This window comes from Chloroflexus islandicus (assembly GCF_001650695.1).
GTDB lineage: Bacteria > Chloroflexota > Chloroflexia > Chloroflexales > Chloroflexaceae > Chloroflexus > Chloroflexus islandicus.
Window position 1 is genome coordinate 1 of sequence record NZ_LWQS01000032.1, and the last position, 57,671, is coordinate 57,671.

General features: G+C 60.3%; 43 protein-coding genes and 2 tRNA genes (1 of these 45 running past the window's edge). 23 read left to right on the forward strand and 22 right to left on the reverse strand.

Features of this window, described 5'->3' with window-relative positions:
• Positions 1–333 precede the first annotated feature (333 nt).
• The 3 genes from A6A03_RS01820 to nrfD are packed head-to-tail and all read right to left on the reverse strand — an operon-like array spanning position 334 to position 5,928.
• On the reverse strand, positions 334–1,272 hold the full coding sequence (locus A6A03_RS01820) for a TorD/DmsD family molecular chaperone (RefSeq protein ID WP_066783015.1): 939 nt from the start codon (positions 1,270–1,272) through the stop codon (positions 334–336).
• A complete protein-coding gene (locus A6A03_RS01825; protein ID WP_066783016.1) occupies positions 1,269–4,229 on the reverse strand; it encodes a molybdopterin-dependent oxidoreductase in 2,961 nt (986 codons plus the stop codon). Before A6A03_RS01825 ends, A6A03_RS01820 begins: the two co-directional genes overlap by 4 nt.
• 13 nt (positions 4,230–4,242) lie before the next feature.
• Positions 4,243–5,928 (reverse strand): NrfD/PsrC family molybdoenzyme membrane anchor subunit, encoded by a 1,686-nt coding sequence (gene nrfD, locus A6A03_RS01830; protein ID WP_066783017.1) that lies wholly within the window; start codon positions 5,926–5,928, stop codon positions 4,243–4,245.
• Positions 5,929–6,165: 237 nt separating this feature from the next.
• On the opposite strand from nrfD, the gene A6A03_RS01835 reads away from it, so the two are divergent.
• Positions 6,166–7,053: a LysR family transcriptional regulator gene (locus A6A03_RS01835; RefSeq protein ID WP_066783019.1), complete on the forward strand. Its 888-nt coding sequence runs from the start codon at positions 6,166–6,168 to the stop codon at positions 7,051–7,053.
• A gap of 201 nt (positions 7,054–7,254) precedes the next feature.
• Positions 7,255–7,728, forward strand: coding sequence for an NUDIX domain-containing protein (locus A6A03_RS01840; protein WP_066783020.1), 474 nt, complete (start codon positions 7,255–7,257; stop codon positions 7,726–7,728).
• 664 nt (positions 7,729–8,392) lie between these two features.
• Here A6A03_RS01840 and dprA read toward each other — a convergent pair.
• From dprA to A6A03_RS01865, 5 genes are all read right to left on the reverse strand, one after another.
• Positions 8,393–9,478, reverse strand: a complete 1,086-nt coding sequence (gene dprA / locus A6A03_RS01845) for a DNA-processing protein DprA (RefSeq protein ID WP_066783021.1) — start codon at positions 9,476–9,478, stop codon at positions 8,393–8,395.
• A gap of 322 nt (positions 9,479–9,800) precedes the next feature.
• Positions 9,801–10,802, reverse strand: a complete 1,002-nt coding sequence (gene secF / locus A6A03_RS01850; RefSeq protein ID WP_066783023.1) for a protein translocase subunit SecF — start codon at positions 10,800–10,802, stop codon at positions 9,801–9,803.
• Between the two features lie 59 nt (positions 10,803–10,861).
• Positions 10,862–12,250: a protein translocase subunit SecD gene (gene secD / locus A6A03_RS01855; protein WP_066783025.1), complete on the reverse strand. Its 1,389-nt coding sequence runs from the start codon at positions 12,248–12,250 to the stop codon at positions 10,862–10,864.
• A 137-nt stretch (positions 12,251–12,387) separates the two neighbouring features.
• Positions 12,388–13,086 carry a DsbA family protein gene (locus A6A03_RS01860; protein ID WP_066783026.1) on the reverse strand — a complete coding sequence of 233 codons (699 nt, stop codon included), beginning with the start codon at positions 13,084–13,086 and terminating at the stop codon, positions 12,388–12,390.
• Between the two features lie 66 nt (positions 13,087–13,152).
• On the reverse strand, positions 13,153–13,926 hold the full coding sequence (locus A6A03_RS01865) for a YceI family protein (protein ID WP_245668760.1): 774 nt from the start codon (positions 13,924–13,926) through the stop codon (positions 13,153–13,155).
• A 287-nt stretch (positions 13,927–14,213) separates the two neighbouring features.
• On the opposite strand from A6A03_RS01865, the gene A6A03_RS01870 reads away from it, so the two are divergent.
• The 4 genes from A6A03_RS01870 (at position 14,214) to A6A03_RS01885 (ending at position 17,032) form a co-directional block, all read left to right on the forward strand.
• Positions 14,214–14,684 (forward strand): DoxX family membrane protein, encoded by a 471-nt coding sequence (locus A6A03_RS01870; RefSeq protein WP_066783027.1) that lies wholly within the window; start codon positions 14,214–14,216, stop codon positions 14,682–14,684.
• Between the two features lie 82 nt (positions 14,685–14,766).
• Positions 14,767–14,842 (forward strand) — tRNA-Gly (locus A6A03_RS01875).
• 283 nt (positions 14,843–15,125) lie between these two features.
• Positions 15,126–15,869: an SDR family NAD(P)-dependent oxidoreductase gene (locus A6A03_RS01880; protein ID WP_066783029.1), complete on the forward strand. Its 744-nt coding sequence runs from the start codon at positions 15,126–15,128 to the stop codon at positions 15,867–15,869.
• Between the two features lie 83 nt (positions 15,870–15,952).
• Positions 15,953–17,032 (forward strand): STAS domain-containing protein, encoded by a 1,080-nt coding sequence (locus A6A03_RS01885; RefSeq protein WP_066783031.1) that lies wholly within the window; start codon positions 15,953–15,955, stop codon positions 17,030–17,032.
• 558 nt (positions 17,033–17,590) lie between these two features.
• Here the strand turns inward: A6A03_RS01885 and A6A03_RS01890 are convergent.
• On the reverse strand, positions 17,591–17,785 hold the full coding sequence (locus A6A03_RS01890) for a hypothetical protein (protein ID WP_066783033.1): 195 nt from the start codon (positions 17,783–17,785) through the stop codon (positions 17,591–17,593).
• Positions 17,786–18,049: 264 nt separating this feature from the next.
• On the opposite strand from A6A03_RS01890, the gene A6A03_RS01895 reads away from it, so the two are divergent.
• A complete protein-coding gene (locus A6A03_RS01895; RefSeq protein WP_156525245.1) occupies positions 18,050–18,973 on the forward strand; it encodes a hypothetical protein in 924 nt (307 codons plus the stop codon).
• A gap of 688 nt (positions 18,974–19,661) precedes the next feature.
• Positions 19,662–22,421 (forward strand): TPM domain-containing protein, encoded by a 2,760-nt coding sequence (locus A6A03_RS01900; RefSeq protein WP_066783034.1) that lies wholly within the window; start codon positions 19,662–19,664, stop codon positions 22,419–22,421.
• On the opposite strand, the gene A6A03_RS01905 is transcribed toward A6A03_RS01900, so the two are convergent.
• Positions 22,386–22,616, reverse strand: a complete 231-nt coding sequence (locus A6A03_RS01905; protein WP_066783035.1) for a hypothetical protein — start codon at positions 22,614–22,616, stop codon at positions 22,386–22,388. The genes A6A03_RS01900 and A6A03_RS01905 overlap by 36 nt on opposite strands.
• A 221-nt stretch (positions 22,617–22,837) precedes the next feature.
• On the opposite strand from A6A03_RS01905, the gene A6A03_RS01910 reads away from it, so the two are divergent.
• Both A6A03_RS01910 and pyrC read left to right on the forward strand, forming a co-directional pair.
• Positions 22,838–23,770 carry a tellurite resistance TerB family protein gene (locus A6A03_RS01910; protein WP_066783036.1) on the forward strand — a complete coding sequence of 311 codons (933 nt, stop codon included), beginning with the start codon at positions 22,838–22,840 and terminating at the stop codon, positions 23,768–23,770.
• On the forward strand, positions 23,767–24,762 hold the full coding sequence (gene pyrC, locus A6A03_RS01915; protein ID WP_066783038.1) for a dihydroorotase: 996 nt from the start codon (positions 23,767–23,769) through the stop codon (positions 24,760–24,762). The genes A6A03_RS01910 and pyrC overlap by 4 nt, the downstream gene beginning before the upstream one ends.
• Positions 24,763–24,969: 207 nt before the next feature.
• Here the strand turns inward: pyrC and A6A03_RS01920 are convergent, their stop codons facing one another.
• On the reverse strand, positions 24,970–25,434 hold the full coding sequence (locus A6A03_RS01920) for a hypothetical protein (RefSeq protein WP_066783040.1): 465 nt from the start codon (positions 25,432–25,434) through the stop codon (positions 24,970–24,972).
• A 1,312-nt stretch (positions 25,435–26,746) separates the two neighbouring features.
• On the opposite strand from A6A03_RS01920, the gene A6A03_RS01925 reads away from it, so the two are divergent.
• Both A6A03_RS01925 and A6A03_RS01930 read left to right on the forward strand, forming a co-directional pair.
• A complete protein-coding gene (locus A6A03_RS01925) occupies positions 26,747–27,877 on the forward strand; it encodes a lipocalin-like domain-containing protein (RefSeq protein ID WP_066783042.1) in 1,131 nt (376 codons plus the stop codon).
• Complete coding sequence (locus tag A6A03_RS01930; protein WP_066783157.1) at positions 27,861–28,823, forward strand: CobW family GTP-binding protein; 963 nt, start codon at positions 27,861–27,863, stop codon at positions 28,821–28,823. Before A6A03_RS01925 ends, A6A03_RS01930 begins: the two co-directional genes overlap by 17 nt.
• On the opposite strand, the gene A6A03_RS20130 is transcribed toward A6A03_RS01930, so the two are convergent.
• From A6A03_RS20130 to A6A03_RS01940, 3 genes are read right to left on the reverse strand one after another with little or no spacing between them, the layout of a single operon-like run.
• Positions 28,707–29,678: a hypothetical protein gene (locus A6A03_RS20130; protein WP_156525246.1), complete on the reverse strand. Its 972-nt coding sequence runs from the start codon at positions 29,676–29,678 to the stop codon at positions 28,707–28,709. The genes A6A03_RS01930 and A6A03_RS20130 overlap by 117 nt on opposite strands.
• Positions 29,602–31,074, reverse strand: coding sequence for a PP2C family protein-serine/threonine phosphatase (locus A6A03_RS01935; protein ID WP_066783043.1), 1,473 nt, complete (start codon positions 31,072–31,074; stop codon positions 29,602–29,604). The genes A6A03_RS20130 and A6A03_RS01935 overlap by 77 nt, the downstream gene beginning before the upstream one ends.
• 34 nt (positions 31,075–31,108) lie before the next feature.
• Entirely contained in the window at positions 31,109–31,327 is a 219-nt protein-coding gene (locus tag A6A03_RS01940; protein ID WP_066783045.1) for a Franean1_4349 family RiPP, read from the reverse strand.
• Positions 31,328–31,502: 175 nt separating this feature from the next.
• Between A6A03_RS01940 and A6A03_RS01945 the strand changes: the two genes are divergently transcribed.
• The 4 genes from A6A03_RS01945 to A6A03_RS01960 all read left to right on the forward strand — a co-directional run bounded on the left by A6A03_RS01945 (position 31,503) and on the right by A6A03_RS01960 (position 37,020).
• Entirely contained in the window at positions 31,503–33,143 is a 1,641-nt protein-coding gene (locus tag A6A03_RS01945; RefSeq protein ID WP_066783047.1) for a trypsin-like serine protease, read from the forward strand.
• A gap of 124 nt (positions 33,144–33,267) precedes the next feature.
• On the forward strand, positions 33,268–34,668 hold the full coding sequence (locus tag A6A03_RS01950; protein ID WP_066783049.1) for a hypothetical protein: 1,401 nt from the start codon (positions 33,268–33,270) through the stop codon (positions 34,666–34,668).
• Between the two features lie 146 nt (positions 34,669–34,814).
• On the forward strand, positions 34,815–35,423 hold the full coding sequence (locus A6A03_RS01955; RefSeq protein ID WP_066783051.1) for a CYTH domain-containing protein: 609 nt from the start codon (positions 34,815–34,817) through the stop codon (positions 35,421–35,423).
• Between the two features lie 100 nt (positions 35,424–35,523).
• The gene (locus A6A03_RS01960) at positions 35,524–37,020 is read left to right on the forward strand and encodes a CHAD domain-containing protein (RefSeq protein ID WP_066783055.1); all 1,497 of its coding nucleotides are present in this window, start codon (positions 35,524–35,526) and stop codon (positions 37,018–37,020) included.
• Here the strand turns inward: A6A03_RS01960 and A6A03_RS01965 are convergent.
• Complete coding sequence (locus A6A03_RS01965) at positions 36,981–37,730, reverse strand: YwaF family protein (protein ID WP_066783057.1); 750 nt, start codon at positions 37,728–37,730, stop codon at positions 36,981–36,983. The two genes, A6A03_RS01960 and A6A03_RS01965, sit on opposite strands and share 40 nt — an antisense overlap.
• Before the next feature lie 345 nt (positions 37,731–38,075).
• Here A6A03_RS01965 and groES point away from each other — a divergent pair, with 345 nt between their 5' ends.
• A complete protein-coding gene (groES, locus tag A6A03_RS01970) occupies positions 38,076–38,378 on the forward strand; it encodes a co-chaperone GroES (protein ID WP_066783058.1) in 303 nt (100 codons plus the stop codon).
• A 47-nt stretch (positions 38,379–38,425) separates the two neighbouring features.
• Complete coding sequence (groL, locus tag A6A03_RS01975; RefSeq protein WP_066783060.1) at positions 38,426–40,066, forward strand: chaperonin GroEL; 1,641 nt, start codon at positions 38,426–38,428, stop codon at positions 40,064–40,066.
• A 348-nt stretch (positions 40,067–40,414) separates the two neighbouring features.
• On the opposite strand, the gene A6A03_RS01980 is transcribed toward groL, so the two are convergent.
• Complete coding sequence (locus A6A03_RS01980) at positions 40,415–41,212, reverse strand: hypothetical protein (RefSeq protein ID WP_066783062.1); 798 nt, start codon at positions 41,210–41,212, stop codon at positions 40,415–40,417.
• Between the two features lie 71 nt (positions 41,213–41,283).
• Here A6A03_RS01980 and A6A03_RS01985 point away from each other — a divergent pair.
• The 5 genes from A6A03_RS01985 to A6A03_RS02005 all read left to right on the forward strand — a co-directional run bounded on the left by A6A03_RS01985 (position 41,284) and on the right by A6A03_RS02005 (position 50,129).
• Positions 41,284–41,359 (forward strand) — tRNA-Gly (locus tag A6A03_RS01985).
• 134 nt (positions 41,360–41,493) lie between these two features.
• Positions 41,494–43,479 carry a GAF domain-containing protein gene (locus tag A6A03_RS01990; protein WP_066783063.1) on the forward strand — a complete coding sequence of 662 codons (1,986 nt, stop codon included), beginning with the start codon at positions 41,494–41,496 and terminating at the stop codon, positions 43,477–43,479.
• 5 nt (positions 43,480–43,484) lie between these two features.
• Positions 43,485–45,656, forward strand: coding sequence for a sensor histidine kinase (locus A6A03_RS01995; protein WP_066783065.1), 2,172 nt, complete (start codon positions 43,485–43,487; stop codon positions 45,654–45,656).
• Between the two features lie 56 nt (positions 45,657–45,712).
• A complete protein-coding gene (locus A6A03_RS02000; RefSeq protein WP_245668766.1) occupies positions 45,713–48,529 on the forward strand; it encodes an ATP-binding protein in 2,817 nt (938 codons plus the stop codon).
• Positions 48,510–50,129 carry a Calx-beta domain-containing protein gene (locus tag A6A03_RS02005; protein ID WP_066783067.1) on the forward strand — a complete coding sequence of 540 codons (1,620 nt, stop codon included), beginning with the start codon at positions 48,510–48,512 and terminating at the stop codon, positions 50,127–50,129. The genes A6A03_RS02000 and A6A03_RS02005 overlap by 20 nt, the downstream gene beginning before the upstream one ends.
• Here the strand turns inward: A6A03_RS02005 and A6A03_RS02010 are convergent.
• From A6A03_RS02010 to A6A03_RS02035, 6 genes are all read right to left on the reverse strand, one after another.
• The gene (locus A6A03_RS02010; protein WP_066783070.1) at positions 50,126–50,551 is read right to left on the reverse strand and encodes a hypothetical protein; all 426 of its coding nucleotides are present in this window, start codon (positions 50,549–50,551) and stop codon (positions 50,126–50,128) included. The genes A6A03_RS02005 and A6A03_RS02010 overlap by 4 nt on opposite strands.
• A 178-nt stretch (positions 50,552–50,729) precedes the next feature.
• Positions 50,730–53,729: a leucine--tRNA ligase gene (locus A6A03_RS02015; protein ID WP_066783072.1), complete on the reverse strand. Its 3,000-nt coding sequence runs from the start codon at positions 53,727–53,729 to the stop codon at positions 50,730–50,732.
• A gap of 373 nt (positions 53,730–54,102) precedes the next feature.
• A complete protein-coding gene (hypE, locus tag A6A03_RS02020; protein ID WP_066783073.1) occupies positions 54,103–55,158 on the reverse strand; it encodes a hydrogenase expression/formation protein HypE in 1,056 nt (351 codons plus the stop codon).
• Positions 55,159–55,452: 294 nt separating this feature from the next.
• A complete protein-coding gene (gene hypD, locus A6A03_RS02025) occupies positions 55,453–56,574 on the reverse strand; it encodes a hydrogenase formation protein HypD (protein WP_066783075.1) in 1,122 nt (373 codons plus the stop codon).
• 197 nt (positions 56,575–56,771) lie between these two features.
• The gene (locus A6A03_RS02030; protein ID WP_066783077.1) at positions 56,772–57,038 is read right to left on the reverse strand and encodes a HypC/HybG/HupF family hydrogenase formation chaperone; all 267 of its coding nucleotides are present in this window, start codon (positions 57,036–57,038) and stop codon (positions 56,772–56,774) included.
• Positions 57,039–57,566: 528 nt separating this feature from the next.
• On the reverse strand, positions 57,567–57,671 hold the final stretch of the coding sequence (locus tag A6A03_RS02035; RefSeq protein ID WP_066783080.1) for an NHL repeat-containing protein. 999 nt of this gene lie beyond the right edge of the window; 105 of the gene's 1,104 nt are visible here — the last part of the coding sequence; its start codon lies off the right edge, out of view; its stop codon occupies positions 57,567–57,569.

A 57,671-nucleotide genomic window follows, 5' to 3' on the forward strand; every position in this document is an offset into this window, starting at 1 on the left:
TCCGGCTCGACCATGCGCCTTTGCGTTTGACTCCCTCACCCCCCAACCCCCTCTCCCACCGCACGGCGGGAGAGGGGGAGCTGCGCGATGGGCGAACGAGGCATAACAGGAGCGGAAGCGAGTAGCGCCCCTCTCCCGCGCTAGTGAGAGAGGGAATGGGGGTGAGGGCACGGAGTCAAATAGCTACAAAGCGACCCAAAAGACACAAGAATAGCACGTTTTTGTGTCTTTTGTGTCTTTTCGTGGCTATTCTCCACCCCTCCCCCAGCGGGAGCGGGGTTGGGGGTGGGGGCAACTCCCCCAGCGGGGGAGGGGCACGGGGTGGGGGCAACCTTAACTCACCGCCAACCAGCGCCTGTCTGCCAATCGCGCGAGCCACGGTTGCAAGGCCGCATCCCATACCGGTTGGGTGGCGATCAGCCGGCGCAGCTCTGCAGCTTCGCTTGACATAATGTCTTGAAGGGCGCTGATCAACCCTTCGACCTGATCGAACTGGCCGGCAGTCTCGAACAGGGTGCGCGCCATGCTAAAGCGGTCGCCGATCGGGATGGCGAAACCGAGCTGCCGCGCCAGCGCCGAGCAGTCGGCCCGGCTGAGGAAGAAGCCAGCTTTGACCGGCGTGATCAGATGGCGGATCAGCGCGCTCAGATCGGTCTCTTCATCGTGGGGGGTGGCCGGTTGCAGGGGTATGTACTCTTGGACGGCGACCGGCTCGCCGGCCAGCCGCTCAAGTTCGCTGCCGATCAATTCCACCACTAAACCGGCCACCGTCTGATAAAAGGGATGGGCCGGAATGCGTTGCACCGTGCGCGCCCAAATCGGCGCCCAACCGGCGAGATGCTGGCGCAGCAACGTCGCGGCCTGCCGCCGCGCCCAACTGCGCAGCGCGGCGTCGCCGTTGGCCTGCGCAGCGGCTTCAGTTGCGATCAGGCGCGCCAGCACGGTCAGTTCCAACCCCAAATGGTCAGGCGCGCCTACGTTGGGGTCAGGGACAAAACCGCATGCCTCGTACAAGGCCGCCACTCGCTCGGCGGCGGCGGTGTTGAGCATCAGCTCTTCGTCGCGGTAGAGCGACTCGTAGGGGTAGACGTTGCGCCCGACCAGATATTCATAGGCGACAGCGAGCGCCTCGCGCCCGTCGCCCATCACCTCAGCCAGTTCTGGCAACGTCGCCGCCTCCGCCCACAGGTCGGCGGAAGGCGGCGTGAGCAGCAGGCGGCCAATCAGGCTGGCTAACGCCTGACGGGCCGCCAATTCAGAATACGCCGTCACGACTTTTTCCTCGGCAACAGGTACGCTTCACGCGCCGGACGGAACGGACGCAGCAGCCAGTGTGGCCGGCGCAAGCCGTCGGGCGAGACCTTCGACGCCGGACGGGTCATCGCCAACCATTCGCGGTAGACTTCGTGCGCCCGCTTGGTATCGACAAAAATGTCGCCGTAGCGGTCATTCGGGCCGGCTGGTTCGATCCGCACCTTCTGGTGCCAGCAGTGCATGCCGCTGATCGGGTCAGGATGCACCGAGAAGGTCAGGTTCTGATGCACGCCGGCATCTTCCCACCAGATCCGCGCCGTATCGGGGTCTTCGCTCTGGTAGGGCTTGATGCCGTGGACTTGGCGCATCCGCCATTTGCCTTCGCCCTCTTGCTTGAGATCAACCAGCGCGGTCGAGAGCTTGCCGCCGCCGTCTTCTTGCAACCGCCAGCGCCCCAAGTGGTGCGAACAGGCGATCACACCGGGACGGATGCCTTCCGTCACCCAGACCCGATCGACGAAGTAGCCGATCTCGGTGATGACCTTGATCAGATCGCCGGTGCGCAGTCCGAGCCGCTCGGCGTCGCTGGTATGGATCCAGACCGGGTTCTTGTGGCTGATCTCGTACAGCCACTTGGCGTTGCCGCTGCGGGTGTGGATCAGCGTCGGCAAGCGGAAGGTCGAGAGCAGCACGACTTCGTTCTTGTTCCGATCCACCTTGCTGGGGTGAACGTGGCTGTGAATGTAGGTCGGAATGGCGTATTCAGGCCACCCCCAATCGCGCAGCGTCGTCGAGTAGAACTCAAGTTTGCGCGACGGGGTGAGGAAGCCGGTCGCAATTGTGCCGTCTTCGAGCTGGATGCCGATCGGTCTCCCGCGTTCGGGGTCTGGCTCGAAGTAAGGCAGCGGCGTGATATTCGACGACGGCTGGGCCGGCGTCTTGGTATAGACGATCTTGGTGTCGGGGTCGATGGTCGCGTTGGCCAGTTCGCTTGGGCTTGGCGGTTTGTCGAAGGTCGGCATCGCGCCTTTGCGCAGCTCGAATGCGCCGTAGCGCCGCATATACTCTAGCGGCGTGAGACCCTCTTTCGCCGCCGCTTCGGGCAAACCGGGCACGTGATTCTCGAACATCCACCCGTACAGCTCATCGACCGTAATCTTCTGGCCGGGCCGGTACGGGCTTTCAAAGGTCTTGCGGATGCCGAGGCTGCCGTCGGGGTCAATCCGCCACGACAGCTCGATCCAGAACTCGGTCTCTTCCCACACCTCGCCGGGGTTGGCTTCGCGGGTATCTTTGACCGGCTTGCCCAACCGCCGCAGCGCCTCGCGCAACACCGGCTGGCGGAAGGCGATCCAGCAACCGGCATGGGTCTCTTGGCTCATCATATCGTGGCGCTCGGCCCCGACCCCCATCGGCAAGATGTAATCGGCGAACCAACCGGTCTCGCTCCACGTCGGCGAGAGATGGACGTGCAAACCGATCTTGCTCTCGTCGGTCAGCACTTCCAGCCAGCTCATGCCGTCGGGGTTCGTCCACAATGGGTTGTAGACGCGGGTGAAGTAGGTGTCAATCTTGCCGCGATTTTCTTTGAGGAGGTGTGGCAAGAGATAACTCAATTCGTAGAAGGTGAGCGGGTACTCTTCCGGCCACGTCAACTCGTTCCAGACCTTCGGGTGCGGCGCCATGTTGGGGTGGCGCGGGATCCACTTATCCCAGACGTTGGCCGAGGTGCCGCCTTCGACGCCGATCGAGCCAGTGAGAACATTGAGGAACCAGAGGCAGCGGGCGACCATCCAGCCGCCGAGGTTGGCGCTGGTGGCGCTGCGCCAGCTATGGGTGGCCAATTTGCCTTCGCAGCGGGCGATGATCTTCGCCACCCGCTCGATCTGCTCGGCGCTGACCCCGCTCTCTTGGGCGGCGAACTCGAAGGTGTATTGGGCGTACAGCTCTTGCAGCTTCATCTCGAAATGCTCGAAGCTGACCGGCGTGCCGGGATGTTCGGCGCGCAGATAGGCATCCCAATTCACCCAGCGGCGCACAAAGTCGCGGTTGTACTGGCCGGTGCGGATGAGATAGTTAGCGATGGACAACAAGATCGCCGTCTCGCTGCCCGGCCACGGCGAGAGCCATTCATCGGCCAGCGAGGCCGTATTCGAGAGGCGGGTATCGAGCACGATCAGCTTGGCGCCGGCCATCTTGCCTTCCATAATGCGCTGGGCATGCGGGTTGAAGTAGTGGCCGGTTTCGAGGTGTGAGCTGATCAGCAAAATCACGCGGGCATTGGCGTGATCGGGCGAAGGCCGGTCGTACCCCATCCACATCGCTTGCCCGCAGCGCGCCCCCGACGAACAGACATTGGTGTGCGAGTTGTGGGCGTCAACCCCCCACGCCGGCAGCACCCACTCCATAATCCCATCGTGGCCGGGGCGACCGACGTGGTAGATGACCTCAGTCTGGCGCTTCTCGATAATCGCCTTGCGAATGCGTCCGGCAATCTCGTTGAGCGCCTCGTCCCACGAGACGCGCACCCACTTGCCTTCACCGCGCTTACCGGCCCGCTTCAGCGGGTAGAGGATGCGGTCGGGGTCGTAGACTTGGTTGAGCGTCGCCGGCCCCTTGGCGCAGTTGCGGCCCCGGCTGCCGGGATGGAGCGGATTACCCTCAAACTTCTTGATCTTGAGCGTCTCGACATCAACATAGGCGAGCAGGCCGCAGGCGCTCTCGCAATTGAAGCAGATCGTCGGCACCAGCGTATAACGGCGGGCCACCTTCTGCGGCCACAGCTTCGGATCGTACTCCGTCCAGTCATTCCAGCGTTCGACCGGCGGATAGTCACGCAACTCCGTGCTAGCCGGCACGGTTGCCGGCGCATCGCTGGTGACATACCGGTCGACCGGCGGGGCCAGCGGTTCGACCCGCGCTTGCGGCTTCTGGCTGAGCGTTCCTAACAAACGATTAAGCAATGACGTCGCCATGACCACACCTTTCCTAACTGTTCGGCACGTGTTGCGGCGCCATAACAAACGCATATTCAAAGGCGTACAGACCAGCAATGGCGGCCAACCCAGCCACCGCTAAGAGCGGCGCAGCCAAGGCAGGCGCGAGCAAGGCCAGCGCGATCAAGGCGATCGGCACGACGTGGCCCAACCCGATCGCACCCTGCCAGAAGTGGCGGCGGTAGCGACCGTGGCTAATGTCGTGAGCGGCGCGGGCCGCAACTTCGCTGGCATGCGGAATACCGAATTCGCCCAACAGCAGCATAAAGAGATCGAGCGCAAGGCCGCCGGCGAACAGCCAGCCGAGCAGGGTGAGGAATTCAGCCGGCATCGCCATCAATGGCGCCATGAGCAGCAGCGTCCCCGCCCCAACCATCAAGGCCTGCACCAGCAGGTGGGCCGGCAAGAGCGGGCTTTGCCAGAGGTCGCGGCCTTCGGCTTGGGCGAAGAGGAAGGCGGTGTAGATCGCGGCCATCACTGCCAGCGGGATGCCCACCCACGCAAAGAGCGGGCGCAACCCAGCAATGGCCGTTTCCGGCCACACATTAAAGGCCGCCCCGGCTTCGGCGAGGAACCACAACCCGGCCACGCCGGTAAAGCCGATCAGGATAAACGCGCCGCGGGTCAACCAACTGCGCCACTGCGGGCGGGTGAGAATGGTCAAGAACATGTGCGGCTTATCGAGGTCAAAGACCAGCAAGCCGGTGGTAATGCCGATAAAGAGCAGGCTGACAAAGAGCGCCGTCGCCAGCAGCGGCGCGGCCAGCGGCGCCAATCCCAATCCGACGGCGGCGGCAATCGCCAAAAAGACGCCGCTCCCGATCCCCTTCGTGACCAGATAGGCTGGCACCGGCCAATGCCATGGAATCTTGTGCTGGGCATTGTAGGCCGTCTGCACCATGTGGCCGGCCACCCGTCCACCCATCATCAACGCGCTCTGACCAACCCCCAAACCCTGCTCGCGCGGCGGGCGGATCGTTGCACCCGAAGCGGCAGTGAGCGGGATGACCTCACGGGCAGCCTTCACCCGGCCATTGCCGTTGCCATGGTGATGGCCTACCAACTGCTCGCTGACCACATCGGCCCACATGAAGGTCGAGCTAGTGGTTGAGGCGGTTGGCGTCAACGTGGTCTGATCAGCGTCGATATAGAACAACTTCGGCGCGGTGCCCTGTTCGGGCTTGCGTACCGACACCGGCTCGCGGGCGATCAACTGGCTGATCAAGCTGTTCGGATCATCAAGGTCACCAGAGATGATCGCCTGTTCGGGGCAGACAATCTCGCAGGCCGGCTTGAGACCCTGATCAACCCGATGGGCGCAGAAGTGGCACTTAGCCGCGTTGTGCGTTTCCGGATCAATGTAGATCGCGTCGTAAGGGCACGCCTGCATACAGGCTTTGCAGCCGATGCACACCTTCGGATCGAACTCAACGATGCCGTCAGTGCGCTGGTACATCGCGGTCACGGGACAAATGCGGACACAGGGCGGATTGGCGCAGTGGTTGCAGCGAGTGACTTGGAAGTGGCGGCGGGTGTTAGGAAACGTACCAGTCTCGACATACTTGACCCATGTGCGGTAGACGCCGAGCGGAACCTCATTTTCCGATTTGCACGCCGTGCTACACGCATGGCAGCCGATACACTTCCGCTGATCGATGAGGAAGCCGTAGTTTGTCATGGCCAGCTCTTTCTGGCTATGAGGATAAGATCTCGATTGAATTATATCGTAACAGAAACCTGCTCATCGAACAAGCAGATATTTTCGATGAGAGGCATCGAATGAGTGTATACCTGCAACACGGCAGCGATCCCGTATGGAGTGCGGCAGTTTGACTGCCGCACTCCATGATTATCTATCCTTTCATCTGCATGGTACAATGCAGCCATTCGTATTCACTCATCGTAATTGTGAGGCATGAACGTGACCCTCAACCTGCACCTGTTGCGGATCTACGTTGCGGTGCTCGACCATGGCAGCTTTACGCGCGCTGCCGACGCGCTGACGATGAGCCAATCAGCGGTATCGCGGGCCGTCCAAGAGCTTGAGCGACAACTCAATACCGTGCTCGTTGAGCGACGCGCGCGCGGGGTGGCTCCGACCGAAGCTGGCGCGATCCTCGGCGAGCATGCCCGCCGGATCTTTGCCCACGAACGATTAGCGGTCGAGGCGCTCAAAGAGTTGCGCGGCTTGCAACGGGGCCGGCTGGCCATTGGGGCTAGCAGTACGATTGGCATCTATTTATTGCCGCCGTTGCTAGGCGCGTACCACCGCCAATATCCGGGGATTGAGCTGTTTCTCGATATTGGCAATACCCAACAGGTGCTTGAACACCTCTTCGCCTACCGGATCGATATTGCTTACGTGGAAGGGCCGGTCACGCCACAGGAACATCTTCAGATTACCCCATGGCGCAACGACGAGCTGGTGGTGATCGCCCCACCCGATCACCCGCTCAGCCGGCGCGCCCATGTGCCTTGCGCCGAACTCAACGGCGCGCCGTTTATTTTGCGCGAACCCGGTTCGGGCACGCGCGAGGTGATGGAGCAGACGTTAGCGGCGCGCGGAATTACGATCCGTCCAGTGATGGAGCTGGGCAGCACCGAGGCGGTGAAACAGGCGGTGAGCGCCGGATTGGGTCTGAGCATGGTATCGCGCGTCACGATTAAGGCCGAGGTGATTGCCCGCAAGCTCGAAGTGCTCAATATTCCCGATCTGGTGGTGCAGCGCCAGTTGAGCTGGGTGCGCCTGAGCGATCGTCCGCAGAGCCTAGCATTGATGGCGTGGTTGAAGGGACAGGTATGAGGGAGTGGGGAGAAGGGAGTAGGGAGTGCGGTTCTTCTTGTAGGTTTTTATCCTCGTCACCGGTCGCTTGCTTGCTGGACAGCACACATTGCTTCGTAGTGAGAAGTGCTATAATAGCCGTCAACTTGAGCAAAGCGATAGAAACCTCGCTAGATCTTTCATTTTTGCAATCGTTGGGGCTATTCTCAACAGGAGCCGGATATGACCGTGAAATACACACGCTGGCTGCGCAGCTACGTTGGCCATCAACGCATTCTGCAAGTGCGCGCGAGCGGGTTTGTCCGCAATGAAGCGGGGCAGATATTGCTATGCCGGCGCGCCGATGTGATGCTGTGGGATGTGCCGGGAGGAACGATCAGCCTTGATGAGTCGCCGGCGCGGGCCTTGGTGCGCGAAGTGCATGAAGAGACTGGTTTGATTTTAGAGCCATTTAAGCTGATTGGGATCTATAGCGGCCCCGATTTTGCGTGGAGTTACCCCAACGGCGATCAGTCGCAGATTTTGGCAATCTTTTTTGCGGCCCGGATCGTTGGTGGCGAGTTGCAGCAGGCCGGTCACGAGAATGTGAATGTCGGCTTTTTCGACCCGAACCGGTTGCCGCCGTTGCTGACCCGCACTCGCCGCATGCTGGTTGATGCCTTTGCCGACCGGCCTGAAGCCGCGTTCGATTTTTAAGGCGCAGAGGGAGCAAAGGCGCAGAGATGCTTAACGCAAAGGCGCGAAGGACGCGAAGGGGCGCAGAGGTTTGTTGGCGGAATAGCCACGAAGCGACCCAAAAGACACAAATGTAACCATTTTTTGTGCCTTTTGCGTTTTTTCGTGGCTATTCAACCTTTTCGCTCCTGCCCCGCGAGCACGGGAGCGGTGCGCTTTCCGCCTTCCCCCTGTCATTGCGAGCGGAGCGCCAGCGGAGCGAAGCAATCCCCTGCGAACACGGGAGCGGTGCGCTTTCCGCCTTCCCCCTGTCATTGCGAGCGGAGCGCCAGCGGAGCGAAGCAATCCCCTGCGAACACGGGAGCGGTGCGCTTTCCGCCTTCCCCCTGTCATTGTGAGCCGCCGGAGGCGGCGAAGCAATCCCTCGCGAGCACGAGATTCGTGTCCTCAGGTATTGCTGCCGCTGACGCGGGAGGTTGCTGCGGGGGATAGGCCCCTCGCAATGACAGGTGGGGACGCACCCCCCCACTCCCTTTTTAAGTCGCAGAGGACGTGAAGGTGCGCAGAGGCTTGTTGGCGGAATAGCCACAAAGAGACACAAAAGACACAAATGCAACCATTTTTTGCGCCTTTTGGGTCTTTTTGCGGCTATTCACCACTCTGCCCCATTCCCCACTCCCTCCTCTTATCGGCCTCGTGAGTAGTAGAACGGTGCAACTTGGCGCACGATCCCCTTCAGTTCCAACAACGCCAATGCGGCGGCGGTGGCGGCTGCCGGCAGGCCGGCGGCGCGGCCAATGGCGTCAATGTGCTGCGGCTCGGCTTCGACGGCCCGGTAGATCGCCTCTTCTTCGGCGGTGAGAGCCAGCTCCAGCGGCGACTCGTCAGGCCGGTGCGGCCCATCGAGACCAAGCGCCGCCAACACATCACTTGCATCGGTGACTAGCGCCGCTCCTTCGCGGATGAGACGGTGCGGGCCGGCGCTGAGCGGGTTAAAGATCGATCCCGGCACGGCCATGACGTCGCGCCCTTGATCGAGCGCAAACTGCACGGTAATCAGCGCACCGCTCTGTTCGCCGGCTTCTACCACCAGCGTGGCCAGACTCAAGCCGGCGATAATCCGGTTGCGCGGGGGAAAGTTGAGCGGCGCGGGTGGCGTGCCGAGCGGGTAGTCGCTGATTAGCGCGCCGGCGGTCGTGATCCGCTCGGCCAGCACGCGGTTCCGTTCAGGGTAGACCCGATCGACGCCGCACGCCAGCACGGCAATCGTGCGTCCGCCGGCCTCAAGGGCGGCAGTATGGGCGATCGTATCAATGCCTAACGCTAACCCGCTGACAATCGTGATCCCGGCGGCGGCGAGATCGCGGGCCAGCCGGCGGGTCACTTCGCGGCCATAGGTGCTCGGCTGGCGCGTGCCGACGATGGCCACTGCCCGTTGGTCGGCTGGCGTCAGCGTGCCGCGCACGTAGAGCAATGGCGGTGGGGCTGGAATCATGCGGAGTAGCGGCGGGTAGATCGGATCGGTGATCGCCACCGGCATCACGCCGGCGGCACGCAACCGGGCCAGCTCGGCGTCGAGGTCGATGGTCTGGCGGGCCGCGCGCAAGCCAGCCATACTGCGCGCGTCTAACCCGGCGGCGATCATATCGGGTTCATCGGCATGCCACGCTGCCGCCACCGAGCCGCACTGCTCGATCAGGCGCGCGAGCCGGAGCGGGCCGATGCCGGGTACAAGGTTAAAACCAAGGTAGTAGCGGGTGATGTCGTGCATACGTGATTGCGCTCTCAACAACGGTCTCTATATAAGAAACCGCGCCAGATCGGCAAAAGTTGCGCGAAGTGAGGCAGAGAGCGCAAAGAACGCAGAGGGTAAAAACGCAAAGACGCAGAGAACGCAAAGAACGCAGAGGGTAAAACGCAAAGACGCAGAGAACGCAAAGGTCGCAGAGGGTGGATGATGGATGGGGCACAAGTACGCTTGGGTTCCACCTATCAAATACTTCGCGTCCTCTGCGATCTTTGCGCCGTTGCGTTAAACATCTCTGCGCCGTTGCGGAGCCGGACAGCCGTCCGGCTCTCCAGGCGCCTTGATATTACACCGCTTGGGCGGCTTCACCGCGGCGGCCACGGCCAAACCAATTCCGCCACTCGCGATGCTCCCACACCACCAGCAACTGGGCAGCGTTGAAGATCGACGAATAGGTACCACTGATCAGGCCGATTAGCAGCATCAACACAAAATTGCGGATGGTGTCGCCGCCGAACAGCAACAGCGCCGTGAGGGTAAAGAAGGTCGTCAATTGGGTATTGATCGATCGCGGCAGCGTCTGCACGAGGCTATGATTGACAATATCGTCGAACGTCTCGGCGGGATGGCGGTTGAGCAAATTCTCGCGAATGCGGTCAAAGACCACAATCGTATCGTGAACCGAGAAGCTCAGCGTCGTGAGTAGCGCGGTCAGGAAGAGGGCATCAACTTCAAGCCCGATCGCCACGCCGAGGATAGCGGCGATGCCAAGCACCACCAACACATCGTGCAGCATCGAAATCAGCGCGCAGACACCGTAGCGCACCGGATGCGGCGCTTTGCGGAAGGCCCACGTCAGATAGAGCAGGATCACCAGCGACGCGCCGAGCACCGCGATCACGGCGCTGCGGGTCGACTCGGCGCTGACCGTGGGGCCAACGCTCTCAAGCCGTTCGCGGGTGACGGTGCCGAAGGCATCGGTCAATGCCTTCATCACCGCCTCGATCTCGCTATTCGGATCCGACTCGCTGAGCGGGCGGGTGCGCACCAGCGCTGCCGCCACGGGACGGCCATCAACAGTGGTTGGGCTTAGTTGTACCTGTGCGCCCTCAAACCCGCCGGCGGCGAACGCCTGCGCGATGCGGTCGGTCGTCAATGACTCCGGCGTCGTATCAGGAAAGCGCAACTCCCACAACGCGCCGCCGGCGAAATCAATGCTTGGCCGCAAGCCAATCGCAAACCTCCCGGTCGTGATGAGCGGGTGCAAGAACAGCATATACAGACCGGGCAAAATAACCAAGAGTGAAAACGCAAACCACCAATAGCGACGGCGGACGAGATGTTCCATAGTGACGTTACTCCAGTGTCACGGATACGATTCGTTGCACGCTTGCGCCTACTCACCCGCTAGGAAGCCGCCGTCGCCGCCGGTGCGGTCTCGCGGCGATCGACGCCGAACCACCATGCGCGTTCATCGCTAAACAACGGCAACACGACGCGCAAGAAGGTGCGGGTCACAATCACGGCAGTAAAAAGACTGATCACAATACCGAGACCAAGCGTGAGCGCAAACCCTTTGATCAAGCTGACGCCGAAACTGTTGCCGAACATAAACAGCACAATGCTGGTAATCAGGGTAGACACGCTCGAGTCGCGGATGGCCGGCCATGACTCGACAAACCCCAACTCTAGTGCATTGCGAATATCACGGCCCCGGCGGTACTCTTCGCGCAAGCGGGCAAAGATCAGCACGTTCGCATCGACCGCCAACCCGATCGAGAGGATAAAGCCAGCAATACCCGGCAGAGTCAGCGTCACCGGGATCAGGCGGTAAATGGCAAAGCTGATGGCGGTATAAATCAAGAGCGCGATCGTCGCGATCAGACCGGGGCCGCGGTAGAAGAGGATCATAAAGATCGCGACCACCGACAAGCCAATGATACCGGCCACGATACTCGCGGCTACACTCTCTTGACCGAGGGTCGCGGTCACGGTACGGCTGGTCTCGATCACCAGCGGCACTGGCAACGCGCCATACTTCAGCTTATTAAAAATCTGATTGCGTTCGGCCTCGGTCGTTACCTCAATCACCCCGGAGCCATCAGTAAGCGCGGCGTTGATTACCGGGCAGCTCACCACCACATTATCGAGCACGATACACATCGGGCGGCCAACGTTGGCAGCGGTAAAGGTGGCCAAGCGGCGGGCCGACTCGCCGCGGAAGGCAAACGAGACCGCTGGGCGGCTGCCAAGCGCGCCACCCTGCGAGAAGGTCGGCTGCACGGCGCTGGTATCGAGATCGGCGCCGTCGGTGATGCTCTGATAAATCGGGCCGAGGCTATTCACATCGGTGACAGTACCACTTTCGAGCAGTTGCGGCGGGTTGGGACTGCTTGAGGTGCGCACAATCGCGCCGTCGGCCAAATATTGGCCCTGCGAATCGATAAACTCAAGCCGGCCAGTACCACGCAACGTCTCAATCGCCTGTTCGGGGTTAGCCACGCCGGGTAATTCGACGATGATGCGGTCATTGCCGGCCCGCTGCACCACCGTCTCACCAACGCCAAGCGCATTGACGCGCTGCTCGATCACACCGGCGGCAGTGGCAATCTGTTCGGGGGTGGCATTAGGATCAGCCGAGCGCAACAAGACTTGAATGCCGCCTTGCAAGTCAAGGCCAAGCCGCACGCTCACATCGCGGCCCAAGAAATTGTTGTTGGGGGCAAAATTAACGGCCAGCGCCAGCCCAGTCACGACAATAATCAATATCAGCGCTGAAAGATTACGGTTTTGCACGGTTGCCCTGCTCCTCACTCATGTCGAAAAGCCGGCCCATTATAGGCCGGCGACGGCGGCGCGTCAAGGCCGCCGTCGAGAAGAGAATAGCCACGAACAACGCATTCGTGTGGCGGCCAAACACCGGATAGTGACCATCAGCGGTCAGCAGCGCGCAGCGCAGCGTCAATCGCGGTAAACAGCCGGCTCGAATCGACCAGTTGGCCATTCACGCTGAACGACGGCGTAGCCTGCACGCCGAGCTCGGCAGCCGATTGCGCTGCGGCTAAAATCGCCTCGCGATGGGTGCCGGCTTGCATACACGCATCGAACTTGGCGCGGTCGATGCCCACGATGCCGGCGTAGCCGCTAAAGGTATTCAGCGGCGAACTGAGTTGGGCCCAAATGCTCTGGTTGGCGAAGATTTGGCTGTGCATCTCCCAGAACTTGCCTTGATCACCGGCGCAGCGGGCGGCTTCGGCAGCCGCAACAGCATTGGGATGAATATTGGTCAGCGGTAGCTCGTGGTAGATAAACTGCACCTTGCCGGTATTGATGTAATCACGTTCGAGGATCGGCTCGAGGCTGCGGGTAAAGAACGCGCAGCCGGGGCACTGGTAGTCTTCAAACGCAATCACCTTCACCGGCGCGTCGGGGTTGCCCTTGTAATAGAACCCTTCAGCCGTGCGCCCAACCGGCGCAGTCGGCGTTTTGACTTCGCCCTGATTGCGGGTGAGGAAGACGATCAGCGCAGTGAGGGCCAAGACCGCCACCACGCCAACCGCGATGTACAAATAGAGTAAATTGTTCTGTTTGGCTGCCTTGACCCGGCGGCCACGGGTGCTCTGCACGCTCATTGCTGTCTCCTGACCTTACGCTGCCAAAACTCGCGCCATTATAGCCATTGCCCGATCCCCCGTCAATTAGCCCACGAGGGTCGCCACAAACTCAAGCTCAAGCCGCACCTCATCAGCCACGGTGTCAACTGACGGCGAATCGGGAATAATCAGATTAAAGTCGCGGTAGAGCACAGCGGTCTTCGCTATCCCGCTGATCTCGGTCTGGCTCACCGGCGTCACCGTGACGGTAAACGTCACCGGGCGGGTGACATCAGTAATGGTGAGGTCGCCTTCGATGGTGAACTCAAAGGGCACGCCAATCGTGACCGTATCCGGCAAACCGTTAATCTCGCGCGGAGTGAATGTGATCAGCTCGAATTGGTTGGTGCGCAGAATGACATTACGCATCGCCCGATTGCGCAGCTCGTTATCGGTCGTAAGCGTGCGCGCATTAATCTGGATAATCCCCACCTGCGCCGCTCTAGGCACATTGGGGTCAAGCGCAATCTGGCCGGCTACCTGATTGGTTACGCCGACAACGGTAATAGGCTGGCCGCGCAACACCTCATCGATCAAGAAACGGGCTTCCGAGCGGCTCTGGTCAATCGCAAAGAGTTGCAGCGCCGGTTCAGTTGCGGTGGCCGGTGCGGTTGGCGCGGTTTCTGGCGTCGGGCCAGCAGTCGCTGCCGGCGCAGCCGTTGGCTGGGTAGCCGTCGCTGTTGCCGGCAACACCAATGGCACCGCCTCAAGCGGGCCGCTCGCCGCTTCGGGTGGGCGGAAGACGTAAAAGACGAGCAGGCCCAGCGCAATCACGACCACGACCCCTAACACGATCGCCACTTGCCGGATGTTCATCATCGTATATCCCTCGTAGTACAGAATCTGTGCATAACACCAACGAACATGATACCGGATCGGCGGCTTGAAATACCGTTTTCTCATCAAACTTTTAGCTTTTCGCTATGACATATAAACACAATTTTTGCAAAAAAGTGCTATACTTGAGGGGAATAGGAAAAAAGGGAGTGGGGAGTAGGGCCGTTGATGGTAGGACAGCACAGGCATACCAGAGCATACGGCCTGCTTCGCGATACTGTTGAGCATGTGTATCTCTGTACCAACTGCTATGCACAGGAGGCATTCCGATGGATCGGTCGAGCACGTTGTGGAAAGCGGCGCGAGTTGGGCTTGTGCTGTTGCGCTATGCGTTTGGCGCGACGTTTGCCTATGGCGCGTACCACAAGATTACGCGGGGTTGGCTCACCACGCCAGTGATGCGCCAACACTTCGAGCAGCGTCTGTCGGAGATCGACCAAAACAGCTTTAGCGCAGCGTACTTGCGCCATTTCGCCATTCCGCTGTATCGCCCGATTGCGTGGATCTTGACCATCGGGCAGGTCATTGTGGCGATCAGTATGTTGACCGGCAAGGGAGTGCGGCCAAGCGCGGCGCTGGCGCTGTTTTTGCTGGTCAACATTAGCGCGGGATCGTACTTTAACGCCAGTATGCCGCCGTATCTGATCACCGCTATGTTGTTGATGATGGACAAGGAAGAGGGCCGGTTGGCGTGGAACGAAACCGCCTTCGAGCAGCTTGGCGTGGGCGAGAGATTGTAGGCGATGCCCTGCCGGGCCTAGCACACCCGGCAGGGCGCGGCTACTTGCAGGTGAATGAGGAATATGCTACAGTAAAGGTGGTGCGGGCGTAGCTCAGTCGGTAGAGCATCTGCCTTCCAAGCAGAATGTCGCCGGTTCGAGTCCGGTCGCCCGCTCCATTCATATCACCCTCGTCGGCCATGCCGGCGGGGGTTTATTGTTGGAATTAAAGAGGCGCAGAGGGTGCAGAGACGCAGAAGGATTCAAACGCAACGGCGCAGTAGAACCGGACGGCTGTCCGGCTCCGCAGAGGGCGCAGAGAACGCAAAGGCTTTTTTATTTTTTGTGCCTTTTGCGTCTTTTTGTGGCTCTTCCCCCTCTGCGCTCCTTCGCGCCTTGGCGTTACAATCTTAGCGTCTTTGCTTCCTTTGCGTTAACCGTCTTTATCCTCTGAGGTGTCGTATGTTTGATCTCACCGGACGCACTGCAATTGTCACCGGTGCGGGGCGCGGGATTGGCCGCGCCATCGCTGCTGCCCTCGCCGAACACGGCGCGCGCGTTGCCCTCCTCGACCGCGAGGCAACGCTGATCGCCGAAGCGGCGGCCCAGCTTGGCCCTGCCGCGCTGAGCGCCGCGGTCGATGTGGCCGATGCCGGCGCAGTGGCGGCGGTGATCGGCGATGTACTAGAGCAGTGGGGCAGGGTGGACATTCTGGTTAATAACGCCGCGATCATCAGCTCGGCGCCATTCCTCGAACTAGCCCCCGCTGAATGGGAACGGACGCTGGCGGTCAACCTGACCGCGATCTACTATACGTGCCGCGCGGTCGTGCCGGCGATGATCGCCAACGGGTATGGCCGTCTGATTACCATCGCCTCGGTAGCCGGCAAGCGCGGCGGCGGCATTCTCGGCAGCGCCGCTTACAGCGCGGCCAAAGCCGGCGCGATCGGCTTGACCAAAGCATTGGCCCGTGAATTGGCCCCGCACGGCATCACTGCCAACGCCATTTGCCCCGGCCCAGTCGAGACGCCGCTGCTCAGTGCGATGACGCCGGCCCAACGCGAACGGGCACAGGCAATGATCCCGCTGGGTCGCTTTGCCCAACCGGTTGAAGTGGCGGCGGCAGCGGTTTTCCTCGCTTCGGTGGAAGCCGCCTTTATCACCGGCGAGACGCTCGATGTCGATGGCGGGATCACGATGGATTGAGGCAAAAGCGAGGTGACAGTACGTTTGTTAAAATATGGTAGGATGGCAGCGCTATCGGGAGCAACGACGCGATCGAGGACGCTATGCACGAACCGTTTATCTCAACGCTGTCGCTGGGGCAAGTTCGCCAGCTCCAACGATTCTTTTTGACAGTGGCCGGAATCGTGGGAGTGGTTGCCGTTGTTGCTACGATTTCTGCAATCATCTGGCAGACCGCTACGCTGATTGCACTGATGATCCTCGATTGGGTGTTAGTCGTCGGTCTACTGCAGGCATGGGCGCAGGCGCGTAGCGGGCAAGTACGCGTCTCGTTGATGACGTCATTTATTGCGCTGGTGTTGTACGGTCTTGCCGGCGCGGTCATTTTACCAAACCTTGCCGGTTTGATGGCGTTTGGGCCGGTGATCGCGATTGTCGCCATGCTGCCGTTCCTTAGCGGCCCGATCCTCCGCCGCTTGCTGATTATCGCGTGGATTGCAGTTATCGTCACGATAATCCTTGGCTCGCAATTACGCCTTTTTCCGCCGATTCCTGATGTGTTGGAAATGCCGTTCCGATTTGCCGGGGTGTTGGGGATTAGTGCGATTTTGCTCTTGCAACTGTGGTTGTTTCACGAACGGTTGATCGGGGTGATTACGCAGTTGCGTCAAGTGAACGCCGATTTACAGCGTGAACGGGCCAGTTTGCAAGAGCGGGTGGCGGAGCGCACGGCGGAATTGCAACAGGCGTTGGCTGAAGTTGAGCGGCAAATGGCCGAACAGAGCCGGTTGCTGGCTGAGAATGAACGGCAGCGCGAGTTGATCCGCGGCCTGAGTATGCCGGTCTTGCCGGTGGGCCACGCGACGCTGGTGATGCCGCTGGTAGGTGAGCTGGATGATGATCGGATCCGGCTGGCGCAGTCTACTGCGCTGCAAGCGATCGATCAGACCGGTGCGCGCCATTTGGTGCTTGATATTACCGGTATGCCGTTTGTGGATACGACGGTTGCTGCCGGTTTGATTAAGCTGGTGCAATCTGCCCGCCTGCTCGGTGCCGAAGTGACGTTGGTCGGGGTGCGGCCCGAAGTGGCGCAGACGATGGTGGCGCTCGGCGTCGAATTGGCTGATGTGGCGACGGCGGCTGATCTGGCGTCGGCGTTGCGGCGCGAGCGGGTGAGTGTGTGAAGAGTTATGTACCGCAGAGGGCGCAAAGCGTGTGCTCACAACCACCTATGGCATGCGGCAGTTTGACTGCCGCATGCGGTAAAACCCGCATTCGCCCTCGATCACATGGGTATGGAGTGCGGCAGTTTGACTGCCGCACTCCAAAATGTTTGTACCCTTAACGTGCGTTGGATGTAGATCACGCTGATATGGCATGCGGCAGTTTGACTGCCGCATGCGGTAAAACCCGCATTCGCCCTCGATCACATGGGTATGGAGTGCGGCAGTTTGACTGCCGCACTCCAAAATGTTTGTACCCTTAACGTGCGTTGGATGTAGATCACGCTGATATGGCATGCGGCAGTTTGACTGCCGCATGCGGTAAAACCCGCATTCGCCCTCGATCACTTGGGTATGGAGTGCGGCAGTCAAACTGCCGCATAATAAAGCCCACCCTCAGCCCCAATGGCATGCGGCAGTCGCACTGCCGCTTTATGCAAATAAAGAGGACGCCGCAATCCGCCGCAGCGTCCTCTGCGGTCAGCAACAGGTGCTCATCTGGTTTGCAACGCGGCCCGCTTAGCGGAACGAGCGGTTCTGCCGCCGGCGTTGGCGCTCGGCGAGCCAGCGGTCAAACGCTTGCGACAGTTCGCGCCAATTGAAAATCTTGACGTCGGGCGCGACTTTGTTGCGCTGGATAATGACCCACGACCACAGGACGGCTTGCCCGATAAAGACAAAAATAACGATCCCGACCATAATCCAGAAATCCATCGTTCGCCTCCTGTCTATGTACGCTTTTGACATATCATACTGCGATTATACGCGGAATGCAACAATGGAGGCTGCTTGCCGGTGTTGCACAGCAATGGCTCTGCGCTCCATGATACCGCGCCAGCCAGCGTTTGGCTAGCGTATTCGCCTTGTCGTCTGCCATCCTTCGCTGCTATAATCAAGCTGGCATGCCGATATGATACGGGCACAGCATCGCTGTACACTGATATTTGGCTCAACCCATCGCCTGATCGAAATGAAAGGATGATCGTTGTGCGCCTTGTCGTGCTTGTCCTGATAGCCGTATTCATAGCCGGTTGCGCTGCGCCGCCGGCGCCAACGCCGACCCCGTTGCCGCCAACGGCCACACCATCGCCGGTTCCTTCGCCCACCCCTTTACCAACACCGACGCCTCTCCCAACCCCTACCGCTGCGCCGGCAGGTAGTGCGATTCCGGCGGCAATTCGCCAAACGGCTAACATTGATACCTACCGGATGCAGTTGGTGTTGCGCGGCAGCGGTTTAGTCGGCGGGTTCAATGTGGGCAGTGCGACCACCGAATTGCTGGGGCTTGATGCGCAATTTGCCGGTGCTGATGTCTCGTTTACGTTACGAGGCTTTCTGGCAGCCTTTCTCGGCGCTGACGTGACCCGTGGATTGCAGGCGATGACCGTGGGAGGGGTAAGTTATGCCCGTGGCCCGCTGACTTTTCTCGGCGCGCCAGATGATGTCTGGTACCGGTTGGCGCCCGAACAGAGCGTGATTGCTACGCCGCCAGCGCAAGTTGATACCACATTGAGCGCAGTGGGCAGCGCCGGCGCCGATTTCAGCCGCTTTACCGCTGGCGCGACCGCTGAGCGCGACGGTGTGCGTTGCCAAGAGTATCGCGGTGATCGCGAGGCGACGACGGCTCTGTTCGCCAGCCTTGGCGCGGTCGGCCTCCCGACGCAGTTGCCTGAGAGTGCGATCACTGACGCGACAGCGCAGGTTTGGGTGTGCGAAGACGGTTATCTGCGCCAGCTTACCATTACCTTTTCTGGCACTGCTACTGATCCGCAAGGCCAAGCCCAACCTTTCTCGTTTGCGCTCGATGTGCAACTCAGCGAGATCAATGGGTCGATCCGGATTACGCCTCCCGCCGATTTCCGTGAGCTGCCGGCGCCGGGGAGCGGGACGCCCCGACCATAAATGGTGAGGGCCGCTGCTGCGGGCGAGCCGCCTGCACTCCGTGGTGGAAAGTGGGGTGCGGGCCGCTGGCCCGCCACGGGGGAATGAAGTGGCGGGCCGCGCTGCGGGCGAGCCGCCCGCGCTCCGGGGTTGACAGAACATGTAGCCGATTACACCCGTTAATCGCTGTGCAATGCCTTGACACCCGGCGCTGCGCCCCCCTCTCCCGCCGTGAGGTGGGAGAGGGGGCTGGGGGGTGAGGGCGTCAACGCAAAGCGGCAAAGCGAGCAGAGGCGCAAAGATTCGTAACGCAAAGCCGCAACGCACGCGAAGATCGCAAAGGTGTTTGGGATGGTGATTATCGCTGTGCAATGCCTCAAAGCGTAGCTCTACACTCCCCGCTCCCGCAGCGCGGGAGCGGGGCTGGGGGTGAGGGCAAACCGGCGCATCGCAAAGCTATCAACCATATCTGCGCTCGTATGTTCTGTCCGCCGAGGTGCAAGCACGCCTTGTCCTGCGCTAGATGTATGCTATCAACCATATCTGCGCTCGTATGTTCTGTCCGCCCCTCAACGAAAGGGCTGGAGGTGAGGGTGAAACGGTGCATCCCGCAACATGCAACGATCGAGGCTGTTCAAACGTACTGTTAAGCAGGTAGAATGATAGTGTGCGGGATTTGTGCGTCTTCGGCGGGCAAAGGAGCATGCCCATGGGTAGGAGCATTCGCTGGTTGGTTGGGTTGGCGCTTGGCCTGCTGTTGCTTACGCCGGTATTGGCCCAAGGCCGGCTGGTACTGTTCGATCCGGGTGGCCGGTTGAACGAATCGGCGGTGCAAGCCGCTGCTGGCCCGCTGATCCGGCGCGGCGCGCAGGTGGCGGTGTATGTGGTCGATAACGGTGGCGAGACCGATTTCGAGCGTCGCTTGATCGCCGATGGCCTTGGCCGCAACGATGGTTCGGTGCGCTCGAATTTGATCGCGATCTATGTTGCGGTCAACGACCGCTATAGCGCGATCATTTTCGGCGATGAGTGGAATGCGGCGCTGGCGGTGAACAATAATTTCGAGACGATCCGCTTGACCCAGCTTAATCCCGGTCTGTCCGCCGGTGACTTTACCCGCGGCGTGACCAGCGCCTTGACGGCGATCGAAGAGTCGATTGTGAATCCGCCCCGGCCCGATGGCGGCGTGACGATCAATACCGATTTGACGCCGGTGGTGATCGGCGGGTTGGGCTTGGCCGGCGCGGCGGCAGCGGGAGCGGGCGCGTACCAATTGCGCCGCCGCCGGCAGACGCGGCAGGCCGCCGAGAAGCGTTTGCGCGATGCGCGCGAACAGGCGGGAGGGTTGGTGGTGCAGCTCGGCCAGCGGTTTGCCAATGCCGCGGAAAAGGCCAAATACGACCGGGTTTCGTACTCGCCGGCGGCAGTGGCTGAGTTGGCCCAGATGCAAGAAGCGGCGCGCAGCGCCTTTACCGAGCTCAAGGTCGCTTTTGATGAGATCGGCGAGCAACTGAACCGCGAAGCGAAGCCGTCGCTAGAGGCGTTGGCTGCGGCTGCCGCGGCCTATGAACAGTTGCCGGAAAAGGCGGCGGCGGTGGCTGAGCGGTTGCACGCGCTTGAGCAGCGCCGCGCCGAACTCGATGCGCTGGCCCGCCAAGCGCAGGAGGATGTCGATCAGGCAAAAAAAGTCCTGACCGGCGTCGCTGAGCGGTTGCCGCAGTTTGGCAATGAGCTGGCCGATCACGCCGCCGTCTTAGCCCCCGTGCAGCGCGAGCTGGCGCAGGCTATGGCGCTGCTCGAGCAGCTTGAGGCGGCGGCGGCGAGCGCGGCGGCACGAGCGGCGTCGGTGATGGGACAGACATTGATCGACATTTTGGATCGGTACGCCAAGACGCGCGCGGCGATTGCGCAAGGTCGCCGCACCGCCGAGTCATTGGCTGCTGAAGGCTATCGCATGGATGCCTGCCATGCTGCGCTGGATACGGCCCGCGCCGCGCTTGACCGCTTGGCCGCCGTATTGCAGCAGGGCGATGTGAACGCGGCGGCGACGGCGATTGCGGAAGCGGAAGCAGCGTTGGATCGCGCCCGTCAAGAAGGGTTTGATTTGCCGGCGATCCGGGCCGAGAACGAGCGGCGGATCGCGGCGCTGGCTGAGCGCGGCCCGCAGATCGCCGATCTGATTGCTAAAGGGCGCGAAGCCTTCGATCTGGTTGATGAGTTTGCCGAGAGCACGTGGGCGGATATTCGCGGCAACGGCAGCGAGGCCGAGGCGACGGCTGAGCGGGCGTTTGAGCATTGGGAAGCAGCTAAAGCTGCAAATACCATGGAAGCGCAAGAGTTTTTGGCTGCGCGCTCGTATCTCGATGCCGCCGAGCAAGAGCTTGATCACGTCGAGCGGCTGATTGGCGCGATTACCGACCGCTTGCGCGCGCTCGAGCATGCCCGCGCCATTGCCCGTGATCTGTTAGCTGAAGCTGAGCGGTCGATCAACGCTGGTCGCTCGTTTGTTGCTGCCCACGATGCCGATGTCAGTCCGCAAGCCGATACCTTGCTGGCGCGCGCGGCCACGCTCTTGCAAGCCGCGCAAGCCGAAGCCGCCAAACCGAAACCGGATTGGCTGCGGCTGGTGCAAGATGCCCAAGAGGCCGACCGGCTGGCCGATCAGGCGCTGGCCGGTGCGCGTGATGAAGCCGAACAGACTGCTCGCCTGCGTGAACGCGCCCAACAGGCGCAGCAGTTGGCGACTGCCGAGGTGCAGAAGTTGGTGCATTACGCCTCGGTGCATGATGCCGATCTGGCTCCGGCCACGATCCAGCAGATCGAGCAGGTGCGGCAGCAGGTGCAGCAGGCGTTTGCTCTGTTGCGCCAAGCCGAGGAACGGGAAGATGCTTCCCGCCGGCAGGCGCTGACTGAGGCGATTGAACGCTATCAAGCCATCTTGCAGATGGCGATGGCGGCCTATCAAGCCGCGTATGCCGATGTGCAGCGGCTGGAAGCGTTGCGCGCCCAACTCAATCAAGCGTTACAGCAGGCCCGTGACCGGTTGGATCGGATTGAGCGGCTGCGTCCTGCATCATTCTTGGGTGGCTCGGCGTCGGTGAGTGGCAAATATACCGCGTTACAGCAGCGGTTTAACCAAATCCGGTTGCCGATCAACGGTGAACAGGCTCTGAACGCAGCATTGGCCGAGGCAAAGGCCATTATTGCCGCAGCAGACGAACTGCTTATGACGCTGCAACCGCCGTTGCCATCACGGCAAGCAACCGATAGCGTCGCTTCAACGATCGGGCGGGCTGCCGGTGGTTGGGGGCACAGCCGGAGTTGGAGCAGCTCATCGCGGCGCAGCTCGTGGGGCGGCTCATCGTCGAGCAGCGGTGGCTGGAGCAGTCGCGGCGGCGGCGGCGGCTCGTTTGGCCGCGGCGGCGGTGGCGGCTCATTTGGCGGTCGCGGCGGCGGCGGCGGCTGGTAATTCCAACCATTCCGGCGCTGCTTCCGCTAGCGTTTGCCACGGCATAAGATAGTCGTCATGCACTTCCGGTTGCGGCGCCGCCAGCAACCGGCGGGGGCCGTAGCGGAAGAAGAGGCCGTGTGCCGCGCACCGGAGGTACGTGCCCTCAGAGGTGAGTGGCTGGCCACAGCGGGGGCAGGTGAGGTTGGCGTGCATGATCTTCCTCCTTATAAAACCACACGCCGCTTGACCCTTCTGGGTCAGCGGCGTTGCATTCCCCGGCCTCTTTACCGGTAGATAATCTCTCCTTAGTTATTGTACAATACAGGCGTTACACTGTACAGTAGTTTTATACTGCGATAGCGCCGGATGAAGACGGCGTAGCCGGGTTGATGGCGTCATACGGGCGGCGCAGTTTGGGATTGAGCGAGACGACTATGGCCAAACATCCCCTAGCAATGGCGCTGGCGAAGGTGATTATCGCGGCAGCGTGGGCCGATGGCGAGTTGATGCTGGATGAAATCAACGATTTGAAGCGGTTATTGGCCGAGTTGGGCCAGACCAGCGGCAATCTCGCCTTGACAGCCGAAGAGTGGGCTGAGCTGGAGATTTATCTCCATTCGCCGGTGGAGGCTGCTGAACGGGCGCGGTTGATCGCCGATCTGCGTGATCTGATTGCGACACCCGCCGAGCGCCAGATCGCTATCAATGCCATCGATCGCTTGCTCGCCGCTGATCGGGTGCTGACGCCAGCCGAGCGCGCGGTTGCCCAAGAGATTCATGCCGCGCTCGATCACGACAACCATAGCCTGCTCCACCAACTCGGTCGCGCCTTCCGCTTGGCGCTTGGCATTCGCGCTCGCGGCCCCAATCGTGAAGATCTGTTACCAGAGTTTTTGCGCAACCGGATTTACTATGCGTTGCACATGCGCCTCGGCGTGCATATTGATGAATTAGGCGTCGATCAGCATGAAGTGTACGTGCTGGCCTTGGCCGGCGGTTTGCTCGCGCGCGTTGCCCGTGTTGATGAAGAGGTGACACCGGCTGAGCATGATAAGATTGTAGCGATTCTCGAAGAGTGGTGGCATCTCGACCATGCCCGCGCTACGCTCGTGGCCGAGGTGGCTTTGGCCGAGAGCGCGGCCAGCCTCGATTTCTTCCGTCTCGCCAAAGAGTTTGCCGAATCGACCACGGTTGAGCAGCGCGAACGGTTTCTCGATGCGCTGTTTGCGGTGGCAATCGCTGACGGCGAACTGTCCGGCGCCGAGAGCGCCGAGATTAGCCGGATTACTGCCGCGATTAACCTGCCTCATGATCGCTTTGTAGCGGCGCGGATGCGTCTGCCGCGCCAACCCGGAAAACGCTTATGACTGTGACCCTCTTCGCGCCGCTTGATATGCATTTGCATCTGCGCGAAGGCGCGATGTTGCGCCTCGTCGCACCTTTTTCGGCTGCCCAATTCGCCGGCGCGGTGATTATGCCGAACCTGATCCCGCCGGTGGATCACGCCGAGCGGTTGGCCCGCTATCGGGCCGAGATTCTGGCCGCGACCGAACCCTACCCGTTTCTGCCACTGATGACGCTCTTTTTCCGCCCGTATGAGGCGGCCACGTTGCAAGCGTTGCGCGATCAGATATTTGCGATTAAGCTCTATCCCGAAGGCGTGACTACCAACAGCGCCGGCGGGGTGAGCGATCTGGCCGCGATTGAGCCGACGCTGGCGCTGATGGAAGAACTGGGCATTCCGTTGCTGGTGCATGGCGAGAGCCACGGCTTTGTGCTTGACCGCGAAGCCGAGTTTTTGCCCGTCTACGAGCGGTGGGCGCGCGCGTTCCCGCGCCTGCGGATTGTGATGGAGCATATCACGACTGCGGCGGCGCTCGATCTGCTTGATCGCTACCCCAATCTGTTTGCGACGGTGACGCTGCACCATCTGATGATCACGCTCGATGATGTGGCCGGCGGGTTGTTACAACCACACCTCTTTTGCAAGCCGATTGCGAAGCGGCCTGCGGATCGCGATGCGCTGCTGTCAGCGGCCTTGGCCGCCCATCCCAAGTTGATGTTCGGCAGTGACTCGGCCCCGCACCCGATTGATCGCAAAGAAGCCGCTTTCTGCGCTGCCGGGGTCTTTTCGGCGCCGGTGCTGTTGCCGCTGCTGGTTGAGCTGTTTGAGCGCCATGATGCGCTTGATCGCTTGCCGGCGTTTGTCAGCGGCAATGCGTGCCGTATCCACGGCTTGACCCCCCCGGCGCGCACAGTGCGGCTCGTGCAAGAGCCGTGGCAGGTACCGGCCCGCTACGGCGATGTTGTGCCCTTCGCCGCCGGCCAGACGCTGCGCTGGCGGGTGGTGAATGAGTAAGGCAAGGCGCAGAGGCTCTCAACGCAAAGGCGCAAAGAACGCGAAGGGCGCAAAGGACTTTGAGGGGATGGTACAAGACGCTTTGTCACGCTCACTTGATACCGCTTCGCACCTTTTGCGCCTTTACCTTCATCAAACCTTTGCGATCCTTTGCGCGCTTCGCGCCTTTGCGTGTTCCAAACTTTGCGTCTTTGCCCCCTCTGCGCCTTACCTGATCGTCTTGCCCGCCAACCCCCCGCCCCACACGTCAGGCGGTGGCGGCGGCATAAACAGATCGGTCACATCGATCGCCCGCCGCAACCGGCCAAAGGTAGTAGCAATGAAGGTGATCCGGCGTAAGCGCGCTGCCGGCACCGGTCGCTCCAGCTCACACAATGGCCCAAGATCGATCCGGTAGTAGCGTTCGCCAGCGCGGGGATGATTGGGTTCTTCGGGCAAGAGATCACGGCGCTGCACAATCTGATAGCGCAACACAGCAGCGTAACGCTGCACTCGCCACCGTTCGGCGCCGAACGATCCCGGCTGGTAGAAGGCGAGATAGTCAGCGGCAAGGCGGGGTGGCGCGTGGTTCAGCGGCAGCCGGTACCACCCCGCGCTGCGGGCCAGTTCGAGGTCGCGGGGTCGCGGCACAATCACCACCAGTACCCGCGCGTCATCATCAGGTTCGAGCATAGCAATCCTCTTTCTACCTATCATTGCGCACCGCCTTCCGCCTGTCATTGCGCACCACCCTCCCCCGGTCATTGCGAGCTGAGCGGTAGGGGCAGAGCCGCGCTCTGCCCGCCGCGAGGCGAAGCAATCTCCTACTTCAGCGGCAGCGATGCCTGCACACCATTGGTCTGCGCTAAAGTAGGAGATTGCTTCGGGCGCTGCGCGCCCTCGCAATGACAGGAGGGTTGCGCGCCTGCGCTTGCCCGTTGTCCTTGCGCACCGCCTTCCCCCTGTCATTGCGAGCCGAGCGGTAGGGGCAGAGCCGCGCTCTGCCCGCCGCGAGGCGAAGCAATCTCCTACTTCAGCGGCAGCGATGCCTGCACGCCATTGGTCTGCGCCGAAGTGGGAGATTGCTTCGGGCGCTGCGCGCCCTCGCAATGACAGAAAGGCTGCGTGCCCTCATCCGTCGTCATTGCGCGCCGCTTTCCCCCTGTCATCGCGCGCCGCTTTCCCCCTGTCATTGCGAGCCACCTTCCCCCGGTCATTGCGAGCCGAGCGAAGCGAGGCGAAGCAATCTCCGGCGAGCACGGAAGGAACCCGCTCAGGTACTCATTCCGCCGAAGTGGGAGATTGCTTCGGGGGCTGCGCCCCCTCGCAATGACAGAAAGGCTGCGTGCCCTCATCCGTCGTCATTGCGCGCCGCTTTCCCCCTGTCATCGCGCGCCGCTTTCCGTCTGTCATTGCGCGCCGAGCGAAGCGAGGCGAAGCAATCTCCGGCGAGCACGGAAGGAACCCGCTCAGGCACTCATTCCGCCGAAGTGGGAGATTGCTTCGGGCGCTGCGCGCCCTCGCAATGACAGAAAGGCTGCGTGCCCTCATCCGTCGTCATTGCGCGCCGCTTTCCCCCTGTCATCGCGCGCCGCTTTCCCCCTGTCATCGCGCGCCGCTTTCCCCCCTGTCATCGCGCGCCGCTTTCCCCCTGTCATTGCGAGCCGAGCGAAGCGAGGCGAAGCAATCTCCGGCGAGCACGGATGATGTTCCCTCAGCGCTTGCTCGCGCTAAAGCGGGAGATTGCTTCGGGCGCTGCGCGCCCTCGCAATGACAGAAAGGCTGCGCGCCCTCTCGCAATGACGGAAGGGGTACGCCCTCTCGCAATGACAGGAAGGGCTGCGCGCCCTCTCGCAATGACGGAAGGGGTACGCCCCCTCGCCATGACATACGCTGGCAAGATCCATGTCCCCTTCCCGTCAATTCCGCTCTTTCCGCCAATCGATCCGTGGTACACTACCCATAGGCCCTCTATACATGAAACCGTTGCAACTCGCTAAACGTTATGCGCTTTTTTCGTTCATTTTTGCTCATCGTAGCCATTGTGTTCGGGCTAGCTGCCTGCGCCGCGCCGGCCCAGCCGACCGTGCGGGCGAGCATCGGTGCGATCGAGGCGGTCAACGCGGATAACAGTGAGGGGTTTGAGCGCGTCACAACGCCGCGCCCGTTCGTGTTTCCCGCTGACCACGGCCCGCACCCGGCGTTTCAGACCGAATGGTGGTACTACACTGGCAACCTTACCGCCGAGAATGGCCGGCGCTTTGGCTTTCAGTTGACCTTCTTCCGCCGCGCGCTCAGCCCCAATCCGCCGGCCCGCGAATCGGCGTGGGCCACGAGCAACGTGTACATGGCCCATTTTGCCCTGAGCGACATCGATGGCGGCCAGTTTTATGCCTTTGAGCGGTTTAGCCGCGCCGCCGCCGGGTTGGCCGGCGCTAGCGGCGAGCCGTTCCGTGTCTTTCTAAACGATTGGTCGGTCGAAGGCAGCGGCCCGGAGGGCATGACCATGCATCTGCGCGCTGCTCAGGATGATGTGGCCCTCGACCTGATCGCCACCAACAGCCGCCCGCCGGTGTTGCAAGGCAATGCCGGCGTCAGCCAGAAAGGTTCGCAGGTGGGCAACGCTTCGGCGTACTATTCGTTGACCCGCATGGTCAGCGAGGGTACGATCCGCATTGGCGAAACGAACTACCCCGTGCGCGGCTTGACGTGGATGGATCGCGAGTGGGGCACCAGCGCGCTCGAAGAGGGGCTGACGGGATGGGATTGGTTTGCCTTGCAGCTCGAGAGCGGGCACGATCTGATGTATTACCAACTGCGCGAAGCTGATGGCCACCCCTCGCCGTTTGTCGGCGGTAGCCTGCTCTTGCCTGACGATACGGTGATTATCCTCGGCCCCGGCGATGTCGAGCTGACCGTAACCGATACGTGGCGCAGTCCGCGCAGTGGCGCCGTCTACCCATCCGGCTGGCGATTGCGCGTGCCGCGCTATGGGTTAGACCTCGCCATTACGCCGGCCATGCACGATCAAGAATTGCCGGTGACCGTGGTTTATTGGGAAGGGGCGGTGACGGTGAGCGGCACGATGGCCGGGCGCGGCTATGTGGAATTGACCGGCTATGCTGACACAGAATGAACCAGCGCTGCCGCCGATCACGCTGATCAGCGGCTTTCTCGGCAGCGGCAAGACGACGCTGTTGCGCCGGTTGTTGGCCCGCGCCGATCGCCGGATCGGCGTGATTGTCAACGAGTTTGGCGCGATCGGGATTGACGGCGCGTTGCTGGAACAGAGCGGCGCCGGCCAGTTGATCGAACTGAGCGGCGGGTGTGTGTGTTGCGTGGCCGGCAGCGATGTGATTGTGGCGATTGAAACGCTGGCGAGCAGCGGCCCACTCGACGCCATCGCGATTGAGACGAGCGGCTTGGCCGAGCCGGGAGCAATTGTGCGCCAGCTCCGTATGGTGGATATTCCGCTCGATGCGCTCGTGACACTGGTGTCAGCCACCGATTACGAGCAGGCGCTGGCTGCGACACCGTTAACCGCGCGCCAAATCCAGCTTGCCGACCTGATCGTGCTGACCCACGGCGATCTGGTTGATGAGCAAACCATACAGCACGTCACCGCGCGCGTGTGCGAGCTCAACCAGCGCGCGCCGCTTGTACCGGCCAGCTACGGCGAAGTTGCGCCCGACCTCATCTTTAGCCCGCGCAGCGATGGCCGCTTACCGTCCGAATTATCCCACCAGCATACCGAATTTCACGCGCTGAACTGGCAAGCCGATCTGCCGTTGCGCCGATCAACGTTTGAGTACACCGTGCGCGATCTGGCGGCAAAGGGCATCTTTCGCGCCAAAGGGATTGTCTACTGCACCGACTCACCGTGGGCCGATGAAGTGCATCTGGTGGCGGGACGGCTGCGCCTAAGCGCGCTGCGGCTCGCACAACGGCCCGCACTGCTCTGCCGGCTAGTGCTGATCGGGCGCGAGCAGGCGTTGGCTGAGGCTCGCGCTGCGCTCGACTCCTGCATCGACAGTGCCGAACGAATCGCGCAGTGGCGCGCCCGTTGCGCTGAAATCGAATGAAGGGACAGTGGCGAACACGGTTTGCCCGGCCTGTTGTTCAGCAGTCATCACGTCACGCAATCGCGGCAGAGCGCCACTATAAGGAGCCAATCCCTGCGCAGCGCCAGCGCAAAGCTGCGCGTGTAGCTTGGCAACCCGCTGGCGGAGGCCACCGTCGAGCAGCCACCGACCGGCAATGCGCTGTCGATCAAGCGGGCTAAGGGGACCATCATCGCGCCAAATCGCCGTGGCAATCAAGCGGATCAACCACCCGGCCCGTCCGGCATTCAGATCGATAGCCAGATCGAGTGCGTCATCGCGCAATTGGCGCGCCAATATCAACCGGTTGAGCGCACCGGTCAGCGCTCGCCAAGCTGGATCAGCCGGCGGCAAATCGGCCAAGGTGAGCGGCGCGAGCTGGGCTAAGTGCCAACCAGCAGCGCGGTTGCACACCCACTGCGCAGTCAACGTCTGCAATTGGCGGGGTTGCCAGCAGCCATCGAGGGCTCGTGCCGCCAGTTCGTGCCGATAGGCGGCAACCATCCGGCTTTCCAAGGCATGCAATAAGCGATGGCTGATGCCGAGGCGGACAAACATCCGCCACGATTGCATCCCTAATGCGCGCGACAATTGCCCGGCATACGCCGGCATTTCGCCATCGAGATACGCATCGCGCAGGGTTGCGGCCCAACTACCACACAAGAGGGCAAGCGCCACACGGTTGAGGATGGAAGGAGGAAGCGGCCAGCGGCGCGCCAGCCAATACGGCCAGAGTGCCAACAACTGGTGCAATTCGCCGTTAAGCGATTGATGCGCTAGTTGTTGCAATGACAATGGTAGACCGATGATCAGACGTGGCAGCTTGGTCTGAACCATTTGCCAGCGCATGTGTTCGGTTGTTGAGAGCAACAGCATGCGGTTCGGCTAGTACATGAATAATCACTGCCGTCATATCATCGCTTTGCTCTAGGGCGCCGCGAAACTCGGCAATAGTGGCCCACATGTGGTCGAGCGCTCGTTGGGGATCAGTAGTATCAGTTTGGCCGATCAGCGACATCAGCCGGTCAAACCCAAACAGCTCGCGTTGAGCGTTACGGGTCTCGAAGAAGCCATCGGTCAACAAAAACACCTGATCTCCCGGTTGGAGGGTAAGCGTCATTTCTTGATACTCAAGACCGGTTTTTGCGCCGAGCGGCAAACTTGCGCAGCCAACCTCGTGAATCTGGTTGCTGCGCCGGAGATAGGGGAAGGGGTGGCCAGCGGTGGCAAACACGAGCGTAGCAGTCGCCGGATCGAGAATACCGAGAAACGCTGTCACATACTGGGCTTGCAAGCCATCACGGCAAAGCATCTCGTTCGTGGCGCGCAAGATTGATGCCGGCGACTGGTAGACCGTGATATGCGAACGCAAGAGCGAACGCGCCATGACCATCATGAGCGCGGCTGGAATGCTTTTACCGGTAACATCGGCCACCACAATCGCTAAGCGACCATCAGGCAGTTGCAAGAAATCGTAGAAATCACCGCTCGTTTCGCGGGCCGGTTCCGAACGAGCGACAATCTGGATAGGGCCTAGCTTGGGAGGTGGCGGCGGATACAGACGTTGTTGGATATTACGGGCAAGTTCTAATTCGTAGCGAATGAGCTGGTCTTGCATCAATTGCAGCCGGGCTTGGTTGAGCCGTTGCTGCGAGGCAGCGAGTTGCCACTGGTAAAAAAAGATTGCTGCCCATACCAGAATAGTGTAAATCAAAATAGGAATAAAGAAACCGGTCGACTCTTCAAAAACGCCTCGTGGTGTGGGATTTACGGTAAAGATTACAACATAAGCGGCAAAGATAATAATTAGATTGCCAATTGTAACCATTCCGGCGAACCGCCAACCCAACAATAATCCAGCGAGAATGACGAATAACGGGGTGGTTTCAGCAAACATCGTCACGCGAAGCAGATCGAGTTCGATCGCATTCGCTGTCATGATGAGTAAAACACCGAGATTTGTCCAAATAACTAGCAAGATCGCGCTGATTCGTTCACGCTTTTGGCGGATCAGCCATTCGATCCATCCATTGACTGCCAAGGATGTTAGCACAATTGCATAGTACAATGGATGGGAGAAAGGTGGGATCAGCATGATCAGCAACGCGATAACCGTCAGCAGCACAACAAGATTGTTGAGCATCCGCAACATCTTGCGCAGGCGCAACTGCTCATTTTGGGCATCGATCTGCCCCAGTAGTTCATTCACAACTTTGGCATCTCGTGGTTTCATAGGTGTTGCGAATGCTCAATCTCTCACCAAATCGCTAACTCCACCCGCTGAGCGAAGCCGTCTGCTGATCAATCTGCTCAAGCTGCTTGCGTTGCGCCGGATCGGCGAGCGCTTTGCGCAGCCGATCCATCTCTTCCGGTGCGGGTTGTAAGCCGGCTTCTTTCGCGGCAGCATCTGGATCGGCAAGCAGCCGCTTGCGGAAAGCAGGATCGAGCACGGCTCTACCGATCAGCCGTTCAAAATCAGCGCTCATGCGGACGTGGCCTCCTTGTTGCTGCATACCATCATTGCTGCGCGTTCACGAGTATACCACTTTTTGACCTTTAGCATGCAGCATGTTCGTGATAGTGCCTCTTGACACAGGGTGTCGTTTTTATTATTATTATAAATGCTAACGTTCTCATTTCCTAAGAGGAGTTTGCTCACGTATGAGACAGCGTATCGTGCTCCTTGCCCTCATTTTCCTCATTGGTTTGTTGCCGGCAAGTGTTGCTTCGCGGGAAGGTGCGCCGCCGCAGTTGACGATTGTTGGCGGCAATCCAGTTGCGCCGGGTGACTATCCGTGGTTGGTGGCGCTGCTGATTGCCGAGATTACCGATGAAGCGGCGGCGTTCTGCGGCGGCGCGCTGATTGATGACGGCGGCGTCGTTACCGAGACCTCATGGGTGTTGACGGCAGCGCATTGCTTGGCCGATGGCGCAGGGAATGTGGCCGATCCGGCGGCCATTCAAGTATTGGTTGGTCAGCAAGACCTTTCGCAAGCGACCGCTGCCCAGCGCCGCGATGTAGCAGAGATTCTTGTCCACCCGCTCTATGTGCCGGATGCAGTGCTCTATAACGACGTGGCGCTGATCCGCTTAGCCACACCGGTGACCGGCATCACGCCGATCCGGATCGCGACGCCGGCGGATGCGGCCCGCTTTGCGCCGGGAGAGACGGCCTACATTGCTGGCTGGGGCAATCGCCTGCCGCAAACCGGGTTTGATTTCCCCGACGTGGCGCACAAGGCGCAGGCGCCGATCGTCGATCTCACGACATGCAACGAACGTTATGACGGTGCGCTGAGTTCAGTTCATCTCTGCGCCGGTGTCTTGCCGGATGGCGGCGTTGATACATGTCAAGGCGATAGTGGCGGGCCGTTGATGGTGTCGGATGGCTCCGGCGGCTTCCTGCATGCCGGCATTGTCAGCTTCGGCACCGGCTGCGGCTGGCCGCATTTCCCCGGCGTCTATGCTCTCACCGCCTTCTTTGCCGATTGGATCGAAGCGCAGATCACCGGTTCCGCCCACATTGATATCTGGCAACTGCCATTGCCGGCTGCGGTTGGCCTGCCCTTGCACCTCTCAACCGCTGCGCCGGGTACTCCGTTCGAGTACGCGGTGCTGGTGGCGAATAGCGGTGCGCTGCCGCTGACTGATGTGGTGGTGACGGTGGAACTGCCGGTCGGTGCGACGTTGGTGAGCGGCAGCATCAGTGATGGCGGGGTCTACGATAGCAATACGAACACGGTCGAGTGGTCATTTACTGGACTGTTGCCGGGAGAGGTGTTGCAACTGTCGTATCAGGTACAGGCGGCGGCGAGCGTTACTTCTGGCGATTATCAGGTAGTGGCTGATAGTGATGATGGATTGGTCATCAGTTTTGGCCGCGAATCTGCCGTTACTGTGATCAATCAGCCGCGCCTGTATGTGGCCGCGTTTTACCCGACGGAGGTGGAAGCCGGCTCGATCTATCCGGTGCAATTTACCGTTGGCAATTTTGGGCTAGGGCCGAATGCGGGCCTGACCGATCTGGAGCTGGTGGTTGATTTGCCGGCGGGTGTGAATCCGGTGGCGATTGAGGATGGCGGTGTCCAAACGGGTAATCAAGTGCGATGGACAATGAGCGAACTGCCAGCGGGTGATGAAGTATTTGCAACTCTGCAGCTCGCTGCCGGCAAGCTTGGCGATGTGCTGCGCATCACCAATTACGGGGTGTACAATGGCGTCACGCCGCTGCGCTATGGGGTAGTAGGCGTGCAAATCGTCACTGGCCCGGCGGTGCGGTATTTGCCGATGGTCTTTAGATAGTGAGGTAGGGTGAGCGAGTAGGGATACAGCAACGCTGTATCCCTACCGGAAACGGTTTGGTTTGTTGAACGTATATAGTAGTGGTTAGGAGGTGTTTAGCTGCCACCTTAGTAGGAAGGTTTGAATGTGTCGCTTCACAGCTCCTTTCGCTGGTCTTCTCCTTGCGTTGGCGTTGGTTGCTACAGTTGTTGCCCAAGGCCGTTTGATTATCAATGATCCGCTCGAGCAAATCCGCCAACCCGATCTGATCCGGCAAGCCGCCGCGCCGTTGATCGAGCGCGGCGGCTTTGTTGTGGTGTATGTGAAAGCGCGCGGCAACGACGCCGACTTTATCCAGTTGCTCAAGCGCGATGGATTCGTGCGCGATGATGGCAAGGCACGAGTTGAGCTGGTTGCAATCTACGTGGCGATCGCCGACAACTACAGCGCATTGCGCTACGGTGAACGGTGGCGCGATCAGCTCGATGGCCGGTATCGGCAAATTTTGCGCGATCACCTCAGTCAGCCGTTGTCATCGCCGAATCTGAGCCAAGACATTAGCGCGGCTTTGGCGGCAGTAGAAGCCTCTGTAAATCCGCTGGCGTTGTTCGATGCGCGTTGGGTGCCGTGGATCGCCTATCCTCTCGGCACATTCCTGCTCGTTATCCTCGTAGTCGTTGTGGTGCGGCGCATGACCGCGCCAGCCCAACCAAGGCCCGGCCATCCGCTTGTTCATGCTGCATTCCCGCAAGCAACGGCATCCCAACGCGCCCAAGCTGCTGCGCTCGACCAACTGGCCCAACGGTTCATAGCTGCCGTCGAGCGGGTATGCGCCAATGCCGGTACTGTGCAACCTGATTCCACTCAAAAACTGCTGTTTCAAGACGTGCGGCTCGCCTTGCTACGCCTCCGCCGCGGCCATGCGGGTGTTTGGAGTTCGGCATATACGCCGGCAGAAGAACTGAACCGGCTCGAACAGCAACTCAAAGATTTTGAGCGGTCGCTAAGCGCGCCGCTGCCGGCTGTTACCGGGTATCAATGGAGCGGGCCAGCGTCTGCTTCCCCAGTGACAGCGGTTGATGCGGCGCACTTGCAGACCTTCCGGCAGGCGCTGCAAGCGGCGGCCCAGCAATGGTGGCGGCTCGACTGGGCGCTGGCCGAGGCAGCAGCGCGATCGAGCGAGTTTGATACCAGCGGCTTATTCCAACGCTTGCGCGCACTCTTGTTTGAGACAACCCTTACCGATGATTCTGCACCGGCGGCGATTGCGGAAGCGCGCGCGATCGAAGCGGAAGCGGCGGCGATGGCGCAACGATGGATGCAGCGCCTATTGCGGCCAACACCCAGCCACCAGTCAAGCAGCGTATCACCCTCGTTTACCAACGATCACGATGATTGGGATACCGACCGGCGCTCAGTGACGGTATGGAGTTGGGGCGCTGCTACTGCTTCAGCTTCATCTGATAGCGGTTGGGGTGATTTAGGCGGCGGCGGCATTGATAGCGGCAGCAGCAGCGATAGTGGCGGCGGCGGCGGCGGGGAATGATATGCGAACGAAGGTCACGCGCAACCGCCGACGGTTGCTGGGCCTTGGCCTAACTTTCGCCATCTGCCACTTCACAAGCGCTCCTTAAACCGGCTACAATAGAGGGGCAGCCATGCGTTGCTGCGGCAGGTTTTGAGGAGCTAACTATGGAAATTGAAGCCAAATACAAAATCAGCGCCGCCGACCTCGATCGTTTGGCGGCGCTGAGCGCGCTCGGCCCGTACACCTTGCGCACGCTGGCCGGCGAACAACAGCGCAATACCTATTACGATAGCGTCGATGGCCGGCTGGCGCTGGCGCGCTACGGTTTGCGCGTGCGCCAAATTGGCAACCGCTCGATCATCACGCTCAAGGGGCCGGCCCGGGTTGATGAAAACGGCGTCCACCATCGGGCCGAGTTTGAGTTTCCCGGCGACGATCCCGATCCGGCGCACTGGCCGGCTGGCCCGGCTCGCGATCTGGCCCAAGCCCTCTTGCTAGGGGCGCCAGTGCGACCGCTCTTGAAGATCGAAACCAGTCGCCGGATTATCCATGCCGTTCGCGATGGCCAAGATCGGGTCGAATTGTGTCTTGATCGCGGTACCATTTATGCCGGTAAGAAACAGGCGCCGATCTGTGAGCTTGAATTGGAAGTGTTGCCGGCTGGATCGGTCTACGATCTCACCGAATTGGCCAACGCCTTGCGCGCCCTGATGAAGATCACCCCTGAACGGCAGAGCAAGCTTGAGCGGGGGATGGCGCTGTTGCAGCGGTAGTGTCATCACGCCACGGCGGAGAGGCAGGCATGCGCTGTCGCTGAACAGAACGCTGTTAGTCAATTCGCACTCTTTCCGCTATTGAATACGCGAGGGTAAGATGGCGACTCCAACCAATCTTGCCGGCTATGTTGAGCAGTTACTAGCGATGTATCGGGTCGATCGGACGCATGCCCGCCAAGTGGCCGATCACGCGCTGACCCTCTTCGATGCGGTCGCGCAGTCGCGCAAATGGCCGGCTGCTTCCCGCCAATTGGTTGAAGCCGGCGCGTTACTGCACAATGTTGGCTTGACGACCGATCCGCCAGAGCACCATCTGGTTGGGCGCGATATTATTCTGCGCCATGACTTGGGTGATGAGACCGATCAAGCGATTCTCGCCGCGATTGTTGCCCTCCACCGCCGCAAACCGCGCGCACGGCTGGAGCCGGCGGTACTGTGCCTCAACAAACGCAACCGGGAACTAGCGTTGCAATTGGCGGCGATCGTGCGGGTGGCTGATGGCTTTGATTACAGCCATAGCCAGACCACACAGGTGCGGGTGGCCGCTGACAACAATGGCCGGTTGAGCCTGATTGCAACCGGCCCGCACGCCGCAGTGGATAGCGAGCGGGCATTGGCCAAGGCTGATCTGTGGGAACGGGTGATCGGCCCGCGCCCTGAAGTAGTGGTGCAGAGCGAAGGCACAGTGATCGAGGAAGTGGCCGGCGAAGATGAGCCAACCGAACGCCTGCCGTACTGGTACGCCTCTGGCGAGGTGCCGTTCGCCGAACTGGGGCGGGTGGTGCTGCGCCGGCAGGTGCGGCGGTTGCAACAGACGGCGCGGGCGGTTGAAGCCGACGAAACGATCGAGGCAGTGCATGATCTGCGCGTGGCTACGCGCCGGATCCGGGCGGCGTTGCGCCTGCTCGAACCGGTGGCGCCGGCCAAGGCGGCGCGCAAGGCGACGGTTGCGGTGCGCACATTGGCCCGCGAGGCCGGCGCCACCCGCGATCGTGATGTGCTGCTCAATGATATGGCCCACCGTGATCTACCCGGCCTCGCGCCGGTGATGGATGCGATCCGCGCCGAACGCATGCATGCCCACACGACGCTGGTTGGCTATCTTGGCAGCAAGCAGTACGAGCGCGATCTGCGCGTGCTGGCCCGCCTTGCCTGTTTTGCCGCTGAATGGGATAACCGGCCACGGGTGAAGGATCATGCCGGTAGCATGCTTTATGCCCACTACGAAGCCTTGTGCTCGTATGACCGCAATGGTCTGCCGGAAGACGACGCCTCACTGCACGCGATGCGCATCGCCGGCAAGCGACTGCGCTATGCGCTCGAATTGGTCAGCGACATCGTTGGCGAGCGGCTGAGTGATCTCTTAAACCCGCTGATCGACTTCCAAGACCATCTGGGCGCCTTGAATGACATCAGCGTTGCCCGCGGCTTGCTGGCGCCGCACACTGAACGCGCGCCGGAAGCGGTCGCGGCCTATCTGGCTGCGCGTGAAGCTGAATGGGCCACGTTGCGCACCGAATTGCCGGAGTGCTGGGAACGGCTGGCCGGCCTTGACTATCGGCGCACTCTGCTCGCCATCATCGGCGATCTCTGACGGAGATCGGCGACCGCAAACGGCAGGTAGAGCAGGAGGATGGTAACGATCCCGATCACTTCCATCCAGATAATGTAGATCGGCCACGGCCCTAAATAATCGAGCAGACTTGGCGTGTAGGGCTTGCGGGCCAAAAAGAGATAGTTGCTATCAAGCAGCCAGTTGACGACGCCGACACCCGCCATCAACAGATTGGCCCCGATAATCACCCGCCCCACCGAACGCCACGTGGGGCGGTATCCTTCCAGCGCGATCATCGTCAGCGCCGCCACCACCAACCCGCCGTGGGAAATAAAGCTCTGGAAGGCGCGAAAGTGCGGAAAGCCGTAAACGCCGATATCCGGCGTCAACAGCGCCTGCAACGCACCGCCGATGCCCATAAAATAGGCAAACTCGAAGATGCGATAGCTGCGGGTGAGCAGCATGATCACGCTGAGCCATGTAAACAGCGTGCAGAGGTGCAGCGGCAGCATGTATTGGATCGACCAAAGGCCATGCACCCAGAACCAAAGGTTATAGGCCAGCTCGTTGATCGCCAGTATCGCCGCCAGCGCGTAGCGCCAGTACCGTTTGGCCGCCGCTGACAACGAGCGGGCCGGGCCAATCACCCAACCGCAGGCGATTGCCACACACGCCAGCGCGATCCAGTGCGGCGGGCTAAAGAACACGAATGGCGGCCCGTCCCAGTACAACCCAAACAGATCGGCCATCGATCACCTCCGATGAAATCTGCGCTTGCTATGCTGGATATATCTATCATAGCAGAACTTGGCTGTGGGATGCGGCAGGAACACTGCCGCATCCCACGCTGGCGCAGCAGGTTATGGAGTGTGGCAGTGTCACTGCCGCATGCAGACTCGTTGAGCGTTCAATGCAGAGCCGCGGCTATGCCGCACCCCTGCTAGCACTCCCTTGCGTTGAGTGCTAAACATGACTTGACAAACGGCCCGATCTTGTGTACTATTAGCAACGGATTAGCACTCTCGATGTGACAGTGCTAATCAATGGAACCTACGCAACCCATTGGATTGCATATTGAACGGAGGATAGCAGCTATGGCGGATTTCCGCATCCGACCTCTTGGCGACCGCGTGGTGGTCAAGCCGGTTGAGCGTGAAGAGAAGACCAAGACCGGCATTTTCCTGCCCGATACGGCCAGCAAGGAGCGCCCCATGGAGGGTACGGTGTTGGCGGTTGGCGAGGGGCGCCGGGACGATAGCGGCAAGCTGATCCCGATGAGCGTCAAGGCTGGCGACCGGGTGATCTTCGCCAAGTACAGCGGCACCGAGTTCAAGCTCGACGATGTCGAGTACCTGATCCTGTCGGAGAAGGACATTCTGGGTATCGTGCAAGAGTAGCAACCTCGCGCTAATGGCGCTATTCTCAGTGGAGGATTATAGATCCTATGCCAAAGCAGCTTTATTTCAACGAAGAAGCGCGCCGCGCCCTTAAGCGTGGTGTTGATCTGGTTGCCGATGCGGTCAAGACGACCCTTGGCCCGCGTGGCCGCAACGTTGCGATCGATAAGAAGTTTGGTTCGCCGACCGTGACCCACGACGGTGTGACCGTCGCCAAGGAGATCGAGCTGAAGGATCCCTTCGAGAACATGGGTGCCCAGCTCCTCAAGGAGGCGGCGACCAAGACCAACGATGTCGCCGGTGACGGCACCACCACCGCGACCGTGCTGGCGCAGGCGATTGTTACCGAGGGCCTGAAGGTGGTGGCGGCTGGCGCCAATGCGATGCTGCTCAAGCGTGGTCTCGACCGCGGCGCCGAGGCGCTGGTGGCGGCGATCAAGGCCAGCGCCGTACCGGTACGCGACCGCGCCGACATTGCCCACGTTGCGACCAACTCGGCGGCTGACAGCGAGATCGGCGAGCTGATTGCCGAGGTGATGGAGAAGGTCGGCAAGGACGGCGTCATCACCGTCGAAGAGTCGAAGGGCGTTGCCTTCGAGAAGGAATACACCGAGGGCATGCAGTTCGACCGCGGCTACATTTCGGGTTACATGGTGACCAACGTCGAGCGGCAAGAGGCTGAGCTTGACGATCCCTACATCCTGATCACCGACAAGAAGATCAGCAGCATCCAAGAGATCCTCCCCGTCCTTGAGAAGGTGTTGCAGGTGACGAAGAACTTCGTCATCATCGCCGAGGACGTTGACGGCGAAGCGCTGGCGACGCTGGTGGTCAACAAGCTGCGCGGCACCATCAACGCGCTGGCGGTCAAGGCGCCCGGCTTCGGTGATCGCCGCAAGGCCATGCTGCAAGACATTGCCATCCTCACTGGCGGCACCGTGATCAGCGAGGAGATCGGTCGCAAGCTCGACAGCGCGACGATCGAGGATCTGGGCCGCGCCCGCAAGGTGATCGCCACCAAGGATGACACCACCATCATCGAGGGCCGTGGCGACGAGGCGGCCATCCGCGCCCGCATCGAGCAGATCCGCGCCCAGATTGCCACCACGACCAGCGACTTCGATCGCGAGAAGCTGCAAGAGCGGCTGGCCAAGCTGGCCGGTGGCGTGGCCGTGATCAAGGTTGGCGCGGCGACCGAGCCGGAGCTGAAGGAGAAGAAGCACCGCGTTGAGGACGCGCTGAGCGCGACCCGCGCGGCGGTCGAAGAGGGCATCGTGCCCGGTGGCGGCGTCGCGTTGCTCAACGCTATCCCAGCGCTCGACAATGTGCAGGTTGCCCACGAGGATGAGAAGGTCGGTCTGCAGATCCTGCGCCGCGCCCTCGAAGAGCCGCTGCGCATCCTTGCCCGCAACGCCGGCGAGGACGGCTCGGTGATCATCGCCAACGTCCGCCGCATGCAGGAGGAGAAGGGCGACAAGACCATCGGCTACAACGTGCTGACCGGCCAGTACGGCAGCATGATCGAGCAGGGCATTATTGACCCGGTGAAGGTCACCCGCAGCGCCGTGCAGAATGCGGTCTCGATCGCGGGTATGATCCTGACCACTGAAGCTCTGATCACCGACATCCCCGAAGACAAGCCGGCGGCTGGCGCTGGCGCCGGTATGGGTGGCGGGATGGACTTCTAGTCCGGTAAGGGTCGCTTGTGCTGGCGGGACGCATGAATGTGCGTCTCGCCAATGGTGGAGCCGCACGACCGTGCGGCTCGACGCATTGATCCCGATCACTGTATGGTTTAGGAGCCGTACAGCCGTGCGGCTCTACACATTGATCCCGATCACTGTATGGTTTAGGAGCCGCACAGCCGTGCGGCTCTACACATTGATCCCGATCACTGTATGGTTTAGGAGCCGCACAGCCGTGCGGCTCTACTCATTGATCCCGATCACTGTATGGTTTAGGAGCCGCACAGCCGTGCGGCTCTACTCATTGATCCCGATCACTATACGGTTTAGGAGCCGCACAGCCGTGCGGCTCTACTGGTTTATTTGCTGCACTATGTGGTGGACGGTTGCGCCAATATCGTGGCCGATCACAAATTGCACGACCGTCACTGGCACGGCAAACGTTTGCTCGATGGCAGCGATCGTCTGTTGGCGACGGCGTTCGACGCGGGTTGGGTTGGCGTAAAAGTCGGCGGCATTCTCGCTCGCGCCAAAGTCATCGACCACGATGATCCGGGCCACGTTGGCGCGCAAGCCGGCGCGCACCCGCTGCCAAAATAGTGGATCGGCTTTGATAACACCGAGATCGGCGGAGTTGGCGATGAATGCCGTCGCGTTACCGGCGTGGCTGCCCATCCGTTGTGGCACGACCTGCTGGTTGCGCAACCGCAAAGCGCGCGCTGACCATCCTTGCTCTGCTAATGCCGTTGCGATGTGCGCCGTTGCCTCGGCGTAGTGATCGGTGGCGATGAGCGTGGTGATCCGGCTATCAGCGCTGAGCGCCGCAAACAGCGGCTGCCACGCTGGGTCGATCACGGAAGCAGCCATGTACATCTGGGTAAACCGCCGCGCGCATCGGGCTGCGATCCTTGCCGATATGCCCTGCGCGCGCAACTGGCGTGCTAGCAACGCCGCCAACCCAACGCGGCTCGTGCTGCCTTCAACCCATGTTGGCCCAACCAACTCATTCCAATAGCGATCAACGGTGACTCCCAATGCCAGCAACCCCGCATCGCTGAGCGCCGTTGCTAGGCGGTGGGTCTCACCGAAGCGCACCGCGCCAAGGCTGAGGGTGCCGGAGAAGTCGAGGATAAGGAGTGTGGCAGTCATTGCTGTGCTTGGATTACTACAATAGCGACTCGACAAATCGGCCAACTTGTGTATAATAGCGAATGTGCAATGCGGGAGTGGCTCAGTTGGTAGAGCGACACCTTGCCAAGGTGTAGGTCGCGGGTTCGAATCCCGTCTCCCGCTCCAGTGAATGACCGGTCACGTTCTGTGAACCGGTCATCTTTTTTCTTAAAACCAAGTATAATAGAAAGCAATTCTGACGGCTGTGATACGTTTATGATGGTGATACAGTCTGTTTCCAGTTTAGTCGCGGAGCCCTTGTGTACCTGCCACGCAGCAACATCCGTCGCATCCTTGCCCTGACTCTGCCCGGCGGCATTTCGCTTGGCGTATTGCTCTATGCGCTGATCAGCATCGTCGTACCGCAAGCAGGCAACGCGCCACCAGTCGCCTTTGTGGTTGCGTTACTCTTTGGCGGCCTGATTGGGTTGGCGCTTTCGCTAGCGGTATGGATTAGTTTACGCTATGCGCTCACTGAAGCGCGCCAGTATGCTGCTTTGGTGTTGCAAGCTGACATACCGCCAGTAACCGATCGTGATCCACTAGTGGCGCTGCGGCAAACCGTAGCGGACGCCATCGCGGCTGTGCCGCAGCCGCCGGCATTGGCGATCTTAGCTCAGCGGCTCAGTGCGGCGACCGAGCGCGACGCGATGGTCGCAGCAGTGGCGGAATGCCTTGCCGATCATGTAGCGGTGCGGGGTGCAGTCTTGCTGTTGCACGATCCTGAACGCGGCATTTTGATCCCTTCGGCGGGTTGGGGCTTGGCCAGTGTGAATCGAGCCGTTACCTTTGATATGGATGGCAGCGCAATCGGGCGAGCCGTACGCGAGCGCCGCTCCGTGAGCTTTTCGAGTGTGCAGATGCGTAGCCTGCTTGCCGCAACCTCGTCACAAGCGTTAACGGTTACGAGTTGGCCGTTATGGGTGCAGCAAACCCCGCTTGGCGCATTGTGCCTAATGATTGCTGGGGCTGATGTGCGCCTAAATGAAGCTCAGCAGCAGTTGATCGAGCAAGCGGCGGCGCTGTTTACTGTCCATCTGCAAGCTTCAGTCTACCGGCAATGGTTCGATCGCGAGCAACGCCGCTTGTCTGCGTTCGAGCAGGTGATGACCAGCGTGATCGAACAACCTGATCTCGAACGGGCATTGGTGCAATTGCTCCGCATCGCCGCCGACGTGACCGATTCCAGCCATGGCACATTGTTGCTGATCGATGCCGAGTCGTTCACCATTCGCACCCGCATCACCTTGAGCGGCGGTGATGTGTTGCCGCTGAATCTCGCCGCGGCGCCGATCCTCAAGCATGGGTTAGCCGGCTGGGTTTTGCGCACGCACCGCGGCGCCATTATTGATGATATTGAACGTGACACGCGCTGGATCCCTACGCCGGGGTTAGAATTGATGCGCTCGGCGTTAGCAATGCCACTGTTTCACGGCGACCGTCCGTTAGGGGTGTTGACTCTGGCTGACCCAACCCCTTATCGCTACAGCCAGCGCGCCTTAGCCCTCGTTGCTGCTATCGCGGCCTATGCTGTGGCGATGATGGTGCGCCATCGCTACGAAGGCATTATCGAGCCGCCGGAAATCACGCAGGCGCGCCAATTACTGGGTATGTATCTTGCGCCGGATGTGATCCGCGATCTGCTTGCGAGCCAAGCGAAAGCGATGCAGGCGTTGCAACCGCACGTCATCACTGCGACCCTGCTCTATGTGTGTCTGCGCGGTGTGGATCGCCTCACCGATTTGACGGTGCATCAATTGATCGAGCACATTGCCAACCCGTTCCACACCGAATGCCGGGCCATTGTCTATCAGCACCAAGGCGCGTATGTCGCAATTGATGAACGGAGCTTTTGCGCCGTCTTCGGCTTTCCGCAACCACGATTCGACGATGCGCCAAGGGCGTTACAGGCCGCGCAGCAGGTGCAGGCTGCGATCGCGCGTCTGCGCGGGCAGTGGCGCCAGCAGTTTGGAACTGATTTCATGATCGCTGGTGGTGTTACTACCGGCCAACTTGCCGTGGGTGTACTGGGGGCTAATCAACCGGCAACTATGGCATGGACGGGTGCGGCCATGCGTGAATCGCGCCGGTTGTGCCAATTGGCGCGTAACGATGAGATTGTTGTCGCTGCTGCTGTGTTGAAAACGACGCAAGCTGGGCAATTTACCCTCGATCCGTTAACGCCGGTCAGTTTGCAGAACGGCGATGAACCGATGCCTATTTACCGGCTGGCCAGTTATTCATAATCACTATGAACGAGCGATTGCCTGCCATTGGACAATCAGAGTTGAGCACGCAAGGCTTGCTGCGCATCGCAACCGCGATTGAGACAGCGGCAACGCTTGATGAGCTGCTGATGCTCGCGCTGAACGAGTTTGTGCAAGGGCTCGGCGTATCGCTCTGTGGCGTGTTGCAGCTTGATGCCAGCGGCGAGACGATAGCGCTGGTCAGCACCTTTCCGCCGCGTGTTTCGTTGCCGCCGCCGATCCCGCTGCGCGATTTGCCACTCATGCAGCATGCCTTGCAACATCGCCAGTCGTTGCAGATTGCGGATATTGCCGAAATCTTGCAGCAGGGGAATCGCTCGCCAACTGCGATCAACTTGTTGCAGACGCTGCTTGAGGCGCAGGTGCGCTCACTCTTGATTATGCCGTTAGTGGCCCAAGATCGGGTAATTGGCGCATTAGCCTTCGCGACCCTTCAGCAACCACGCCGGTTTGATGAGCAAGAGGTGAGCATTGCGCGCCTAATGAGCAGCCAATTGGCGGCGGCCATCACCGCTTTCCGTACTATTGAGGAAGCGGAACATCGCAACGCCGAGTTGGCGACCCTAAACGATATTGCGGCGGCGGTCAACTCGTTGCTCGATCCGCGTGATATTTACCATTTAGTGATGGAAAAGATCAACCAGTTCTTTCGCGTTGATGCCGGTTCATTGCTGATGCTCGACGAAGAGACCGGAGAACTGGTGTTTGTGATGACGTTGGAAGAGGGGCAAGAGAAACTGGTTGGGATGCGCGTTCCGCCGGGGTTGGGGATCGCTGGCTATGTAGCGCGCACCCAGCAATATGCGATTGTGCATGACCCAGATAACGATCCGCGCTTTTACCGTGCGGTCAGCGAGGGGATCGGCTATGATGTGAAGTCGATCCTCTGTGTGCCGATTGTCGTCAAAGGTCGTACTATTGGCGTGATCGAGCTGCTCAATAAGCGCACCGGCCATTTCACCGAGGAAGAAGCGATCCGGCTTAACCGGATGGCAGCGACGATCGGGATCGCCCTCGAGAATGCGCGCCTCTTTCAACAGGTCAGTACCGTGCGCGATCGCTTCGAGGCAATTGTCAATTCGACCAGTGACGGCATTTTAATGGCCGATATGCGCGGTGTGATCGTGGCCAGCAATCTGGCGGCTGCGCGGCTGTTCTACCGTTCGCGAGACGAATTGATTGGCCGCCGGATCGATGACGTGATCGCCGAATTGATGGCGCGCGCGCAGGTGGTCGAAGAACCAGCATGGCTGAATGATGGTGCGCCGCACCGGGTGGTTGAGATTGAATTGGCGGAAGGGCCGGTGCGCTATGTGCGCCATACCATTCTGCCGGTGCGCGATGCTGGCGGGATGCAAATTGGCCAACTGGCGCTGTTTGAGAATATCGAAAAAGATCGCGAGCTGGCCCGGCTGCGCGAAGATTATACCGGCATGCTTATTCACGATCTGCGCGCGCCGCTGACTGCAATTATGAATGGGATTATGATGGTGCAGCGCGGTTTGGGCGGGCCGGTTTCACCTCAACAACAAGAGTTGTTAAGCATTGCCCATCAGGGTAGCCAAACCATGCTCGAGATGGTCAATACCCTGCTCGATATCAGCAAGATGGAGCAGGGACGGATGACGTTGAGTCTTGAGCCATTGTCGCCCTATGCAGTCGTTGATGAAGCGATCGAACGGTTGCGAGCCTACGCGCAACAGCGCCAGATTTCCTTGTTCCAAGACCTGACCGCCGGCTTGCCGCCGATCGAAGCTGACCGTGAGAAGATCGTGCGGGTGTTGCAGAACCTGATCGATAACGCGATCAAGTTTTCGCCTTTTGGGGGCAGCGTCACGATTGGCGCGCGCCATCTTTCATTGCCGGTCAGCATCAATGGCGGGACGCATCCGCAAATCCCCTTATCATTGCCAGCGTTACCAGCCGGTGAATGGCTGATCTATTGGGTGCGCGACGAGGGGCCGGGCATTCCGCCGCAGTACCATGCCCGCATCTTTGAGAAATTTGGCCAAGTGCAGCAGCACAAAGTGCATGGGACTGGTCTTGGCCTCACCTTCTGCAAATTAGCGGTCGAGGCCCATCATGGCCAGATCTGGCTGCGCAGCCGTGAAGGAATGGGCAGCACGTTTGCGTTTGCCTTGCCGGTTGCGCAGTGATCCCGCTTGATCCTACGGTGAGATGACGAAACTGTTAACAAGACCCCCTATTGCATGTGACCATCATCGGCTATACTGGCAACGAGTCGTCGCCGCACACCGAATCAATGGCTCAACAGGGGGGTGACGCCGTGCGGCAAGTGATACGTATCCTGCGCTCACGCATTCAATATACTATCATCCTGCCCTACCTCTTGCTGATGATCATCGTCATGCTGGTGGGATCCGGTATTGCCATGACACTGGTAGCCGGTAGTTGGCAAGAGCGCTTCAATAATCAGCTTGGGCAGGTTGCGCGTAACTTTGCCGAAACCTTCGCGTTGCGCGAAATTAGCAATATTGCTTACCTCGGCCAGATTGCCTTTACCGCCGCCAATGCTGATACTGGCGCTCCGGCTGTGGTTGACGCGATAGCGCAGCGCGATGAGGATGGGCTAGCTTTAGCGTTGCGCGGATTGTGGACGCTGGGTCAGAGCAATGAAAATGTTGCGCCGGATCGTCTCATCATCTTTGATCCCACCGGCTTGGCCTTGCTCGATTGGGAACGCGCGCCGGGTGGTGATGCTCCCGTCCGTTATGTGGGTACGAACCTTGCTGGCTCGTCGCTGATCGAGAATGTGCTGCGCGGCGTGCAGACGCCGATCGGCGCGGGTGATGTGCTCGGTGACAAATACAGCGGGTTAATTGCATTTCGCCAACCTGATGGCAGCGATGTGCTGCACTTTTTTACCGTTGCACCGGTTTATGCGCGTTCTCATAATAACGAAGCGCCACAATTGCTCGGCGGTCTGTTGGTCGCGCAACGCCTCGATCGCACGTTAGCCTTCCTCCAAGAACGTAGTCAAGCTGCATTAACGGCCTTGTTGAATAGCGATGGCGCGCTGCTGGCAACGACTGCCCCCGCGAGTTTTCTGCCGGTGTTACGGCTTGATCCGGCCCAACTTGCGCTTTTGGCCGAGATTAATGAACGCGGGGCGTGTCTTGATATTGGCAATCTGAGCGGTCGGGTGGTGACGCCGGTTGAACGGGTGAATGTGCCGGCTTGTTCGTTGCTTACGACTGCCCGTGTGGGTGATTACGAATACCAACTGGTGTATGCGCCGCTGATTATCCGCGGTGCGCAGAGCGGCTATTTTGCCGTCGGCCTGTCACGTGATTTTATTTTGAGCGCGTGGGCCAGTAGCCGCAACGCGGTATTGGGCGTGACAGCGACCTTAGCGTTGGCTGCGGTGCTGGCCGGATATTGGGTGGCGCGGCGCATTACTCGTCCGCTTGATGAATTGGTGGCGGTAGCTGATGCGGTGAGCGCTGGCCAGCTCGATCGCCGGAGCGTCATTGCCGAAGAGAATGAATTGGGAAGGCTATCGTTGGCCTTTAACCAGATGACGGCCCACCTGTTGCATTTGTATCAGACGAGCCGGCAGCTCAATCGCGAACTGCGCATCGAGTCGATCTTGCAGATTGCTACCGCTAGCGCCGCCGATCTGTTGCCCCAAATCGAAGCGATCGCGGTCGTGCCGGCGCCTGACGGGTGGCAATTCCGATTGCGGCCTGAAGCGCCGCAGAGCTATGCAGCGCTGGCCAGCCGCCGTCTCACCGCATTGGCTATGCCGGGTGAAGCTCTATTGGCGCCCTACGTTGACCCACACCTTGCGGCTATTGGTGTAGCCAGCGCGTTGGCAATCCCATTGCAGCAAGATCAGCAAACAATCGGGGGTCTTATCTTTGCTCATCCCGAACCGGATGCCTTCCCAACATCAGTATTACCCCATTTGCAGGCGATCGCCAATATGTCCGCCGTGGCATTGGTGAATGCGCTGTTATATGAAGCGGCGCAATACGATGCTGAACAACGACGGGCCATTCTTGCCTCGATCAGTGATGGGGTGATTGTCAGTGATGCGCGGGGCCGGATTGTATTGCTCAACCCCACTGCTCAGCAGATGTTGCAGCCGGTGTTGCCGGCTAACAGTGAGTTGCACTTGCGTCAATTGCCGCTCAATGGGAGTGAAGTTCGCTCAGAATTGTTTGGCCGGCCTGATCAGATGATCAGGATAGGCGATCGCTTTCTGACGGTCAGCCGGTCACCAGTTCGCCTCGCCGATGGCAAATTGTCAGGCGAAGTGATCGTTTTACACGATATCACGGCTTCGATCCAGATCGATCGGGCGAAGACCGATTTCATTGCGACCATTTCCCACGAATTACGCACACCGCTCACCGTCGTGCGCGGTTATACCGATCTCTTGCTGCGGCAAGCAATTCAGACATTTGATGCCGAACAGCGCGAAATGTTAGAGCAGATCCGGCAGAGCGCCGTCCAGATGACTCATCTGGTCAATAATGCGATTATGGTGGCCCATCTCGATTCGGGACAAGTCGAGACCAACCTGCAGGCGATTGAATTGGCGCCAATCGTTGAAGCGGCGCTGCGACCGTTGTATGCTGCGTTTCGCGAGCGTGGGGTGCAAGTCACCCTTGCTTTGCCTGAAGACCTGCCGTTAGTGTTGGCAGATCGAGAACTGTTGAAGCAGGCGCTGAGCCAATTGCTCGACAATGCTCGGCGGTATGTGCCGCAAGGCCGCGTGCTAATTAGCGCCGGCATTGCGGGCAGTGACGTTTGGGTGGCAGTCAGTGATACTGGCCCCGGTATTCCCGAAGACGTGATTGGGCGGCTATTTACTCGGTTTCAACGGGTTGATGGCAATAATTCCGCCCAACGCGGCGGCGGCCTTGGTCTTGCGATTGCACGCCAATTGATCGAGTTGCAAGGCGGAACGATCGCTGTGACGAGCATCCCCGGTCAGGGGAGCACCTTTACCATCCGGTTGCGTTGCGCAAAGGAGCAGAGCCGTGCAGTCGCTGGGAAATAACCAGTGGCCAACTAAACGCGATTATTTGCGCTGGATGGTAGTGGCAGCGTTGTTATGCGCGCTGCTGCCGGTGCTTTGCGTGGTGCAACTTGTCTTTTGGTTCCTCACCCCGGCCAATGAACCGTTTAAGAGCATTAGCGCGGCGCGTGCGTTTAGCGCCTACGAACCATTTCCGGCTGATCTCAGCTTTGCGCCGCCGGCCAGCGATTTGCCCAATTTGGCTGCGACCGAGATTGCGCGCCGCACACAGACGCCAACGAGCCAAGCGACCCGGTTTTCACCGGCGCCGATTGTAGAGGTGCCGCCACCGCCGGTACGGATCGATCCGGCATCGCCAACCGCGACGCCAACCACAACAGTGACCGCACTGCCGGCTGGCGGCGGTTTGCCGCCGCTTACTCCGACACCCACCCCAACGGCCAGCGGTATTGGTGTGCTGCCCAGTCCGGTGACACCCGCAACGGCAACACCAGTGGCGATAACAACAGCGACGCCAGCCGTGCCGGAAGTTCGGCCTAGCCCGACATCGACAACCCTAGCTGCAACGGCAACGCTGCAACCGTCGCCATCAGTGACGGTAATACCCTTACCAACGGTGACGGCGACAGGCACTGTCACACCGACGCTAACCGTTACGCTGACACCGACTTTCACGCCGACAGCGACGGCTACAGCTCGTCCGCAACCCACGGCAACGGTGACGCCAACCGTCACGCCGGCGCCTACGGCGACGGCAACCGTCACACCGACGCCGACCGTCACGCCCACGGCAACGGTGACGCCAACCGCTACGTTCACGCCCACAGCCACTTTCACGCCGACGGCGACGCCAACCGTCACGCCGGCGCCTACGACGACGGCAACCGTCACACCGACGCCAGTCGCGGTAGTGTCGGTGCAAATCATCCAACCAGTGATTGAGGGAAATCCGCCAACGGTTACTAGCCGCGAAGTTGTCGTTGAGTTGCGCGAAGCGGCCAACAATGAGGTAGTCGTGACCTATGAAGTTGTGCCGGGCACAACCAATCCAGCAACGCCTAATAGCGATTATCGCGTGCCGGGAGGAACGACCGGTACATTAATCTTCCCAGCCGGTTCGCCTACCGGCACTGTACGCACGGTGACGATAGAAATTATTGGCGATACGATTGATGAAGTGGATGAGACGATCATCTTCCGGCTGACAGGAATCAGTGGCGGTGTCCTGTTCCCCGGCCAGAGCGAGCGGGTCTTGACGATTATTGATGATGACGTCACGAGCGTGAGCATTAGCCCGGCTGAGGTGCAAGAAGGGCCGGCTGGCACGACGACCCAACTCGAATTTCGTCTCAGTCTCAGTAATCCCCAACGCGAACGGACTCTGCGCGTGCGCTATCGGGTGTTGCCAATCTCGGCAACACCCGGCGAGGATTATCTCGCAACAACGCCGGGTGAGCTGATCATTCCACCTGATGATAATAGTCCGGTGATTATCGTGACCGTGATCGGTGATGATATACGCGAACCGGACGAATTCCTCGAAGTGGTGCTTGATGAGGTGATCGGTGGCGCGTTGGGCAATACGGTGCAGGCAATTGGGATTATTCGTAACGATGATTAGCTTTGATCGGGCGGTTGATCGGGCTGGCGGGGGAAGAGAAACCACAACCCTAGCTCCAACGCAATTGGGATGAAGGCTAAGGCGATCAGCGGCGGCCAGATTGGGCTAAGCGCGAAGTAGAGCGCGAGCGGCGGGATCGCGAGAATCAGCGCGAAGACGGTCATGGCCAGATTGCCCCAGCCGACCGCTGCCACCACCCCGAACACGGTGAGCACCACAATCACTGCATCGCTGCACGTGTTGAGGGCCGGACGGTTGTAGCAACTGTTGAGCGCCGATGGTACGGCGATGTCGAACATGACCCCTTGTAATTCAAAGAAGGTTGGCAAGAACACCCGGCGCAGGGCGAAGAGCACTGCGCCAAGCGCAATGACGAGGTAAGCGCGGATGAAACGGTGGGTTAGGATTGGCGGGATGCGCATGGTGTTTTGAGATAGTTATCACCAACCACATTGCGGTACGGGCATGTTGTGCAAATGTCACCCAAGATATTGGGGATGTATCTTCATGTGGAGTGCGGCAGTCTAACTGCCGCACTCCATATCACCTCACCGGTGTAAATGTGGCGGCAGTGGTACTGCCGCACGCCATAACGACGAATTACCCAACCACGACGTTCACTAACCGTCCGGGAACCACAACGACATTCCGGATCGGTTTGCCGTTGATAAATTGCTGCACCCGTTCGTTCTTCAGGGCCAATTCACGCAACTGCGCTTCGTCAATCTCGACCGGCACAGTCAGCTTGCCGCGCACCTTGCCGTTGACTTGGAAGACGATTTCGACCTCTTCCTCGGCGGCGACGGCGGGGTCGGCGACCGGCCAGCGTTGCTGGTGGATGCTGTACGGCTTGCCAAGCCGCATCCATAGCTCTTCCGCGATGTGCGGCGTGATCGGCGCCATCAGCAAGAGCAGGATTTCGATCGCCTCGTTCCACGCCGGGGCGCCGGTCAAGCCAGCGTCACGCGCGCGGTACAGCGTATTAGTAAACTCCATCAGTGCGGCAACCATGGTGTTGAACTTAAAGTTCAAGATGTCATTCTCAACGCGCTGGATGGTCTGGTGGGCCACGCGCCGCAACTGGCGCTCGCTCATAGTGGCGTTGCTTTGGCTGCGTTCAGCGGTGGGGTAGAGCACAATCCGCCATACCCGGTCGAGCCAGCGCTTGACGCCGGGCACACCGTCGGTGTTCCACGGCACCGACAGCTCGAAGTCGGAGATGAAGGCCTCGTAGCCACGCAGCGCGTCAGCGCCGTGCTCGGCCACCACCTCGTCGGGAGTGATGACATTGCCCTTCGACTTCGACATCTTCTCGATGATGATCTGGCCATCAACCTCGCGCGGCGGAGCCAGAATGAGGCCCTGATTGCGCAGACGGGTGAACGGTTCAAAGAACTTGACCACTCCCAAATCGTAGAGCACCTTCGTCCAGAAGCGGGCGTAGAGCAGGTGCATAACGGCGTGCTCGGCCCCGCCGACGTACATGTCAACCGGCAACCAGTAGTCAAGCGCCTCAGGGCTCGCCAGCGCCTTGTCGTTGTGGTTGTCGGCGAAGCGCAGGAAGTACCACGACGAGCAGGCGAACGTTCCCATAGTATCGGTCTCGCGCCGGCCCCGGCTGCCGTCGGGCAGGGTCACATTCACCCAGTCATCGATCAGGGCCAGCGGCGACTCGCCGGTCGCCGTCGGTTCATAGCTCTCGACGTTGGGCAGGGTGAGCGGCAGGGCATCATCGCTGAGCGCGACTTCCAACCCGTCTTCGCGGTGGACAATCGGGATCGGCGTGCCCCAGTAGCGTTGGCGGCTGATTAGCCAGTCGCGCATCTTGTAGTTGGTGCGGCCTTTGCCAATGCCCTGTTGTTCGAGGTAGGCGATCGTCTGCTCGATGGCCTGATCGGCGGGAGCGCCGTTGATCGGGCCAGAGTGAATCGGCGTGCCGAGTTCATCGTGGTAGATCAGGTCACGATAGGCGGGAATCGAGTGCAGATAGGCCATTACCGACGGAATCTCGGCGTTGCCGGTCGCAGCGCGCAAGCGCGTGGTGATCTGTTCATCGGCAGCGATCGAGTCAAGATCGAACACTGCATCGGGGAAGATGAACAGCCAACCCGACCCGGCCACTTCCGTCCAGCCGTTGCACAGGCGCGGCTGCACGATGGCAGCGTACTCACGCGCTCGATCGCCGGACAGCTCGACCAGCAGATTGCCGTCATCTTGGGTGGTAACGGTGAAGCCGGCGGCGCGCAAGGCATCGGCAGTATCGGCAGCAATCGTCTCGGCGCGCAGCAGCGAGCGAGCGGCGTTATCGGGCCGGCTGATGACCGGAATGATCGGCAGATCGTATTTCAGCGCAAAGGCGAAGTCACGCTCGTCGTGGGCCGGCACAGCCATAATCGCGCCGGTACCGTACCCCATCAAGACATAATCGGCGATCCAGATCGGAATCCGCGCGCCGTTGACCGGATTAATCGCATAGCTACCTGTCCAGACGCCAGTCTTTTCTTTCTCTTCCGCCACGGCGGTCGTGGTCGGACGATGGCGCGCCTGTTCGACATACGCCTCGACCTGCGCGCGCTGCCCTGCGGCCGTCACCTTCGCCACCAGCGGGTGCTCAGGCGAGAGCACCATGAAGGTCGCCCCCCACAACGTGTCAGGGCGCGTCGTAAAGACGATAATCGGATCGCCAGCCTCGGTGTGGAAGACCACCTCGGCGCCACGCGAGCGCCCGATCCAGTTGCGCTGCATAGTGACGATCCGCTCCGGCCAATCAACCGTATCTAGATCGCGGTCGAGCCGGTCGGCGTAAGCGGTGATGCGGAAGAACCACTGCTTGAGCACCTTGCGCTCAACCTTAGCCCCGCTCCGCCATGCGGTGCCATCGGGCAGCACCTCTTCGTTGGCCAGCACCGTCTTATCAACCGGATCCCAATTCACCACCGCTTCACCGCGATAAGCCAAGCGAAAACGGCGCAAAATCTCTTGGCGTTGCAGTGGTGTCGCCGCGCGCCACTCCTCTGCTGTCACCTGCGGGTCGGTCAAGGCCAGATCGAGCCGGCTGGTGCCATACTCAGCCAACTCCGCTTCCAGCTCGCTGATCGGGCGGGCCTTGTCGACTCGCCGGTCGTACCACGACTGGTACAGGCGCAAGAAAATCCACTGCGTCCAGTGATAATAATCAGGTTCAGAGGAGGTAATCTCGCGATCCCAGTCGTAGCTCAGGCCGAGCATATTCATCTGGCGCTTGTAATTGGCGCTGTAGCGGCGAGTGAGCACGGCGGGGTTGGTTTTGGTCTTAATCGCCGCATTCTCGGTCGGCAGGCCGAAGGCGTCCCACCCCATCGGGTGCAGCACATTGTAGCCGCGCATGCGGTAATAGCGGGCGATGACATCGGTGGGCACGTAGTTGCGGCAGTGCCCGACGCTAAGGCCGTCACCGCTGGGGTAGGGGTAGAAATCGAGCACGTAATATTTTGGTTTGGCGGGATCGATCGGCGGGGTACGGTAGAGCTGGTCGGCGGCCCACTTGGCCTGCCACTTGGCCTCGATCGCGGCGGGATCGTAGCGTTCAATCTGAGTCTTGTCGGTTTTGGTGTCGCTCATACGATTCAATACCTCTTGAGGTGAGCATGCAAAGACGGATCAAATTGACAATTGGACCATTACTAAGGCCATCAAGGCTAGAGTCGGCCATGCGCTCACCTCCTTTCACGGTGCAAAAGCGAAGCGTCTTGCTGCATTATAGCAAAAAAAGGCGCAGAGGGGGGCAGAGACGGTTAACGCAAAGGCGCAGAGGGAGCAAAGGCGCAAAGAGGCTCAACGCAAAGGCGCGAAGCACGCAAAGGACGCAAAGATTTTGTGGGGAGCTAATAGACTCGCTTGCCCCAACCTTCATACCCATCTCTGCGACCTTCGCGACCTTTGCGTCTTTGCGTTTATCATTCTCTGCGGCTTTGCCCGCTTTGCGCCTCTACCACTAACAGATACGCGGCAGTTGTTCGCCGACGAGGGTGTCAACCACGCGCATACCGCCGATGCCGGTGCGGGCCACGACCACGCCGGGGTGGTCAGCGGTGGCGTAGCCGATCAGGGTAGCGTCGCGGCCCAACGGGTGAGCGCGCATAGCGGCTAGCAGACGCTCGGCGTCATCGCGTGCAACGAAGGCGATGAGTTTGCCCTCGTTAGCGATGTGGAGCGGATCCATACCGAGCAGTTCGCAGGCGGCTTGGACGGCGGGCGGCACTGGAACGTCGCGCTCGACGATTTCGATGCCGATCTGGGCATCGGCAGCAATCTCGTTGAGCGCGGCAGCGACGCCGCCACGGGTGGGGTCGCGCAGGGTGTGGATGCGGGCGCCGCTGGCGAGCATGGCGCTGACGAGGCTGTGCAGCGCAGCGGTGTCAGAGACCACCGGTGCGCCAAATTCGATCCCTTCGCGCACACTGAGGATGGCGACGCCGTGCAAGCCAATCGGCCCGCTGACGATGATCGCGTCGCCGGGACGGGCTTGTTCCGGGCCGATATTCACGCCTGCCGGGATGAGGCCGAAGCCGGTGGTGGTAATGAACACGCCGTCGCCGTGACCGCGATCGACCACTTTGGTGTCGCCAGCGATGAGGGTAACGCCGGCCTGCTGGGCAGCGCGACCCATGCTCTCGGCGATCACACCGAGTTGATCGAGCGGCATGCCCTCTTCAAGAATGAAGCTGGCGGTCAACGCTAGCGGCTGTGCTCCCATCATAGCAATATCGTTGATGGTGCCGTTGACGGCCAGTTCGCCGATGTTGCCGCCGGGGAAGAAGAGCGGGCGCACAACGAAGCTGTCGGTTGAGATCGCTAACCGCGCGCCGCCAATCTCGATGCGGGCAGCGTCGGTGAGCGGGCCGCGCGGGCCGCCAAACGCGGGCAGGAAGAGGTGGTTAATCAGTTCAGCCGAGAGTTTGCCGCCGGCGCCGTGACCCATTACGATGGCCGGATAGTCACGTAACGGCGCCGGGCAGACCCAGTTGCTAAAGTCGAGTGGTGCGGTCATAGGGTGCAATCCTTAACCATCAAGGCGCAGAGGGGGCGAAGACGCAAAGGATGATAAACGCAAAGACGCAGAGGACGCAAAGAGCGCAGAGGTTTGGGATGGGATGGTGTTGTTAGGGCGGTGGTTGGTGGACACGACATCGTATTCATCTTTATCGTATACAGGGCAAGGATATTGCCACACTTATACAGATCCACCCAAATCCTTAGCGTCTTTGCGTCTCTGCGTGTATCCGCCTCTACGCCTTTGCCAAGCCGGACAGCCGTCCGGCTCTACTGATGATCGCTCTGCGCCTTAGGGTGACGATGCCACGCCGATCGTGTTCGCCGGTACAAACCGGCCATACTGATAATAGGCTGCGCAGGCCCCTTCGCTTGATACCATTGTTGCACCGAGCGGGGTGCGTGGGGTGCATTCTTTGCCGAACGCCGGGCATTGGTTAGGCTTGAGCAAGCCTTGCAACACCTCACCGCTGCGGCAGAGGGTCGACTCGGCGGTCTGGATGTCGCTCACGTCGAAGCGGCGCTCAGCGTCGAATTCGGCATAGCGTTCACTCAGTCGCCAGCCGCTGCGCGGAATGACGCCGATCCCGCGCCATGCCCGGTCGGTGACGGTGAAGACATCGGCTAGCATCTGTTTGGCGGCGACGTTGCCTTCGGGGCGAACCGCTCGCTCGTAGGCGTTGTCGAGTTCGGCGCGGCCCTGCTCAAGCTGGAGGATCACGCGGCGAATCCCTTCGAGCACATCGAGCGGCTCGAAGCCGGTAACGACGATCGGCACGCGGTATTTCTCGACCAGCGGACGGTACTCGTCGGTACCCATCACGCTACAGACGTGGCCGGCGGCGAGAAAGCCTTGGACGCGGTTGGTGGGCGATTCCATAATCGCGCTGATGGCCGGCGGCACCAACACATGCGAAACCAGCATCGAAAAATTCTTGAGGCCGAGACGGGCCGCCTGATAGACCGCCATCGCGTTGGCGGGAGCAGTGGTCTCGAAGCCGATGGCAAAGAAGACGACTTGGCGGTCAGGGTGTTGCTGGGCCAGCTTGACCGCATCGAGCGGCGAGTAAACAATCCGCACATCGCCGCCTTCGCTCTTGATGCGGAAGAGGTCTTTACGACTGCCGGGCACGCGCAGCATATCGCCGAACGAGCAGAAGATCACGCCGGGTTGGGCGGCAATGGCGAGCGCCTTGTCGATAATCTCGAGCGGCGTGACGCAGACCGGGCAGCCGGGGCCGTGGATCAGCTCGATTTCCGGCGGCAGCAACTGGTCGATGCCGTTGCGAATGATCGAATGGGTCTGGCCGCCGCACACCTCCATAATTGCCCAGTGCCGGGTGGTGATACGCCGGATCTGATCGAACAGGCGGCGAGCCAAATCAGGATCGCGAAACTCGTCAAGATATTTCATCGCATGCTCTCCATTCAATGCGTAGCCGCAAAGGGGGCAGAGAGGCAAAGGTTGTTAACGCAAAGGCGCGAAGGACGCGAAGTTTTTCTATGAATGGGGCTGTCACCACGCTTATGCCGCCAATATAAAAATCCTTGGCGTCCTTTGCGTCTTTGCGTGTCGAATCTCTGCGCTTTTGCTCACTTTGCGCCTTTGCCTCATACGGGTTCGTGCGATTCATCGGGATTAAGTTCCTCTTCAAGCACGCCGAGCGACTGGAAGAGAGCAAGCGTTTCGCGCGCTGATTCCTCATCGAGGCGAGTAATCGCAAAACCCACATGCACGATCGTATAATCACCAACTTGCAGATCGGGCAGGTAGGCGAGACATACCTCTTTGACGATACCGTTGAAATCAACCTTGCCCATCCGGGTGAGGCCGTTGTCATAGATTTCGATGATGCGACCGGGAATGCCGAGACACATACGCAATTCCTTTCAACCTGTGAAGGCGCAGAGCGGGCAAAGGCGCAAAGATGGTTAACGCAAAGGCGCAGAGAACGCGAAGGGCGCAAAGGTTTTTTATGTAGCTGGATCGTGGGTGTTGGCAACTTCAGCGTCCTTTGCGTTTTGGCGGCTGTGCGTCCCTTACACCTCCCAAATCAAGACCCGATTATTGCCTGAGCCGGCGAACGCTCGCTACTAGTGAGCAAAGGCGCAAAGATGGTTAACGCAAAGGCGCGAAGAACGCGAAGGGCGCAAAGGTTTTTTATGTAGCTGGATCGTGGGTGTTGGCAACTTCAGCGTCCTTTGCGTTTTGGCGGCTGTGCGTCCCTTACACCTCCCAAATCAAGACCCGATTATTGCCTGAGCCGGCGAACGCTCGCTACTAGTGAGCAAAGGCGCAAAGATGGTTAACGCAAAGGCGCAGAGAACGCGAAGGGCGCAAAGATTTTTTATATGGCTGGATCGTGAGCGTTGGCAACTTCAGCGTCCTTTGCGGCTGTGCGTCCCTTACACCTCCCAAATCAAGACCCGATTATTGCCTGAGTCGGCGATCGCCAGCCACTGGCGATGCGCGCAGAGACCATAGGGCCAGCAGAGCGTATCGGGGCCGAC

What these genes read in the sequence shown, in the direction of transcription:
- A6A03_RS01825 (WP_066783016.1), bottom strand. Translation starts at nt 4,229, where the DNA reads ATGGCGACGTCATTGCTTAATCGTTTGTTAGGAACGCTCAGCCAGAAG.
- nrfD (WP_066783017.1), bottom strand. Translation starts at nt 5,928, where the DNA reads ATGACAAACTACGGCTTCCTCATCGATCAGCGGAAGTGTATCGGCTGC.
- A6A03_RS01835 (WP_066783019.1), top strand. Translation starts at nt 6,166, where the DNA reads ATGAACGTGACCCTCAACCTGCACCTGTTGCGGATCTACGTTGCGGTG.
- A6A03_RS01840 (WP_066783020.1), top strand. Translation starts at nt 7,255, where the DNA reads ATGACCGTGAAATACACACGCTGGCTGCGCAGCTACGTTGGCCATCAA.
- dprA (WP_066783021.1), bottom strand. Translation starts at nt 9,478, where the DNA reads ATGCACGACATCACCCGCTACTACCTTGGTTTTAACCTTGTACCCGGC.
- secF (WP_066783023.1), bottom strand. Translation starts at nt 10,802, where the DNA reads ATGGAACATCTCGTCCGCCGTCGCTATTGGTGGTTTGCGTTTTCACTC.
- A6A03_RS01860 (WP_066783026.1), bottom strand. Translation starts at nt 13,086, where the DNA reads ATGAGCGTGCAGAGCACCCGTGGCCGCCGGGTCAAGGCAGCCAAACAG.
- A6A03_RS01865 (WP_245668760.1), bottom strand. Translation starts at nt 13,926, where the DNA reads ATGATGAACATCCGGCAAGTGGCGATCGTGTTAGGGGTCGTGGTCGTG.
- A6A03_RS01870 (WP_066783027.1), top strand. Translation starts at nt 14,214, where the DNA reads ATGGATCGGTCGAGCACGTTGTGGAAAGCGGCGCGAGTTGGGCTTGTG.
- A6A03_RS01880 (WP_066783029.1), top strand. Translation starts at nt 15,126, where the DNA reads ATGTTTGATCTCACCGGACGCACTGCAATTGTCACCGGTGCGGGGCGC.
- A6A03_RS01885 (WP_066783031.1), top strand. Translation starts at nt 15,953, where the DNA reads ATGCACGAACCGTTTATCTCAACGCTGTCGCTGGGGCAAGTTCGCCAG.
- A6A03_RS01890 (WP_066783033.1), bottom strand. Translation starts at nt 17,785, where the DNA reads ATGGATTTCTGGATTATGGTCGGGATCGTTATTTTTGTCTTTATCGGG.
- A6A03_RS01895 (WP_156525245.1), top strand. Translation starts at nt 18,050, where the DNA reads ATGATCGTTGTGCGCCTTGTCGTGCTTGTCCTGATAGCCGTATTCATA.
- A6A03_RS01900 (WP_066783034.1), top strand. Translation starts at nt 19,662, where the DNA reads ATGGGTAGGAGCATTCGCTGGTTGGTTGGGTTGGCGCTTGGCCTGCTG.
- A6A03_RS01905 (WP_066783035.1), bottom strand. Translation starts at nt 22,616, where the DNA reads ATGCACGCCAACCTCACCTGCCCCCGCTGTGGCCAGCCACTCACCTCT.
- A6A03_RS01910 (WP_066783036.1), top strand. Translation starts at nt 22,838, where the DNA reads ATGGCCAAACATCCCCTAGCAATGGCGCTGGCGAAGGTGATTATCGCG.
- pyrC (WP_066783038.1), top strand. Translation starts at nt 23,767, where the DNA reads ATGACTGTGACCCTCTTCGCGCCGCTTGATATGCATTTGCATCTGCGC.
- A6A03_RS01920 (WP_066783040.1), bottom strand. Translation starts at nt 25,434, where the DNA reads ATGCTCGAACCTGATGATGACGCGCGGGTACTGGTGGTGATTGTGCCG.
- A6A03_RS01925 (WP_066783042.1), top strand. Translation starts at nt 26,747, where the DNA reads ATGCGCTTTTTTCGTTCATTTTTGCTCATCGTAGCCATTGTGTTCGGG.
- A6A03_RS01930 (WP_066783157.1), top strand. Translation starts at nt 27,861, where the DNA reads ATGCTGACACAGAATGAACCAGCGCTGCCGCCGATCACGCTGATCAGC.
- A6A03_RS20130 (WP_156525246.1), bottom strand. Translation starts at nt 29,678, where the DNA reads ATGGTTCAGACCAAGCTGCCACGTCTGATCATCGGTCTACCATTGTCA.
- A6A03_RS01935 (WP_066783043.1), bottom strand. Translation starts at nt 31,074, where the DNA reads ATGAAACCACGAGATGCCAAAGTTGTGAATGAACTACTGGGGCAGATC.
- A6A03_RS01940 (WP_066783045.1), bottom strand. Translation starts at nt 31,327, where the DNA reads ATGAGCGCTGATTTTGAACGGCTGATCGGTAGAGCCGTGCTCGATCCT.
- A6A03_RS01945 (WP_066783047.1), top strand. Translation starts at nt 31,503, where the DNA reads ATGAGACAGCGTATCGTGCTCCTTGCCCTCATTTTCCTCATTGGTTTG.
- A6A03_RS01950 (WP_066783049.1), top strand. Translation starts at nt 33,268, where the DNA reads ATGTGTCGCTTCACAGCTCCTTTCGCTGGTCTTCTCCTTGCGTTGGCG.
- A6A03_RS01955 (WP_066783051.1), top strand. Translation starts at nt 34,815, where the DNA reads ATGGAAATTGAAGCCAAATACAAAATCAGCGCCGCCGACCTCGATCGT.
- A6A03_RS01960 (WP_066783055.1), top strand. Translation starts at nt 35,524, where the DNA reads ATGGCGACTCCAACCAATCTTGCCGGCTATGTTGAGCAGTTACTAGCG.
- A6A03_RS01965 (WP_066783057.1), bottom strand. Translation starts at nt 37,730, where the DNA reads ATGGCCGATCTGTTTGGGTTGTACTGGGACGGGCCGCCATTCGTGTTC.
- groES (WP_066783058.1), top strand. Translation starts at nt 38,076, where the DNA reads ATGGCGGATTTCCGCATCCGACCTCTTGGCGACCGCGTGGTGGTCAAG.
- groL (WP_066783060.1), top strand. Translation starts at nt 38,426, where the DNA reads ATGCCAAAGCAGCTTTATTTCAACGAAGAAGCGCGCCGCGCCCTTAAG.
- A6A03_RS01980 (WP_066783062.1), bottom strand. Translation starts at nt 41,212, where the DNA reads ATGACTGCCACACTCCTTATCCTCGACTTCTCCGGCACCCTCAGCCTT.
- A6A03_RS01995 (WP_066783065.1), top strand. Translation starts at nt 43,485, where the DNA reads ATGAACGAGCGATTGCCTGCCATTGGACAATCAGAGTTGAGCACGCAA.
- A6A03_RS02010 (WP_066783070.1), bottom strand. Translation starts at nt 50,551, where the DNA reads ATGCGCATCCCGCCAATCCTAACCCACCGTTTCATCCGCGCTTACCTC.
- A6A03_RS02015 (WP_066783072.1), bottom strand. Translation starts at nt 53,729, where the DNA reads ATGAGCGACACCAAAACCGACAAGACTCAGATTGAACGCTACGATCCC.
- hypE (WP_066783073.1), bottom strand. Translation starts at nt 55,158, where the DNA reads ATGACCGCACCACTCGACTTTAGCAACTGGGTCTGCCCGGCGCCGTTA.
- hypD (WP_066783075.1), bottom strand. Translation starts at nt 56,574, where the DNA reads ATGAAATATCTTGACGAGTTTCGCGATCCTGATTTGGCTCGCCGCCTG.
- A6A03_RS02030 (WP_066783077.1), bottom strand. Translation starts at nt 57,038, where the DNA reads ATGTGTCTCGGCATTCCCGGTCGCATCATCGAAATCTATGACAACGGC.